This is a genomic window from Paenibacillus doosanensis, assembly GCF_025060755.1.
Lineage (GTDB): Bacteria > Bacillota > Bacilli > Paenibacillales > NBRC-103111 > Paenibacillus_S > Paenibacillus_S doosanensis.
This window is the reverse complement of the sequence record NZ_JANYUY010000052.1, coordinates 1-49,613: the sequence shown is the minus strand read 5'-3', so window position 1 is coordinate 49,613 and position 49,613 is coordinate 1. Positions and strand designations below refer to the sequence as shown.

Genomic DNA, 49,613 nt, shown 5'->3' with positions numbered 1-49,613 from the left:
ACTGCTCACCGTTGATAGCTTTTGCCTTCTAGTTCAGCTTGTTCACCCCTCTTGTATGAAAAGGGGTAAGGGAAAACCAAGGGGAGTTACAAACTGCCTATTGACAAGTCTCGTTCATATCAGCGATTGGAGGATCAAATGGACGCCGCAGCGGACTTTTTCACCACCCTTCTAAACGAGGGAGAAAAGCGGACAAAGCGGCGAAGAATGGCAACGCTTCCAAAATACAGGTGAAAAGGAGGGAGCAGCGTGCGTTGGAACCGCAAATTTAATCTTCTCGCCCTGTTCAGAAAAAGCATTCAAGCCAAGGTGTTCGCGGCTTTCGGTTTATTAATGCTGGTGGCGCTGCTTCTTGTCGGACTTGTCATCTATATTCATTTGACGGACAACATCAAGAAAAATGCAACCGTTTATGTGACCGACAGCATTCGCAGGGCGGATGAAAATGTCAATGCCGTGCTCAAGGACGCCAATCATCTGCTGGCCCTTGTCGTGACAAATCAGGAAAATGTAATTGATGTTTTGCGCAGCGACAATTACGAAATTTCGCTGGAATGGTTTAAGGAACAGAAGCAGATTAACAGCTTTCTTTCTTATTTAACGGCCTATAAATCGCAGATCAGCCGGATTGCCGTTGTCGGGACGAACGGGAAAATTTTTTCGGTAGGGGTGCCGTACCTGGATCGAACGACGCTGAACGAAGAGCTCGTACAGCAAATCATTCAAGCTCCCGAACAAAAAACGTTTATTAAGCAGTATCATAACGGACGGGAGGAGACGCTCACGATAGCGCGGACGATCCGGTACAACCGCGAGCCCATCGGGGTCGTTATGATCGACCTGGACTATCAGATCATCCAAAGCAATTATGATATTCGTCCGTCCGACGACAGCTTCGTATATATCCTCGGCGATAACGGAGATATCGTATATTCGTCCGCGGCAGCCAAAAGCATGGAACCTGCAGACAGTCCCACGGATATGGCGGCCCAATTGAACAAGTTCGTAGGGACCAGCCAAGTGCGGGAGGAGGCCATAGGCGGGGAAAAGCAGCTGGTGGTCAGCTCTACCTCGGATTTTACCGGCTGGACGACGGTGGGCATCATTCCGGAGCATACCCTGCTAAAAGATTCGCTGGCATTAAGAAATCAAATCATCAATCTTGTGCTTCTCGTGTACATGGCCGTTCTGGCCGTTTCCGCTGCGGTTTCCTCGCATATTACGAAAAACTTGCGCCGTCTGAGAAATACGATGGAGCGTGTGCAGGAAGACAGCTTCATAGCGGCTACCCATATTACCGCCGAAGATGAAGTGGGCCAGCTATCTCTTGTGTTTCAAAACATGCTGAGGCGGCTGCGGGAATCGATGAATGAGATCAAGCAGCGGGAACGGTTAAAGCGAGAAGCCGAGTTAACGGCGCTGCAAGCGCAAATCCGTCCTCATTTTTTATACAATTCACTCAATACGATCAAATACATGGCAAGTCTTAACCATGCGAGCAACATCGAAGAAGTGTCGTCCTCGCTCATCGAGCTGTTGAGGGGCGTTCTGGGCAACACGAAGGAGTTCATTCCTCTAAGGGAAGAGCTGCATTACGTTCAGAGCTACATTAATATTCAAAAATATAAATACATCGACCGTTTCAGCGTTCATTATCAAATCAGTCCTGAGCTGCTCGATACTCCCGTGCTTAAGCTGATACTGCAGCCCTTGGTGGAAAACGCCGTAACGCACGGCGTGGGCGTTATTAAGGAGAAAGGGATCATTACCGTAAAGGCGTACGTAGAGAACGGCTTGCTGAAGCTGGAGGTCGCCGATAACGGCGGCGGGATGACGGCAGAGCAGATTAGGCTTCTCTTGGAGGAGGATGCCGATGCGGCACGGACGAAGCCGTTCCGGTCCGGAGGGATGGGGATTTGCAACGTAAACGAGAGAATACGGATGGTTTACGGGCCGGAATACGGGCTGCAAATTTTTAGCAGACCCGGGGCTTTTACGAGAGTCGAAATTACAATTCCTGTTAACAGGGGGGATGTGAGCCATGTTTAAAGTGCTGTTGGTGGACGATGAACTGATTGCCCGGCAGTATATGCGCCATCTGATTGATTGGGAAGGGCAGGGAATGATCATTTGCGGCGAAGCCGGCAACGGGCTGGAAGCGATCGAGTTAATGGAGCGGGAACAGCCGCATATCGTCATTGCCGATATCAATATGGCGGGGATGGACGGCGTGGAGCTGTCCCGCTATATGAGCGCCAACCAGGCGGGGCGAATCAGATTGATCATTCTGAGCAGCTACGACAACTATGAATATGTGCGGGAGACGATGAAGAACGGGGCCGTCGATTATTTGCTCAAGCATCGTCTGGATGCCGCGGGATTGCTCGATATTTTGAGCAAGGTCAAACAGGAGATTACCGATTCGGAGGAGAAGCCGCAGCATTTAAACTATATCGAAAAAAATTGGTCCGCCTTGAATCAGGATGTGGCGCGCAACTATTTTAAAGAACTGCTGCTTGGCCTGGAAGAACAGTTCCCGAAGATTGAAGATTACTTCCGTCATCTTTCGCCGATCGGAGCGCGCAATCTGGTCGTCACCGTCATCCAAACCTCCGAGCAGCACGGCCCTGCACAGGGCCAGACGGTATCGGAACGCAATAAGAGAATGCGGTCGATTCTGGATATGGTTCAGCAAGGAATCGCCCAGACGGACAACGGCATCGCCGTAGAGCTGGAATACGGGAAGTTCGCGGTGATGACCGCCTTTCCGCAGGGGCGCAGCGAAAATGACATTCACCAGCGGCTCCATGCTTGTCTGCAAAGAATCGCCAGTTCGCTTGAGATGTACCTGAATCTTCAGGTGTCCTTCGCGTCGGGTCGATATGCCACAAGTTCTCGCAAATTCCGCTTAGTTATTCATCCGCTTTGCGGGATTTGGCCCGCGAATGGCCTGCCGCCGATTCTTATATTGAACAAGCCGAGGTGTTCACGCTGACGCTTCATCAAGAAAAAAGCTTGCTTCAAGCCGTCGAACAATTCGACCGGTTCAAGACGGACATGCTGCTCGACGATCTGTTCGAAGCGCTGGGAAGCCTGCCGTACGATTCGCCGTCCGTGTCCAACGCCGTCAATGAGCTGATCCAGCTTGCGGATAAAATATGGCGTAAAGCCGGCAGCAAAGATCAGGATTATGTTGACGACGATCTCCCCTTGAGATACGATCCGGCTTCGCCGGAGATGATCGATAGCGCCAAACAGCGGGTGAAGCAGTTGTTTCGGCAATTAATCGGAAAATTATCTCCCGAGCCGGAGCGCGCTTCCTATTCTCCGTATGTTGTGTCGGCGATGCAGTATGTTAACGCCCGTTACGCCGACAACATTTCTTTGGATCTGGCAGCGGAGCGCGCGGGAATAACCGCCTCTTACTTGGGCCGGCTGTTCAAGCAGGAAACCGGCGTCTACTTCACCGATTATTTGAATCAGATCCGGATCGATAACGCCAAGCGGCTGATCCGCAGCGGACGGTATAAAGTGAATCAGATATACGAGCGCGTCGGATTCTCCGGCTACAATTATTTCTTCAAGGTGTTTAAGGATTCGGTCGGCATGACTCCGCATCAATACGCCAAAAGCAAGGAAGAGCCGGACGGGCCGTCCTCCTGACGCAAGCGGGCCAGTTACGATTTTTGTAGTTTTTTTACGTATTATTGCAGTCTTTTGTAATCGCTTTCTTTGATAAGATTAAAGCGTTCACAAATAATGTACCGCTAAGGGGGGCGCCTCATTGCAGAGGTTAAAAAGAAGTGTATCGTTAATGTCGATTGCCGCTTTAATGACGACGGCGACTGTCGCCTGCACGTCCGGCGAAGAGAAACCGGCAGGCAATTCACCCGCCGCCAAGACCGATTCGAACGTCGCCTCGTCCGGCTTTCCCATCGTGGAACAGCCGCTGACGCTCAAGTTTTTCTCCAGGAAATCGCCGCCGAACGGTCCTTACGCCAACATGCTCGTATTTCAGGAATACGAGAAAAAGACGAACATGAAGATCGAGTGGGAGGACGTTCCTCAAGACGGGTTCGCCGAAAAGAAAAATTTGCTGTTTGCCTCCAATGAGCTCCCCGACGCTTTGTATAAGGCGGGACTGACGCCGCTCGAAGCGGTGAAATACGGCAGCAGCGGCATGCTCACGCCGCTCGAGGGCTTGATCGAGAAGTACGCGCCGAATCTTCAGGCGCTGTTCAAGCAATACCCGGACATCAAACCGGCGATCACGGCCCCCGACGGTCATATTTACGCGCTGCCGGGCATCGTAACGCTGACTGCGGGAAGAACGAACAAGCCGTGGCTCAATAAAGCGTGGCTGCAGAAGCTCAATTTGCAGGAGCCGAAGACGACGGACGATTTGGTTCAAGTGCTCAAGGCGTTCCGCGATAACGATCCCAACGGGAACGGGAAGCAGGACGATCTGCCTATGAGCGAGCGGAACTGGGATGCGCTGATCGGCTCGATGTCGGGCTCGTGGGGACTCGAAAGCCAGATGGGGTATCAGCTGGAAGTGAAGGACGATAAGGTTCACATATGGGTAACGGACCCCCGGTTTAAAGAATACCTGCAATTTCTGCATATGCTGTACCAGGAGAAGCTGCTGGATCAGGAAGTGTTCACACAAACGGAAACCCAGTTTGTCGGGAAGATGGCATCGGGCAATATAGGGTTCTTCCATAATCAGGCGAGCGACCCGTTTACCAAGAAAAAAGACGATTTTATGGGGATTGCGCCGCTCGCGGGGCCTCACGGAGATCAGAAGGTGAACGCGAACCCCGTAGCAAGAGACTTCGGCACCTTCGCCATTACTTCGGTCAATAAACATCCTGAAGCGACCATGCGCTGGATCGATTATTTTTACGGCGACGAAGGCTCCATTTTCTTCCGCTACGGCATCGAGGGGCAAACCTATAATTTGAAAAAAGACGGCCTGCCGGAGTATACCGACGAAATCTGGAACGATAAGCGCGGCACGGGAACGACGATCGGCCAATTCTCGCCATGGCCCGGCGGAGGCGCGCCTCATTTGATCAGCGAGAAAAACGCTACGGCTATCAATCCTGCGGAAGTTCAAGAAGCGCAGACGAAGCTGGACCCGTATATGCCTAAGCAAGTGTTCGGCGCTCCGCTCTTTGACGAGAAAACCGCCAAGGAAGTCGATACGCTCCGCCAGGATATCGATACTTACGTAGCCGAAACGACGAGCAAAATGATTACCGGCGCGGTCGGATTCGACAAATGGGATGAATATGTGAAAACGCTGGAAAAAATGGATTTGGCCCGTCTCGAGTCCATTTATCAAAAAGCGTACGACACGAATTACAAAAAGAAGTAAGCGACAAGTCCGCAGCGCAGCGGGTACAGGAAGGTTCTGTGCCCGCCGTAACCGGGAAGCCTTATTACAGGGGTGACAAACATGCAAACCGAACGGAAACCGCCGTCTCCCGGTATGGCCCAAGCCGTACCGGCAGCTCAGATCGGCGGAAGCTCGCTGGCCCGGCGCCGGCTGCTCAGGCGAATCCTCGTCAGATACGATTTATACCTCATGCTGCTGATCCCGCTCGCGTGGTATTTGATTTTTCAATACGGACCGATGTACGGGGTACAGATCGCTTTTAAAGATTTTCAGCCCGCCAAAGGGATTATGGGGAGCAAATGGGTCGGCTTGGAGCATTTCGAGCGCTTTTTCTCCTCCTATTATTTCGGAAGATTGCTGTGGAACACGATTTCAATCAGCTTGTATTCGCTGCTGTTTTCTTTTCCCGTTCCGATTCTGCTGGCGCTGCTCATCAATGAAATCCGCAGCCAAGGATTTAAGAAGTGGGTGCAGAACGTAACGTACATTCCGCATTTTATTTCGGTCGTCGTTATCGTCGGCATGCTGCAGCTGTTTTTGGGTTCCCAAACGGGCTTTATCAATGTGCTGCTTCATGCGACGGGCGCGGAAAAAATCTCTTTTTTGGATAGCGGAGAATGGTTTAAATCGGTGTTTATCAGCTCCAATATATGGCAGAATATGGGCTGGCAGTCGATCATTTATATCGCCGCTTTAAGCGGCATCAATCCGCAGCTGTATGAAGCCGCCAAGATGGACGGAGCCAGCCGGTTACGCCGAATATGGCATGTTTCGCTGCCGGGTATTTTGCCCATTATTATCATTTTGCTCATTCTCGATGTCGGCCACTTCATGAATATCGGCTTTGAGAAAATTTTGTTGATGCAGAACAATTTGAACAAGGATGCCAGCGACGTCATCCAAACGTTTATTTATACCAACGGGATTCAAAAAGGCGATTTCAGTTATACGGCGGCGATCGGGTTGTTTAATTCCGTCATCAATTTCGCCTTGCTTATTCTGATCAACCGTTTTGCCCGCAAGAAGGCGGAAACGAGCTTATGGTAGGAGGGAGAGCATGAATAATAAAGCCGTACGCCGCATTGCCGACGGCCGTTGGTTTGATGCTGGCATTTATACCGTATCGGCCGCCATTCTCGTGACGGTGCTGTATCCGCTGCTGTTTGTACTAAGCGCTTCCTTCAGCGATCCGACCAAAGTCATGAGCGGCGAGATGTGGCTGCTGCCGAAGGGCTTTACCTTGGGCGCTTACAAAGAGATTTTCGATTATGCCGCCGTCTGGTCCGGCTATCGCAATACGCTGCTCTATACGACGGTAGGCACGTGCGTTAACCTTATCTTGACGACGCTTGCCGCCTATCCGTTATCCCGCAAAGATTTGCCGGGCCGCAATCTGTTCATGTTTCTGATTACGTTTACGATGTTTTTCAACGGCGGCTTGATTCCGACTTATTTGATCGTGAAAGGGTTGGCGCTCGTCAATACGTTCTGGGCGCTGATCATCCCGAATGCGATCGCCACGTATAACCTGATCGTGATGCGGACCTATTTTCAAAACAGCATCCCTTGGGAAATTCAGGAGGCTTCGCTCATCGACGGCTGCTCCAACTTCCGCTTGCTCACGCATATTATATTGCCGTTGTCCAAGCCGATTATCGCCGTAATGGTATTGTATTACGCCGTCGGTCATTGGAACTCGTATTTCAATGCGTTGATTTATTTGCGCAACTCCAATTTATATCCGCTGCAGCTGGTGCTTAGAGAAATATTGATCGTCAGTCAGAGCAATATTCTCGACCAATCCGGCTCGACGTTCGGGATGGACGAGAAGCTGCTTCTGGCCGAAAGCATTAAATATGCGCTCATTATCGTAGCGAGCCTTCCCGTTCTGATCATGTATCCGTTCGTGCAGCGTCATTTCGTCAAAGGCGTGATGATCGGCTCGCTGAAAGGATAATACCGGCGAGGCATTAGGAGGAATAGAACAGAATGAGCACAGGGACAAACAAACCGAATATCATCGTCATCATGACGGATCAGCAGCGGGCCGACGTATCCGCCAGATACGGATTTCCGCTTGATACGACGCCCTTCCTGGACGGCTTGGCGCGCAGGGGAACGTGGTTTGACAAGGCTTATACGGCCGCGCCCGTCTGCGTGGCCGCCAGGTGCAGCATGCTGACGGGACGGTACCCCGGCGCGCACAAGGTCAGGGACAACGGGGGCAGCCGGCATGTCAGCTATACGCAAGATTTGTTCGATGTGATGAAGGGGCAAGGCTATCGTACGGCGCTGATCGGCAAAAATCACACGTATCTCCGCGCGGACAGCCCCTCCGTCGACCATTATGTATCCTTGAATCATTTCGGCGATTCGGGGCCTTTCCGGACGGAACAGGAGAAGGCGTTCGTCGATTGGTTAAGGCGCCGCTCCCAGTGCAGCCTGGAAGCGGCGCCTTATCCGCCCGAATGCCAAAATCCGGCCCGGGGAGTTACCGCTGCCTTGGAGTGGCTGCAGCCGGCCGAGCCGAATTCGTCGGAGGGGCAGCCGTTCTTCCTCTGGCTCAGCTTCCCCGAGCCTCATAATCCTTATCAAGCGCCGGAGCCTTATTACTCGATGTTTCCTCCGGAAGATTTGCCGCCCTTAAGGGCATCGGCGGAAGACGGAGACCGCAAAGGCTACAAGTGGCGTTGGTGCCGGAGGCAGGGGGAATATTTCAACCCGGATTACGAGCGGGAAATTCCCCGCGTTCGCTCCAACTATTTCGGCATGCTGCGGCTGATTGACGACCAGATCCGGCGGCTGATCGGCTCGCTGGAGGCTGCGGGAACGCTGGAGAACACCGTGATCGTGTTCTTGTCCGATCACGGCGATTTTACGGGCGAATACGGCCTGATCAAGAAAGGCCCGGGGCTGCCGGATATTTTATTGCGCATTCCGCTGCTGTTTACCGGCCCCGGGATTGTGGCGGACGCCCGGCCGCATCCGGCCCATGTGTCCATCGTCGATCTGCTGCCTACCTTATGCGAAGCGGCCGGCGCCCCCATTCCTGCGGGCGTGCAGGGAAGAAGCCTGTGGCCTCTTCTAACGGGACGCGCCGATCCGCATCCTGAATTTTCTAGCGTATATGCGGAGCACGGCTACGGCGGGCAGGAGCTGACGGAGGACGACGGGCTGGACATCCGCAATTTCGGCAGCGTATCCGAAGGCGATGGGGAACGGACGGTTCGGTTCGACGAATTGAACTCGGTTACGCAAAGCGGCTTTATGCGGACGGTCCGCAAAGGAGAATGGAAGCTGAACATGAGTATGCAAGGGCAGGGCGAGCTGTATCGTCTTGCCGATGATCCGTTGGAGCTGCACAATTTGTTCGGACAGCCGCAAGCCCGGGAGGCGGAGCTGGAGCTGCTCAGGGAATTGGCCGTATGGATGATGCGCAGCGAAGACCCGCTGCCTTATCCGGCCGCCTATGCGTATAAACCTATTTACGGCAAACGCGATGAAATATAGGAGGAATCGATCTGTGGACAGCAAGACGAAAATCAGAATCGACGCCGCCAAGCGGCAGCATACAACCGTTAATCCGTATTTGTTCGGCCATTTCGTGGAAGATATCCGCGACCATATGGACGCGATGCTTGCTTTCGCATTGAAGGATATGGACTTTGAAGAGGAAGCGGTGAACGGAGTATCCGCAGGATGGCATCCGATCAACAACGGAAAAAATACGGAGTTCGCCCTGGAGCCTGCGGCGCCGAAGCATTCCGGGCACAGCCAAAAAATCCGCATCTACAGCAATGACCGGTGCGAAGCCGGCATCGGCCAATCGGTCTCCGTTCGCGGAGGCATGGAATATAAAGTGCGGATCGTGGCGCGGGCGGCGATCGAGATTAGACGGCTGGTTTGCGAAATAACCGACCCGCACGGCGGGGACAGCCTGTGCTCGGTTCAAGTCGAATTAACGAGCCACAACTGGCGGGAATATTCGTTCTCTCTCACGCCTTCGCGTACGCTGGAGGGCGCGCAGTTCCGGCTGTTGATCTCTTCGGAGGACGCGGAGTGGAGGGATTCCACGGCGACCGGAATCCTCTGGCTCGATCATGTCTCGATGCTGCCTGCGGACAGCGCGGGCATCGTCAAGAAGGAAGTCGTCGATATGACGCGCGGACTGAACGCCGGCATGATGCGCATTGCGGGCAACTATATTAGCGCTTATCATTTTGAGCATGCCATCGGGCCGGAGCTGGAGCGGCCGAATATGATCAATGAAGCGTGGGGCGGCTGGACGAACAAATATTTCGGGACGGACGAATTTATCCGGTTTTGCCGCGATGTGAACAATGAGCCGCTGATTTGCGTCAATGCCGGCTCCGGCACGCCGGAAGAAGCGGTGCAATGGATGGAATACTGCAACGGGAGCGCGGAGACGCCGTACGGCGCGCTGCGGGCGCAGTACGGGAATCCGGAGCCGTACGGGGTCAAATATTGGGAAGTGGGCAATGAAATTTACGGTCCTTGGCAGGTCGGGCATTGCACTGCGGAGGAATTCGCCTATCGGTATATCCGCTTTGCCAAAGCGATGAAGGAGGCCGATCCGGACGCCGTTCTCCTGGCCTGCGGTCATGTCGATCCGGAATGGAACCGGATTGTGCTGGACATTGCGGGCGAATATATGGATTATTTGACGCTGCATATTTATCACGGCTTCGGCACGGTCGGCATCCGGCCCGATACGCCGAAGGAGGAGAGGTACAAGGCGATCGTCTCCTATCCCGAGATTACGCGCCGGATCATCGATACGACAAGAGAGCTTATCGACCGTCATGACAAGCACCGCCATGTGAAGCTGGCCGTCACGGAATATACGACGATGTATTATCCGAACACGATTCGCCAAGGGCTCCCGATGGAGCATACGCTGGAAGCTGCGGTAGCTAACGCCGCCAACTTGAACGAATTTATCCGCCAATCGGATTTAATTGAAATCGGCAGCTATTCGGATTTGGTCAACGGCTGGCTCGGCGGCTGCATCCGCGTGGGCGATCACTACGCCGATCAATACCGCGGCAAGCTCCCGGGCTGGAGCGGAAGGAGCCAGACGGTGTACGGTACGCCGACGTATCATCTGATGAAGCTCTACGCGAACCGGAGCATCGACCATGTCGTACACAGCGAAACCGAATGCGAAACTTACAGCGCCGACGGCGCCGATAACCGCCATGGCGAGAGCCTCCGCGATTTGCCGGTGCTGGACGTCGTAGCCTGCGTGAGCGAGGCCGGCGATACGCTGACTTTGTTTGCGGTAAACCGGGGGCTTAAAGCCGCCGAAACGGAAATCAGCATCGATTCCTTCCCGGCGGATTCGAATGTAACGGTATGGGAAATAAGCGGGGATGACTATGAAGCGATTAACTCGGTATTCGAGCCCGAACGCATCGTCGCCCGGGAACAATCCGTGTCCGCGCAGCAAGGACGGCTGATCTTCAAGCTGGGGGCTCATTCCGTCTATGCGTTCGAATTCAGACGATGATGCGGGCTGACGGCTTGCCGGCGGCTCGACGGAACCGTCTAGAGGTCCGGTGAAAAAAGAGCGATTTCAACAGCGATTGGAGGATCGAACGGGCACCGAAGCGGACTTGTTCACCACGCTCCTAGACGGTGACGGTCACGCGAATATCCTGCGGATAGTTGCCGAATCGTTTGCCGAATAGACTGACACCTCCGCAGTTCGCGGCTGAAGCGGGACAAGCGATCCGAAACCGGAGCTCTTGTCCCGCTTTTACATTCAGCTGTCCGATCTGCACGTCGGAAAACCGCACTCCGTCGACATGCGTGCCTTCCTTGGTAACGGATACGGTCTTGTGAAGCCCGTATTGGGTGTCGTTCCACCACGGGGGCGTATACAGGCCGCGTTTGCTGCCGAAATCGCCCGGACAAGTCCATGTAGCGACAGCCGTATCGTTAATCGAAAATGTAATGTCCGACGGCCAGTTCTCGTTATAATGCGGAGCCTCGGAGCAGATTTCGAGCGAAATCGCGATGCTTGAAGCTTCGGCTTGACCGACCAGATAGTTGGGGATCCGGTATTCGACAAACCCGCTGCCAAACCAGAGATGCTCCGCCTGCGTATGCTCCGGGTCGTCGAAATAGCGGGGATCGTCCATCATGCCGATGCGCTTGTCGAAGGACGCCAACCCGCAGGTGGGATGAACCTCATACCGGATATATTGGCCGACCGGCAGCTCAACCGTGAACCCGCCATGATCGGCGGGTTTGTCCGCTGCAGCGGTTCGCAGCACCAGCACCAGCTGATCGACGTGCAAGGAGCAGAGCTTCTGCGTCCCGCGCTTGCCGACCGTATTCTCGGTGGATACGATGCCCGCCTCCTCCAGTTTTTGAATATGCTTGGTAATAATCGCCGACGACAAGCCCAGCGCCTCTGCCAGCTCTCCAATGTTGTAAGGTTTCCCGTTCAGCAATTCAATGATCCGAACCCGGGTTTCGGAAGAAAAGCATTCCAGCACCTTCATGTTATTCGTCGTTACATCCAGTTTCATAACCAACACCCCTAACTTGCTTTGATTATATAACCTATTGGTTAAATAATCAACTTAATGATTGACATAATGAGCGAGTCTGTTTATCATTTAATTAGAAAGTCATCAAGTTAACTATATGATTAATGAAAAGAGGCTGACTTCTGACATGACACAATCGATAGCACGTCCGGAATATCCCCGCCCGCAGCTCGTAAGAGAACAGTGGCTTAATTTGAACGGCACCTGGGAATTTGAATTCGACGATGACCGTATCGGGGATGCAGAGCAATGGGGATCGGGAACGAGAGCTTTTACCCAAGCGATTCAGGTTCCGTTCGCGTACCAAAGCGCACTTAGCGGGATCGGGGAAACGGGCTTTCACGATCTGGTATGGTACCGGCGCAGCTTAGCCATCCCGGCCGACTGGTCCGGCCAAACGATACTGCTTCACTTCGGAGCGGTAGATTATGAGGCGACCGTATGGGTGAACGGGAGGCAAGTCGCCTTCCATCAAGGCGGACATACGCCGTTCCAAGCGGACATTACCTCCGCTCTGAAGCCGGGAGACAATGTTTTGGTCGTTCGCGCCGAGGATTTCAGCCGCGATGTGACGCTTCCGCGCGGAAAGCAGTTCTGGAAAGAAGACTCGGCTTCGATCTTTTATACCCGGACGACGGGCATTTGGCAGACGGTATGGATCGAACCGGTGAACAAGCTGCATATTCACAAGCTGAAGTTTAAGCCCGATATCGATAAGAACGAGATTCAAATCCGCACGCTGCTGAACGAAGCGCCCGCTGCGGGAGCCAAGGTTGAGGCGCGCATCGACATCCGCTTTAAAGACGAATATTTCTGCAGTACGACATTCAGCATTCATCATAAGGAAGAGTCGAGAACGATCGGGCTGCATGATTTCAACGATCACGGACTGGGCCGCTGGTGGTCGCCGCACAAGCCTAACCTGTACGATGTGACGGTGACGCTGCTCGTTGACGGCCGGCAGGCCGACAGCCTGGACAGCTATTTCGGCATGCGCAAAATAGCGGTTGAGGCGGGCAAGGTGATGCTGAACAACCGGGTTTATTTTATGCGTCTTGTCCTTGATCAAGGCTATTTCCCCGACGGCATTCTGACCGCTCCGAGCGACGAGGCGTTGAAGCAGGATATCGTCTTGGCGAAGCAGATGGGCTTCAACGGCGCCCGTAAGCACCAAAAAATCGAAGATCCCCGTTTCCTCTACTGGGCCGACAAGCTGGGCTATCTGGTATGGGGAGAGATGGCCAACGCCTATCAATATTCCGAGGAATACGTAAGCAAAGTGACGGCGGAATGGCTGGAAGCGGTAGATCGTGACTATAATCATCCTTCGCTTGTCGTGTGGGTTCCGATTAACGAAAGCTGGGGCGTGCCGAACATTCTGATCGACAAGCGGCAGCAGCAGCATGCGCTCGCCATGTACCACTTGACCAAATCGCTGGACGACACCCGGCCGGTCATCTCCAATGACGGATGGGAGCAGATGCGTTCCGATCTCGTTACGATTCACGACTACGAGTGGAGACGGGACGACCTGGAGGAGCGGTATTCGACCCTGGAGAAAACATTGGGAACGAAGCCGCATCGCCGTGAGGTGCTCGTCGGTGGCACAGCTTATGAAGGACAGCCGATTCTGGTCACGGAATTCGGCGGCATTGCCTTTAAGAAAAGCGACTGGGAAGGCTGGGGATATTCCGGGGCGGAGAACGAGGAAGATTTCTTGAAGAAGCTTGCCGACGTCGTGGAACCACTGCTGCAATCTCCTTACGTTCAGGGCATTTGCTACACGCAGCTGACCGATGTCGAGCAGGAAATTAACGGCTTGCTGACATACGACCGCGTGCCTAAGGCGCCGCTTGAAGAGATCAAAAAGATTTTCGGCGGCGAAGTCAAATACTAATCCGTGCCGGACGGCGCCCGCCGTTTGCCGGGACGATCATTCCGAACGCAGCTGTACTCTGAGGAGTACGGCTGCGTTTTTTCTTGCGCTCAAAACCACCTCTAAGCGCGGTCGCTCAACTTAAGAGCAGGCGTCATATTGTCGGCTCGGAGCGGAATTGATATAGTGGATCTATCGAAGGGGGGAGTTTCATGTGGAATACGTTGTTTATCAAGAAAAGCAGCGTGCAGCACAAGCTGCTGCTTGCTTTCTGCTGCCTGGTGCTGTTTCCGCTCGGCTTGTTCGGGTACGTATCGCTGGCGATTACGAAGCAGAGCATTGAGCAGCAGGTCGTTGCCGGAAAGCTAAAATCGCTCGGTCTGATTTCTCAGAAGCTGGACATTATGGCCTCGGATTTGACGGCGATTTCGAATATTTATTTTTCCAACGAGGATTTGCGTTCCTTGCTGCTCAGTCCGCCGGACAATCAAGCGTATCAGGAACGGGCCAAAAAACAGTTTTTGACCAAAATGATCGTGTCCTACCGCTATGCGTATATGTGGCTGGATTACTACACCTCGATCATTGGCCTCAACGGCATCGAGCTGCATACGTTTTACGACGGCGGCAAAATCGGCATCGAATCGCTGAAGCAGGAGCCGTGGTATACGCAGGTGACCGAACTGAACGGCGGGGTTGCCTGGTACGCCGATCCTTCGCCGAAGCTGATTCCGACCGTGAACGAAGATCATTACGTGTCGGCGATACGGCTCATTAAGGATTTTGAGAATAACGCGACGATCGGCCTGCTGATGATTAATATCGGAGAGCAGTTTTTGTACAAGCAGTACAGCGATGCGCTGCAGCCCGGCGAATATATGCTGCTGTTCGACGCGCAGGGGAAAATCGTCTCGGCGACGGACAAGGCCAAGGTCGGCCAAAGCTTGAGCGCAGCCCCGTATTATGAGCGCTTTGCCGGCGGCGGCGAATACTTCAACAGCCGTATCGACGGGAAAGACATGCTCGTTACGTATCACCGGATGGAGAGCACAGGCTGGACGATCGTCTGCTACACGCCGGTCGATACGCTGCTGCAGAACGTCGAGAAAACGAAATGGCTGCATCTGATTTTGTTTGCGTCCGTTCTGATTTTATCCATCATCGTGTCGTACGTGATCGCCAGAAAATTATCGGTTCCGATAAGAAAATTATACGCCAGCATGAAAAAGGTGGAGCGGGGGGATTTGAGCGTCCGTTCGGACGTTCAGGGAAGCGACGAGATCGGCGAGCTGGCCAAAAGATTCAATCAGATGGTGGGCCGGATCGAAGAGCTCCGGGATCATGTGATTGAAGAGCAGGAAATGAAACGCCGCGTCGAGCTGCAAAATTTGCAATCGCAAATTAACACGCATTTCTTATACAATACGCTTGCGTCGATTCGTTCCATGCTGTTAAGCCGGACGCCGGAGGCGATCGATTCCGTCATCGTATCGCTCGTCAAGCTGCTTAAGAAAACGCTGTCCGCAGAAAGTGAGTATATTACTATCGCGGAAGAAATCGATAATCTGCAAAACTACGTCAACATTCAATCCGCGAGGCAGGATGAGAAGCTGCAGGTGGAATTTCATATTGAGGAAGAAATTCTGCATAAAAAGACGTTGAAGCTGCTGCTGCAGCCGCTTGTTGAAAACGCTATCTTCCACGGCATTGAGCCGCAGGAGGGCACGGGCGTCATCGAAGTCAGGGGCTGGACCGAGCACGATCAAATCTGCTTTAGCGTCACGGACAACGGCGTGGGCATCGGCGCGACGTACGGAGACGGTGAAGAGTCCGGTTTGACGGAGCAGGTTCTCTCCTCGGCAAACGGGCTGGGTTTAAGAAATGTGCAGCATCGGATACAGCTTCATTTCGGAAGCAAATACAAAATTGACATTCGTCGCGCCGATCAGGGGGGAACGTCCGTCGTTCTCCGCTGGCCCGTATTTACGAGAATCGAGGAGTTGAAACGAACATGAAGGTAGCTATTGTCGACGATGAACCGCAAATCCGCCGCTGGATCGAACAGCTGGTACACAAGACGGAGCTCGGAATTGAAGTGGCGGGCGCCTACGGCAACGGGAAGGAAGCGCTGGACGCCTGCCGAAGCCAGCCGGTCGACGTCATCATTACGGATATCAAGATGCCGGTGATGGACGGCATAGAACTGATCCGCCGGCTGAAGGAGGAATTTCCTTCCGTCCGCTCCATGATCATGAGCTCGTACAGCGAATTTCAGTATGCGTCGGAGGCGCTCAAAGCCGGAGCCGGCAACTATATTCTGAAGGCGGAAGTGACCGTCGGCGAGCTCCGGGAAGCGCTGAACAAGCTGCAGTCCGAGCTGGCGCTGGAGAAGCACCGCAATGACGAGGTGTATTCCCTGAAAAGCGCGCTGAACCATCATCATCATACGCTGCGGTCCATCTATTTGACCGACCTGGTCCGCGGCAAGCCGTCCGCCATCCATGAATTTGAAGCCAAGATGAGCGCCTTCCAGCTTCGGCTTCCCCGTCGCGATCTGATCGTCATGACAATCAGGCCGGACGATGCGCCGGATGCCGGTCTACATGCGAAGATAAAGGATCATAAGCTGCTCGAATCGGCCATGGTGAATATTATTGACGAAACGCTCGTTACGGAGGCGGGGAGCGGCTGCTGCTTCGTCTATGAAGCGAATCTGCTTGTCGTCCTGATCGGCTCGAATCAAACCGGCAGCAGGTCCGTACGCGAAGCTTCGCTGCAGTACGCTCACCGGATCATCTCCAATCTGTCGGAATATCTCCAGGTTTCCGTCTCTGTGGGCATCAGCCCGCCGTACGGCGATCTAAGCCAATTGGGGCATCAGTTCCAAGAAGCCTGCGAGGCGCTAAAGCGCAAAACATTTTACGAGAAGCGGGCCATTGCCTGGCATAAGGAAGAGCAGGCGGCGGATACCGGGTTCGCAGACAAGGAGCTTCCCGCCTTCTGGAAAACATTTACGCAGCGGATCGGCGAAAGACAGTATAAGCAAGCGGCCGAAGCCGTGGAGGCGCTGATGGGCGGCATTCAACAGCGCAAGCCGTTTACGGAAGCCGAAGCCAAGGCGCTTTGTCTGCAAATCGCCTTCACGCTGCATCAGGCATTGCGGGACTTAAAAGAAGGAGCGGCCGTTTACGAGCCCGAGCTGATCCATCAGGAGATCGCCGAGCTGTCGACGTTCGAGCGGCTCAAGCAGTGGCTGCTTCTGAGGACGGCTCATTTTATCGATGAAGCGCAAGTAAGGCAAGGCTCTTACAATAAGACGATACGCGAGGTGTGCGCGTTCATCAAAGAGTCTTATGCCGAAGGCATCTCCCTGCAGCAGGCGGCGGACAAGGTGCATTTGAACAAAACCTACTTAAGCGAGCTGTTTAAAAAGAAAATGGGCGTCAGCTTCAACGATTACTTGACGCATCTTCGCATCGAGAAGGTCAAGGAGCTGATCCGCTCCGGCGACTCGACCATAGGGATGATGGCGGAGCAGGTCGGTTATCCCGACGGCAGTTATTTAACGAAAGTGTTTAAGAAAGCGACGGGGATGACCCCGCTGGAATATAAACAAGCTCATGCTATGAGATAAAACCGGGAAAGCATACGGCAGGCATTCTTTTCTCGCCACACCGAATGTTTAAAGAAAAGCCAAAGATAGGACTAAATGACCCGAAGATATAACCGGTGGGAGTCTGACGGCTTCATCTATAATAAAGCTATCCGATATCGAAGTCGGGACGAATATAGAAAAGGCGGGGATGGGCAGATGAAGGCATGGAAAACGATGATGACCGGCGCGACCGCGGTAAGCTTGGCGGCTGCGCTGGCAGCTTGCGGATCGGGCGGCGGAAGCTCGCCGGAACAGAGCGCGAATCCGGCGGACGGCAATAAGCAGGTGGAAATTACTTTTGCCAACTGGATATCCGTGGAAGAAGGCACGAAGGAGGCTTACAATCAGCTGATCGCCGATTTTGAGCAAAAGCATCCCAACATTAAAGTGAAGTCGATCGGCATCCCGTTCGCCCAGTTCAAGGATCAGGTGCTGGTCAGCTCCGCGGGCGGCAATCCTCCGGATGTCGCCATGTCCAACCAAAATTTCACGCCCGCGTTCGACGGGGCGAAAATGGCGGAGCCGCTGGAAGCCTTGCTTGGAGCGGACATGATCAACGACATCGTCGACGGTAGCAAGGCGGGAGTAACGTTCAACGGCAAAGTCATGGCGATGCCTTGGGCGCCTCATCCGAGCGCGCTGTTCTGGAACAAAACCGTGTTCAAGCAGGCCGGCCTGGACCCGGAAAAACCGCCGAAAACATGGGATGAAATGATCGAAATGGCCAAAAAAATAGCCGCTCTGGGCAAGGACGAAAAAGGAAATCCGATCTACGGGATCGGCGAGAACGGCGCCTCCGAATCGTATACGGGCAACATGCTGATGAGAATCGCATATTCCTACGGCGGCAAATTCGTCGACGACAAAGGCGCGATCGTCTACGACCAAGGCACGGCCTTGAAGGACTCGCTGGCTTATATCAAAGATATGATCGGCAATAAAATCTCGCCGAAGGGCGCGATGATGAAGGATCTTCGGCCGATGTTCGCCAACAATGCGCTCGGTATGCTGGTAGACGGCGACTTCGGCAGAACCAACTTCCGTTCGATGAGCGGCAAGGGCGAAGCGTTCGACAAGGAATGGGGAGTGACGACCGTTCCTGCGGGCAAATCGGGCAAAAGCGAAACCGTATTTACCGAGCATCAGCTCGTGGTAGCGGCCGGAAGCAAGCACAAGCAGGAAGCCGCCGAATTTGTCAAATATCTCGTATCCAAAGACGCAATGGCGATTTATCACAAGCTCAATGGAGTCATGTCCTCCCGAAAATCGATTGCATCGCTTCCGGAGATGAATGAGGACGACTATGCCAAGGTGTTCAACGAGCAGATGAAAACCGCATCGCCTCTGCCGGCGGCCAATCCCAAATTCGATAACGCGATGAAAACGTCCACCGATATGATTGTGCTTGTTACCGAGGGCGGCAAAAGTCCCGAAGAGGCGATTTCGACCGTGATGCCCAAAATCAAGGAGCTGTATAAATGAGGACCGGCTTACAGCCGTTCCTTCCGCCTAAGACGATACGGCTGGGGAATGGAGCGAGGAAACAATGAACTTACGTTTGACCAGACATCAAAGAGATATATGGTTTGCAGTCATTCTGCTGCTGCCGGCCGTTCTGCTGCTAGGGTTAACCATTGTCAGCCCGCTAGTCAAATCGGTCGCCATGAGCTTTACCGATTATTCGCTGCTTTCCCCGGTAAGCCAGTGGAACCACTTGGACAACTATAAGCAGCTTCTGTCATCGCCCGATTTCTATCATTCCTTAAAAATTACGCTGATCTACGTCGCCTGCGCCGTAGCGCTGGATTTGCTGCTCGGCTTGACGCTGGCGCTCCTTCTGAATCGCAACATCCGTTTCCGCGGTTTTTTCAGAAGTATCGTGATGATTCCTTGGGCGATTCCGACGATTGTCACCGCATTGATTTTCCTATGGATTTATCAAAGCGATTACGGCGTATTGAACTATGCGCTCGTCTCTGCGGGAGTGATCGAAAGCAACGTCAACTGGCTGCAAAGCGTAGACTATGCGTTAACGGCCATTATCGTGGTCGCCGTATTCCGGCAAACTCCGCTGGTCGCCGTCATGATTTTGGCGGGGCTGCAAAATATATCCGCCAGCTTGTACGAAGCGGCCAAAATCGACGGAGCGAGCGGCTGGCGGCTGTTCACGCACATTACGCTGCCGCTGCTGAAGCCCGTCATCTCCAGCGTAACGTTGATTATGATTGTTAACAATTTCCAAATGTTCACTTTATTTTTTACACTGACGAACGGCGGACCTGCCGGGGCCACTTCATCGCTGGCGATCCTTACCTATGACACCGCGTTTTCCAAATATGAGATGGGCAAAGGCTCCGCCATCGGCGTGATTTGGCTGGTCATGCTGTTTACATTCTCCCTTATCTTTACGCGCATCATGAATCGGGACGACAAGTAGGAGGAATCGGAATGAATAAACGCGCGCCGGCATTGGCACAAGCGGCCTTCGGGGGCGGCAGGAAGGAGCTGCGCAGCAGAGAAGGAGCAAGCTATGTTCTGCTCGGCCTGATCTTGATCTTCCTGCTGTTTCCCGTTTACTGGATACTGGTTACGTCACTTAGCACCAACAGCGAATTGCTGCAGCTTCCGCCGAAATGGTTTCCGTTTCACATCTCTTTGGACAGCTACGCGGAAGTGCTTCGTTCATCGGTATTTTTAACCTTTTACCGCAATACGGTTATCGTCGCTTCCGGGGCTACGGTGCTGTGCATCATCGTATCGATTTTCGCCGGGTATGCTCTATCCCGGTTTCGGTTCAGAGGCAGCAATTTGCTTACGCTCATCTTTTTATCCGCGCAAATGTTTCCGACTGTCACTCTGGTCATCGGGTTATATTCGCAATACCAGGCGCTGCATTTGCTCAATACGCTGTATGTGCTTATTCTCGCCTCGACGATGACGTCTCTGCCCTTCAGCATCATGCTGATGAGAACGTTTTTTAACGGCATTTCCAAGGAGCTGGAGGAAGCGGCCGAAATCGACGGAGCGTCGCGGTTCAAGACGTTGTTTACGATTATCGTTCCGCTCTCCAAGCCGGGGATTATGGCGATTGCGATTTATACTTTTTTGATAGCATGGGACGATTTCCTGTTCGGCTTGACCCTGGTCAGCGACATCGATAAAAGAACGCTCAGTCCCGGCTTGTCCTTAACGTATCTCGGAGAATATTCGGCGAACTGGTCCGGCGCCACGGCGGCGGCTGCGACGGCCACGATCCCGCTGCTGATCGTCTTTATGTTTCTGCAGCGGTATATGGTAGAGGGGCTGACTGCGGGCGGCGTAAAGGAATAAATGAAGAAATCACGATAAAGGCGGGAGTATGTCCTGCATATGGAGGAATATGATGAGTCAACGGGAAAAGAACCAACCTAACGTAATCGTGTTTTTTACCGATCAGCAGCGCTGGGATACGTCCGGGCTGCACGGAAACCCGCTGGGGCTGATGCCCAACTTCGACAGAATGGCTTTGCAGGGCACGCATTTGACCCATTCCTTTACGTGCCAGCCCGTATGCGGCCCGGCCCGCTCCTGCCTGCAGACCGGCATGTATGCAACCAAGACCGGCTGCTTCGTCAACGGCATTCCGCTGCCCGACAGCGCGAAGACGATGGCGCATTATTTCCGCGAAGCGGGTTACCGCACAGGCTATATCGGCAAATGGCATTTGGCCCATGAAGAGCCCGTATCCGAACCGAAGCGGGGCGGGTACGAGGAGTGGCTGGCGGCGGACGTGCTGGAGTTCAGCTCCGACGCGTATAACACCGTTCTGTACGACAACGACAATCGGCCGGTTAAGCTGCCGGGCTACCGGGTGGATGCGATGGCCGATGCGGCGATTCGCTATATCGACCGCAGCCAGAACGACCCGTTTTATTTATTCTTATCGTTCCTGGAGCCGCATCACCAAAATCATCTGGACGATTATCCCGCGCCGGACGGCTACCGCGAAGCCTATACGGGACGGTGGATGCCGCCTGATTTGGCTGCGCTCGGAGGAACGGCCCATCAGCATCTTGGCGGGTATTACGGCATGGTCAAGCGGCTGGACGAAGCGCTTGGACGCATCCTCGACGCGCTGAAATCGCTGCAGCTGGACCGCAATACGATCGTATTGTTCACCTCGGATCACGGCTGCCATTTCAAAACGAGAAACGGCGAATACAAACGGAGCCTGCACGACGCTTCCATTCGCGTTCCCTCGGCAATATGGGGGCCGGGCTTCTTCGGAGGGCGGCAGTTGCCGCAGCTCGTATCGTTGATCGATTTGCCGCCGACCTTGCTGGATGCGGCGGGCATCGACGTTCCCGAACAAATGCAGGGACGGTCGCTGATGCCTTTGCTGCGCGGTTCTTCAGATGCGTGGCAGGAGGAAGTTTTCGTGCAAATTAGCGAGACCGAGGTCGGGCGGGCCGTAAGAACGAAGCGCTGGAAGTACGGCGTGACCGCGCCGGGCAAAGACCCGGAGAAGGATTCCGGTTCCGACCGTTATGTCGAGACGTATTTATACGATCTGCAATGCGATCCGTACGAGCTGACGAACCTGATCGGTCTGGAATCCCACCGCGAGGCTGCGGACCGGATGATGGCGAGATTGCAAAGAAGGATGCAGGAGGCGGGCGAAGCCGTGCCACGGATCGAACGGGCGCCTGCGATTCCGGCCGGGCAGCGCCGCGTTTCGGCTGCGGAAGCGGGAGCTTGATCCGCTTGCGGCATGTGCCCTCCGCCATGTCCGAACGGCCGGGCTGCCTGAACTGCGCGTCAGATGCGTAGGCAAAGTTAGTAAAAAGCCTGCTCAAGCTTATCGACAGGCTTTTATTTTTGAATGAACGCCGACAGGCGTTTTTTCTTATGAATAATCAACAATTCGCCGCAGATTGTTCATAAATGAACAAAGCGCACCCATTTAACCATTGCAAGCATTGTATTCCTTTTTATAATCATAGACATGCGTTTATCATTTGATAAATACTTCATTGGAGGAGGGCTCAATCGTGGAACGTCTATGGACGAAGTCTTTTATTCTCATCAGCGCAGGTACGCTGTTCCAGTTTAACGCTTTTTATATGCTGTATCCGACGCTGCCGCTGTTCATCCAGCAAATCGGAGGCAACGAAACGCATGTCGGGTTGTCGATGGGCGCGTTTATGCTGACCTCCGTGATCATTCGCCCTATCGTCGGCGGGCTGCTCGACCGCTACGGCAGAAGACGGTTTATCGTCTGGGGGCTGCTGCTCTTCATCCTGGCGATGTATATGTACGACTGGATCGGCGGCATCGTCGTTCTAATCGGGCTCAGAGTCTTTCACGGGATGACCTGGGCCGTGTCCAGCACCGCCATCAGCACGGCCGTAACGGATATTATCCCGCCCTCCCGCCGGGGAGAGGGGATGGGGTGGTTCAGCACGTCGATGACGCTGGCGATGGCATTCGGTCCGATGATCGGGCTTCTGCTGGTTCAGCACTTGTCTTACCACGCGCTTTTTCGCTTCGCTGTCGTTCTGTCCGCCTTGGCGCTGCTTCTTATACTTGGCGCGCGAATTCCTTTCCGTCCGCAGGTGGATATAAGAAAAATCGAGTTGTTCGAAAAGTCGGTGCTGCCCGTCTCCATATCGGTCTTTTTCATGTTTTTCGCCTATGGCGGCATAACTACGTTTGTCCCGCTGTTCGCTGACTCGATCAAGGTTAATTCCGGCCTGTTTTTTCTAGTTTTTGCCGCAACGCTTGCTCTAAGCCGTCCGCTTTCGGGGAAGCTGTCCGACCGGTATGGAGAGAGAGCGGTCATCGTGCCGGCTCTAATAGTAACGATTGCCGCTTTGATTTGTTTGAGCTTCTCGACCGGCTCGTTCGGTTTGCTCGCATCGGCGGTTTTGTACGGAATCGGTTTCGGTTCTGCGCATCCGGCTCTCCAATCGGCCACGTTACGTCTGGCTCGTCCGGATCGGAAAGGCGTTGCCAATGCATCTTTGGCGACAGCCACCGACCTCGGTATCGGATTAGGCGCGATGATTCTAGGCTGGATTTCCCGTTACACCGGCTATTCCGTCTTATTCCAGGTTAGCGCGATGACAGTCGTCTTATCCCTGTTCGTATTCGCTTTGGTTGTGCGGCGTTCGCTGACGGCAAATCCCGGGCATACCGATAACCCCAGAAACGCAGCGGGATAGCTTCCCGTCTTGTCGTGAATCCACCCGATGAAGGCCGGCTCAGGCCTGCCATAATAAAGCCCCCGCACTGAACCATCGCCGTCCATTCGCCGGCTTCCTCAACAGGGAGGAGCAGCACCCGGAAAAACACTCCCCCCTGATCCGTACCGTGACGACACTCCCAGATAACATATCCGTAAGTCCGCCGGCTTGAGAAGTGGGTGCAATCCGGGCGGTGACCGAATAATTCAAGCAGTCCTGCAGTCCTGCACATTAAGCGGGGAGAGGGGCTATTCGGCAGCTGCTGCGTCCGCCTTCGTACGGTGAACCGTACCGAACGGATGATGGGGAGGGGCGTAAATCGTGTAAAGTTTAAGCGGTTTATCGCCCGTATTGGTTACATTATGCCATGTACCGGCAGGAACCATAATCGCATCGTTCTCGCGTACTTGTTGAACGAACGGTAAATGATCTTTGGCATCGCCCATTTGAACGATCCCTTGGCCTTCTTCAATGCGCAAAAATTGATCTACGGAAGGATGGACCTCAAGTCCGATGTCCTCACCGGCGCGAATACTCATCAAAGTGACCTGCAAATGATCTCCTGTCCATATGGCAGTACGATAGGTTTGGTTTTGCTTGGCGGCTTCGTCGATGTTAATGACATACGGTTTTTTACCGTAATCCTGTAATTCGCTGCCATTCTTATTGGAAGATTGCCGGTGAACCGGCGCGTACCACGGGTTTCGCGTGCTGGCCAAGTATACGGGCGTAAGCGTGTAGTTATAAACAAGCGGTGCAGCATAGTAAGGATATCGGTACATATAAAGACCGTACTGCATAGTCGTTCATTCCCTTCTCTAGGTTATAGACTATGCTATTCGTATTCTTCGGGGAAGGTACTTTGTATATTTTCAGTGTTTATTTAGCCGGGACTCAGCGTGGATTCATTTTGGCTCTCTATAATCAGGTAACAGATTCCAATTCCACCATCAAGGAGGCCCTTATATGGACCCTACAGTCATTCCGCTCCAATCCAAGTTTAAGTTCAGGCTAGGCACCGTCAGAAACAAATTCATCGTCTCGTTTCTGCTTATTCTGCTGCTGCCTAGTTTGGCAATCGGGGGATTTTCCTACATCACCGCCAAAGATCGGGTCGACGATCAGCTTCAGAGCATGGCGGAGACCGATATTGTTCTTGTCAGTAAACTGATCGACCAATACATACAAGCTAAAATTAATGATGTTAATAATTTATCCCATCAAGTATTATTGCCATCGGCTGAAGAGCAGCTTCAGTTATACGCGGAGCACCATCCTGAGGCGGAAGCCGTCGCGATGCTTCAAAGCAGCGGGGCGCATCTCTATGCATCGGGCAGTCTCAAGGCCGCGCCAGATAAGGACGATTCGAGGCCAAACGACTTTTACAAGCAGGCGCTGGAGAGCAACGGGAAAGTCATCATAACGGAACCGTATACGTCCGCCGAAACGGGAAATACGGTTGTAGCGCTGGTCAAAGCCGCCGATAACGGCCAATCGGCAGTCGCCGTCGCGCTGAATTTGACCGAGCTGAAGCAAATCGTCAGCGATGTGAAAATCGGTGAAACCGGATTTGTCGTCGTTTTCGGCGCCAAAGGAGAGAACATCGTTGCTCCGCCTTGGGGAGCCGGACCCGGCCTGGAAGGGGCGGACATGGACAGCGTCATGCCGTCTGCGGTCACAGCGGAAGCGGACGGAACGTCGGCAGCCGATATTGCCGGCCAAGGTCGGTTATTGTTTAACGGCGAGTCGGGCGACATAGAGCAAGTATCTCCGGACGGCGATACCCGGCATCTGATCTATATGACGAATTCATTGACCGACTGGAAAATCGCGGGCGACCGGTCGCCGAGCGAGGTGACGCGCACGGCGGCGCCTATATTGAACAATACGCTGGTTGTCATGGCAGCGTTCATCCTGATCGGCTCGTGCCTGATGTTCTTCATCGTCCGTTCGATTACGAGACCGCTAAGAGCTTTAACGGACATATCCCGGATCATAAGTCAGGGAGATTTGAGACGCAGGGCGGACGTGAGATCGCAAGACGAGTTCGGAGAGCTGGGCGCCGCCTTTAACCGGATGATCGATTCGCTTCGGATGGTCGTCTCGGAAGTGACGCTCTCGGCCAATCAATTGGCGGCCTCGTCGCAACAGCTGTCGGCCAGCGCGGATCAGACCGCTTCGTCGGCGGAGCATATTGCAGGAGCGATCGAACAAATGGCCGACGGCGCCAATGCGCAGGTAAGCCTGGTTGACGGCGGCTCGCAAACCGTCCGCGAGGCGTCGGAGAACATTGGGGAGATTGCGGACGGCGCGCACACGGCCGCCGTGACGACCGGGCAGGTCGCGGTAAAATCGGCGGAAGGCGGCCAAGCGATTCAAAGCGCCGTGCAGCAGATGGATTCCATCAACAGCTCCGTCGGCGGGTTGGCGGAGGTTATCGACCGCTTGGTTCATACTTCGTCGGAAATCGGCCAAATTATCGGAGTCATCTCGGATTTATCGCAGCAGACGAATCTGCTTGCGTTAAACGCCGCCATCGAGGCGGCAAGAGCGGGGGAACAGGGACGCGGATTTGCCGTCGTCGCTTCGGAGGTGAGGAAGCTCGCCGAGCAGTCCGCGAAGTCGGCGGAGCAAGTCGCCGCGCTGATCGGCGCGATTCGCGAAGAAGTCGGCAGCGCGGAAGCATCGATGCGGCGGACTACGAATGAAGTGAGCTCGGGATTGAACGTCGTGCGCAGAGCGGGTGGATTGTTTGCGGAGATCGAGCGGTCCGTCGGCGAGGTCAACGGCCAAGTTCGCGGCGTATCCGCAGCCGCCGAGCAGGTTGCAATAGGGACGAAGCATATCGTGAAGGCGATGGAAGACATCTCCCTTGTATCGCAACAAGCGGCGGCAGGGACACAGACGGTATCGGCCGCTACGCAGCAGCAGCTGGCTTCCATGGAAGAGATTACGTCGTCGTCAGCGCACTTGACCCGGATGGCGGCAGAGCTGCAAGCGCTGGCGGAACGATTCCGGATTTAGCTTCAGCTGAAGCTTATCCGGAAAAATGACAGCTCTGCCGCGTATGTTTGCCATCCTTCTCAAGTTGTTGCCGTCCCGAGCATTATTTCCACGCTTGGGGATGATCGTTCCGAACCTCGCTTAAGCTCGCAGCGGCCGCATTCATTTGGACCTGCTGCGGGCTTTTGCAGCCGGGGATGACGCAGGAAACGGCGGGATGCTTCAAGCACCAGGCCAGCGCCCAGGTCGCCATCTCGACGCCGGAAGGGACTTCGCTGCGCAGTATTTGCTGGACCATTTCCAATCTTTCCTGAGATTGCCGCTGATCGCGCCGCGAGCGGACGTCGTTGCCGGAGAAGACGGCTCCCGGCTTGTATTTGCCGCTCAAGAAACCGCTGGCCAGCGGCACGCGCGCAAGCACGCCGAGATCCTGACGCTCGCACGACGGGAACACCTGCCGTTCGGGAACCTGATCCAGCCGGTTATAGATGACCTGAATCGCCTCGGCGCCGACCCGGGTCGCCGCGTCCGTTTGATACACATTATCGTTGCTGCCGATGGAGATGCCGAGATGGCGCACTTTTCCCGCTTGCACCTGCTTGTCCAATGCCGTCCACAGATCGTCGTTGTTGAAATCCTCGTCCGAGCCGGAATGGAATTGATACAAATCGACGTAATCGGTTCGCAAAGCCTGCAAGGAAGCGTCCAGCTGCTTAAGGACCTCTTCGGCCGACCAGTAATTTTTCGAAGGGTTCTCCCGGTCCTGGTGATTATGGCCGAATTTGGTGGCGATAACCCAGTCCGCCCTGTTCTTTCTTCGCTCGATATAGCTGCCGATAAAGCTTTCCGAGAGATGGTGGCCGTAGCATTCCGCGGTGTCCAGCAGATTGATTCCGAGATCCCGCGCTTTGTCCAGAATCGCATCCACCTCGTCTTGCTCGTAATCTTGGCCCCATGCTCCGCTAAACTGCCAAGTGCCTACCCCTACAACGGAAACCTTCAATTCGGTTTTTCCAAGCCTGCGGTATTTCATATTGCTTCAGCTCCTTTCCATATGCTCTGAATTATAGGGGACGCCCGCAAGTTGGACAAGAGATGAATTTTTGTTTCGTTAGTAACTTCGAGGTAAGTAAAGGGCGAATCTGAAATAAATAAAAATAATCAAACAAAAATAAAGATTTTGTATGTTCTATTTGGAAAAATTCGTGTATGATCGTGGGTAACGGACCCTACGCCCATGATTAAATCACACTTGACGAGAGGAAGGATGCAGGGTGAAAAAGACGTTGTACCGGGTCGCGATTTCGGGATTAGGCAACAGGGGATGGTCCCACCTCGCAGGATTTGCAGCCCATGCGGACCGCTTTCAGGTCAGCGCCGTTTGCAGCTCGAGCGCGGATAAGCTGAGGATCGTAAAAAGCCGCTTCGAGGACTGTCTTACATATTCCGACACCGAGAAGATGCTGGCGGAGGTAAGGCCGGATGTGTTTTGCTTCGCCACCCCGCCGAGCGTTAGGCTGTCCTATGTGCGGCTGGCCGCCCGATATGGAGTGAAGGCCATTGCGATGGAGAAGCCGATCGCGGGCTCTTTGCAGGAAGCTAGGGAAATCTCGCGGATTTGCAGCGAGCACGGCATTCAAGTCGTCGTTTGTCACCAGCATAAATATTTGCCTTCGTTTGTAAGATTAAAGCAGTTTGTACAATCGGGAGATATCGGCGAGATCGTCCGTATTCACGGGAAAACGCGGGGATGGCTGTACAATTCGGGAACCCATTTCGTCGATTATTTGCTGTGGATCAACGGCGGCGTCAAAGCCGATTGGGTCGTCGGCCACGTGCACGGCAAAGGCAAGCTGGAGGACAGCCATCCGTCTCCGGAGTATGCTTTGGGCGAGCTGCATTTCGGCAACGGGGTTACCGGGATTATCGAATGCGGCTACTTAAGCCCGCCCTACTTATCCGAAGACAGATTTTGGACCGATAACCGGCTGACGGTGCATGGGACTCACGGCTACGCCTGGGCGGAAACGGACGGACGATGGGGGGCCTTCACCAGACATTCGCAGGGACAAGTGCTGGAAGGGCAGGAGGCGGCCTGGTCGCCGGAGGTCAAGGACGCCATTCAGGCGGATTACACGAAAGATTTGGCCGACTGGATGGATGACCGCAGCAAGCTCCACCCGTGCAATTTCGACATCAGCGAGCACGGATACGAAATATTGTACGCCATTTGCGCCAGCTCCCTCGACCACGCCCGTATCGATTTGCCGCTTCAGAGCCGGCTGCACGGGGACATCATCGGACGCATGGAGCAGGAGCTTCCCGACGTCTCCACAGAACATTAGAACAGTAGAACATTAAAACATCGAATTTGCAAACGGTTTCAAAAACGGTTGGAGAATCAAATGGGCGCCGCAGCGGTTTCACCACACTGTTAAAGCTATGGAGGTAGCAGATGAGAATCAAGCGTATTCCCAATACCGAATTGTCGCCTTCGGTACTTTGTCTGGGCACATCCCATTTCGGAGATACCGTGGATCGGGACACTTCGTTCGAGCTGATGGACCGTTTTCTGGAGCAGGGAGGCAGCTTCCTCGATACGGCCAAAGTATACGGGGACTGGGTGCCCGGCGAACGGAGTCTCAGCGAAAAAACGATCGGGCAGTGGCTGACATCGCGCAAAGCGCGAAGCCGGGTCGTGCTCGCAACGAAAGGGGCGCACCCGCATCTGAAAACAATGCAAGTGCCGCGGTTGAGCAGAGAAGACATCATTGCCGATGTCGAAGAGAGCCTTCGCCATCTGCAGACGGACTATATCGACCTGTACTGGCTGCACCGCGACGATCGCGAGCGCCCGGTAGAAGACATTATGGAAACGATGAACGATTTGGTCCGCCAGGGCAAAATCCGCTGCTTCGGCTGCTCGAATTGGCGGTCGGACCGGATTGAAGCCGCGCAGCAGGCGGCGATGCGTCACGGCTTGCAGGGCTTTGCGGCGAGCCAAATCAAATGGAGCCTCGCTTCGTATCCCGCAGGGAACGATCCTACGATGGTCGCGATGGACGAGAAGGAGCTGCTCTATCACGAGCGGTCGGACTTGCCCGCGGTGCCGTATAATTCGCAGGCGGCCGGATTTTTCAGCGGGCGTTACCGGAGCGCGGATTTGCTGCAGGCCGGTGCCGATGCCGTCAAGACGCATAAGCTGGCTTCCGCGGCGAACATCGGCAAGCTGAAGCTCGTCGAGGAGACGGCCTTGCGCCTCAGCCTCACCATGACGCAAGTCGCACTCGGCTATTTGTTGTCCCGCGAGTTTCCGGTGTTCCCTATTATAGGATGCAAAACGGCCGAGCAATTGGCAAGCTCATGCGCCGCAGGCGCTCTGGACGATACGGTATTGGCCGAATTGCGAAACATCCGGTTTCATCCTTAACATCATAAGGGGAGGAGAGGATTCCTAATGATCGATGCGAGCGAGTTCAAAACGCCGTCTGCGGAATACCGCATTTACCCGTTCTGGTTCTGGAACGGCGATATGGAGGAAGCGCAGATCGATGAGCAAATCCGCGAAATGGCCGATAAAGGGCTGGGCGGCTTTTTCCTTTGCGCCAGGCAGGGCGTGACGATTCCTTACCTATCCGACGCCTGGTTCGAGAAGGTGGCCTATGCCGTCGAGAGAGCGAAGCGGCACGGTCTGCTCGTCTGGCTGTACGACGAGTATCCTTACCCGAGCGGCATTGCCGGAGGGGAAGTGATTCTGGAGCATCCGGACGCCAAGCATCGCACGCTGGAGCACCGCTGCGTCACTGCGGAGAACGGAGAGGCCGTCGATTTCGAGCTTCCTTGGGGCAGAACGGTTTCGGCCACCGCCGTACCGATCGATCCCCGCACCGGGGAGAAGCGGTGGGACCTGCAAATCGATGTCAGCTCCCGTATCGGCAATGCCCAAGCCGACCCCGTGTTTCAGAAATCCGGACTGACAGCCTACAACACCAAACGTTTCTTCACCTACCGCACCGTCAAAAAGCTGCGCTGGACAGCCCCAGCCGGCCGCTGGGAAATTCACGTATTCATGGAAGCGGAGATTCAGGATTACAAATATTACGGCACGTTCGTCGATTTCGGCCATGAAGAAGCGATGCGCACGTTCATCAAGCTGACCCATGAGCGGTACAAGCAGACGGTCGGACAATATTTCGGCACGACGATCAAGGGCATGTTTACGGATGAAACCGGGTATTTGGGCCGTCTTCCATGGTCTTCCCGCATGCCGCAGCGGTTTGCGGCCAAAGCCGGTTACGAGGTGAAAGACCGTTTGAACGCGCTGGTCGATTCAGCCTACGAAGGAGCGGCCCGATTCCGGTACGATTTGTTTCAGGCGGCCAATGACGTATTGCGGGAAAGCTATCATAAGCAATGCCGCGATTGGTGCGACGAGAACGGGCTTCAATATATAGCCGAGGTGCCGGCGGTTCGCATGACGACCCAGTTGTACAGTCATGTGGTCGGCTCGGACAGCGCCCATGAGAAGCTCGGCCGTTCGCTCGACTGGGTGATCGACAAATATTACGCCAATTTTCGCTCCAATCCGAAAATGGCGAGTTCGCTCTCCAGACAGCTCGGCCATGAACGGGTGCTGTGCGAGTGCTTCCACAGCGTCGGCTGGTCGATGACGCTGCAGGACGCCAAATGGATGATCGATCGGATGGCGGCCATGGGCATCAACTTTTTCAACTTCCATTCCTTCTTCTATACGCTGGACGGGCTTGCCAAGCATGATGCTCCGCCCTCGCAGTTTATGCAAAATCCGTACTGGAGACATTTCGGCGAGCTCAGCGATTATGCCGGACGAATCAGCTATATGATGAGCCGAGGCTCCGCGGTGCGTGACATCGCGCTGCTGGACCCGACGACCAGCCTCTGGACCCATCTGGGCAACCCGATCCATGCGACGGTCAAAGGATTCGATTACGTCGGCTGCGAGGAACAAGAGAAGCTCCGGCTGGAGCGGCTCAAAGCCGACTGGAGCCAAATCGGCAAGGAGCTGCTGATGGCCCAGCGGGATTACGATCACCTGGATACGGAGCTGCTGGAACGCGCCGAGGTGCGAGAGGACAAGCTGGTTATCGGCTCTGCCGTCTACTCTATTTTGGTTATACCGCCTATAAGCAATCTGGAAGCGGCCGCCTGGTCCAAAATCAACGAATTTGCCCGCGCGGGAGGCAAGGTCGTCTTCACCGGGCTGCTGCCTTACGAAAAGATTGAAGAGGGCAGTCCTTCCGAGGCGGAGGTTGCGGCGCTGCTTGGCTTGAGCGAAACGTATCAAGAGAACTATTGGAATAACGCGGGCGATGAGCGGCCGCAAGCTCCGTGGATCAAAGGCGGGAACAGCTTTTATTTTATACCTCCTTCTCAAGCGGAAGGCGGCGAGCTGAGCGGGCGATTGCTCGCGCTGCTCAGCGAATTGAAGGAACCGGCGGTGCGGTTTGGCGACGACGGCCGGACATACCGCAATTTCTTGATGCAGGTTCGCGCTATCGGCGATCATCGTGTCGTGTTTGTCAGCAATCAGGAAGGGGAGACGCAGAGGATCAAGCTGCAGCTGGGTGCGGAGCTAACCGGGAACATGGATAGAGAGTCGTTCCAAATCCGCAGACTGAACTTGGAAACCGGAGAAGCGGAGCCCGTCGCTTGCGAGGCGGACGATAACGGCTGGACCGTCGCTTTAAGCTTCGCGCCTTATGAGTCGCATTTACTGGAGCTCGGCCGGCTTTCCGGCGGTCAAGAAGATTCGGCCGCATCCGCAGAGCGGTGCGATATAGAGCTGGATGCTTCCGGCGTCTGGGAGGTGAAGGCGGAGGGACATAATGCGATCCGGTTCGACCGCTTCCAATTAAGTCTATACAATGCTGAAAATAACAAGGCGGGCGAAGGAACGGTTGACGTCAAGACGTTTATCGACCAATGCGACGATCTGGCGGCGTCATCCGCTGCCCGGCTTCCGCTTCAGTTCGATCAATTGTTCGGCACGCCGAAGAAATTGTCGATCCAATATCCGGTTCGCTGCACGTATGAAACGGAGTTTATTGTCCAGGAGATGCCCAGCGAATGCGAGCTGATGATGGACCGAAGCGCGATATCCGGAGATTACGTCATCAAGATGAACGGAACGCCGCTTCTGCAATCCGATTTTCAGTCGGCGTTTATCTATGATCATCTCAATATCGTTTGCCCGATTAGGAGGCACTTAAAATCCGGCGTGAACCGGCTGACGGTGGATATGACCGTTCGGCACGATTGGGACGGCGTGATCGACGCATTGTATGTGCAAGGCGACTTCGCCGTTCAGTTTAACGGGCAAACGGTTCCCGTCATTGCGCGTCCCGTCGGCAGAGTACCGCTTGCGGCGGGACCTTGCCCGGAATATCCTTACTATGCAGGAACGTTGATATACAAAAAGTCGTTTGAGCTGAGCAAGTTGCCGGAGAAGGGCACTTTCCATCTCACATTCAGCCGCTGGGACCCGGCATTTCACGATTGCGCAGAAGTATATGTCAACGGACACCGGATCGGAGTAAGGCCTTGGTCGCCTTACCGGTGGAGCGGAGATGCCGCGGTATGGAAGCAAGGAAGCAATATCGTCGAGGTGAAGGTGAGCACTTCGCTGGCAGGACTGCTGGAAGGCAAATATTTCGATTACAGCGCCCATGTGCTGCGCGACGTCAGGAGCGCGGAATAACAAGTTGATCCAAGGCGGCCCGTTCCGGGCCGCCTTCAGCATGGAGGTGCGGCCGACAGCAAGCATTGGCGGTACTACCTGCGGGGAGGATTCGATTTGCCTACAAATGAAAGCGCTTTAAAAAAAGGGGCGCAATAAAGCTTGATTGCTCAAGCTTTATTGCGGATTCGTTCTTACAATTCAGGATGATACAGCGCTTCGGCCAGCAGCACGATCACTAACGCTTGTCCGTAGGCGGTCGGCGCGAAAACGATCTTTTTGTAATCCTCTTTGCTCTCGCAAATCGGAGTTCCCGCGGAAACGTTCAGCACCGTGCCGTCTTCGGAGATGTTCTTCAGCACCGCGGCAACCGCATTACGGCACGGCTCCAAATAGCTTGCGTCCAACAGGCCGAGGCGGATTCCCTTCAGAATGCCCGCCGTAATCGCAGCCGAACCGGATACTTCCGTGTAGCTGTCCCGATCGTCGAGCAGAGTATGCCACAGGCCGCTTTCATGCTGCAATTCGACCAGCTTGTCCACTTGGGCTTTGTAGGTGCCGAAAATCAGCTCGCGGGACTCCGCCGTCATAGAATCCTGCATGATTTCCAAAAATTCGGGAGCGGCCAGTGTAAACCAGCTGTTGCCGCGGCACCAATGCGCTGCGCTGAAATTGTTTTGATTATTGAAATCGTAGCCATGGAAGAACAAGGAATTTTCGGGGCTGAAGATATATTGGATATGAAGCGCGAATTGGTAAGCCGCCTCGTTCATCCATGCCGCATTATTATATTTTTTGCCCATTTTGGCGGTGAACAGCACCACCATGAACAACGTATCGATCCAAATTTCCTGGTCATGCAGGTTTAATTCGAATTTGGACGTATTGCCGGAGGTGACGTGCTGAATTCCGTTCTCTTTCGTCCGCGGGCATTCCCGCTCAACCCATTGCATCCATTCCAATGCCAGCTTCTCGATGCTCGGCAAATCCATCAGCGTAAGCAAAGGGGCCGTCGTGTTGACGTTTTTGAGCGGCAGCCCGCGCTCGATCTGTTCGTTGGACCAGTTCAAGAAGAATTCCCGGTAACCGCCGTCAAAGCCTTCTTGACTGGTCAGTTTATTTAAGCCGTACAAGCCGATGCCCTGCGGCCAGTCCCACTCGTCCATGCCGAAGTCGCGAGGGAAGTACCCCAAGGCTTTGCCCTCGTCGGACAACTCCTTTAATTGGCTCTCGTTATCGGGTCTTTTTAAATTCAGCAGCTGATTGATGACTTTTTTTAATTCGCGTTGGATCGTTTCCTGCATGACGGCAGCTCCTTTTTGTTTATGTTTGTTTTATTGCGATTACCGGAACAAGCAAAGCGCTTAACCGGGTGTAAAACAATATAAAGACAGAACTCACTTGTCATTGTATCTTCTTTCGATCTTTCGGGCAACGAAAAATATCATTTCCTGCAAATAAATCTATAGGAGTATAGAGAGCGATTGTCGGCTGCATGTTAACCGGGCGTGTATCCTTGCCAAAGCATGCGTTCTTCCTCGCTTATTCCGGGACCTCCCGGCGCAAATGGCCGATAAATTCGTCCAAAACGGCGGATTGGCTGCGGTCCTCGTTGAAAGCGACGTAGACGTAGCGGTTGTAGCTGTTTTGCGGAATTTGCCGGACCAGCAGCTCCCCGCGTTCGACCTCCTTGCGAACGGCAAGGCGGGATACGAACGAGACGCCTTCGCCGAGCATGACGGTTTGTTTGATCGCTTCCAGCGAATCGAATTCCATCTGTCCCCGCAGCTCGATCCGGTTGCTCTGCGCCCACTTCGCCGTCAGCTGGCGGGTGCTGGACTCCGGACTGTGCAGCAGAAACGGAACCTGCTCGAGCTGGTCGGGATACAGCTGCGGTTGACGGGCCAGTCCGTGCTGCGGCGACATAATCAGCACGAGCTCGTCCTCGCAAAGCGTCTCGGACAGCAGCGGGGGGAGCTGGAACGGCTCGCAGGAAATGATCCCGAGATCGATCTCGTGATTAAGGATCAGCTCTTTGATCACCGGCGCGGTCCGGATCATAAGGGACAGGCTGATTCTCGGGTAGGCTCTGGCGAATTCGCTTAAAATGCGCGGCAGCATATACGTTCCCGGCACGTAGCTCGCGCCGATTTTCAGACTGCCTCTGCCGAGCTGATCGAATTCTTTGACGACTCTTGCGGCTTCTTGCGCCAGTGAATTGATTTTAACCGAGTAATGAAACAGCGACTTGCCGGCTTCGGTCAAATGCACTTTCCCCGAGCGGTGCTCGAATAACGATACACCCAGCTCCTGTTCCAAGCTTTTCATATGGAAAGTGATCGTCGGCTGCTTTAAACCGAGCGCTTCGGCAACCGCCGTAATCTTTTTATGCCTCTCCAGCAGTTCTACGATTTGCAGCTTCAACAGATTTATATTCATAGGTTTGGCTGTCCTCCCGTTCCTTCCATTCGGTAAACCGTACGCAACCAGTATAGAAAAAATCTATGGATTTGAATAGAATCCATTGATATTTTTAACAAAATCTTTACGTGGCGATAATATTTCTCTGCATTTGAGCTTGTACACTGTGAATAGATTGACTGACAGATAGGAAGGGAAATCCATGGATGTCGTAATTCAAGGCTTACAAAAATCGTTCGATGACGTGCAGGCGCTGCATGCTACGGATCTGCGCATCCGTCAAGGCCGCTTCACGACGCTGCTTGGGCCCTCGGGCTGCGGCAAGACGACGCTGCTGAGGATGATCGCCGGGCTGGAAACTCCGGATCAAGGGGAAATTGCCGTCGGAGACGAGTGCATGTATTCGAGCGCCCGCCGCATCGAACAGCCGGCTCACCGGCGCGGGTTCGGCATGGTCTTTCAAGATTTTGCGCTATGGCCCCATATGACCGTGTTCGAGAACGTAGCCTTCGGGCTGCGGGCGTCGGGAAAGACCAAAGATTTGAAGCGCCAGGTGCAGGAAGCGGTTGATCAGGTCCGGCTCGGCGGGATGGAGGACCGATACCCCCATCAGCTGTCGGGAGGACAGCAGCAGCGGGTAGCCTTCGCCCGGGCCGTCGTAACGAAGCCCCGGCTCGTCTTGTTCGACGAGCCGCTCAGCGCGCTCGATGCGATGCTCCGCGACGAAATGCGGCTCGAGCTGATCAGTCTGGTGCGGGATATCGGACTCACCGCGCTGTATGTCACGCATGATCAGACCGAGGCGATGTCTATGTCCGATGAAATCGTCGTCATGAAGCAGGGGAGAATTTTGCAGATCGGCCGGCCGGAGGACATCTACGGCGCGCCGGAGCATCCTTTCGTCGCCCAGTTTATCGGCAAATCCAATTGGCTGGCGAAAGACCGGAGTCTGGTGCGGCCGGAGCATATCCGCTGGCGGCCGGAGGACGAAGCGGAAGACAAAGAACAAAGGTATACGGGCACGATTCGCAGTGTCAGCTATTTGGGGGATCGTTATGAAGTGCAGCTCGACATGGGGGAACTGGGGCTCTGGACGGCTTATCATCAGCGAAGGCTGCCGCATGGAGAACAAGCGAACCTGTATGTGTCGGAAAAGCATATTCATCATATTTCATAATTTATAGGAGGCTTAATCAATGAAAACGAGAATGACGACAGGTTTGAAAAACGGGGCGCTGCTGCTGCTAACGGCTATGGTCGGCTTCGGTATCGCAGGCTGCGGCACGACGCCGCAAGCGGCGTCCACGAACGGAGCGGCGCCGAAGGCGGGAGGGGCGGCCGCGGAGCCGGCCAAAACGGAGGCTAAGCAGGAAGAGAAGAAGCTGAGCGGCAAGCTGGTCGTCTACAGCGCAGGGCCGAAGGAGCTGGCGGAAAGCATCCAGAAGGGCTATGAAGCTAAAACCGGCGTCAAAATTGAGATGTTCCAGGGAACCACAGGAAAAATTCTGTCCCGTATGGAAGCGGAGAAAGCGAATCCGGTCGTCGACGTCGTCGTCCTCGCTTCGCTGCCGTCGGCCCAAGGGCTTAAGAAGAGCGGAATGACGCTGGAATATAAAGAGGCGAAAAATGCGGATAAGCTGATTCCCGAATGGTCCGATAAAGACGGCAATTTCTTCGGCTACAGCGCCTCTGCGCTCGGCATCGGCTATAACACCAAGCTGGTGAAAAATCCTCCGAAGGAATGGGCCGATCTGACGAAGGAAGAGTGGAAGGGTAAAATCAATATTCCCGATCCCGCCTTGTCCGGCTCGGCGCTCGATTTCGTCACGGGCTACCTCAGCACCAGAGGCGATTCCGGCTGGGAGCTGCTCGACCAGTACAAGAAGAACGGCGCGGTAATGGCAGGCGCCAACCAGGAGGCGCTCGATCCGGTCATTACCGGCTCCAAGAGCATCGTAGCCGCAGGCGTCGACTATATGACCTATCAGGCAAAAGCCAAAGGCGAGCCGATCGATATGATCTATCCTGCGAGCGGCACGGTGATCAGCCCGCGTCCGGCCGCCATCGTCAAGACAAGCAAAAATGTGGACAACGCCAAGGCGTTTATCGACTACTTGCTGTCGGATGAAGCGCAGAAAATGGTCGCCGAAACGTACCTCTTGCCGGGCCGCAAAGACGTAGCGGCCAAAGATCGTCCGGGCGTCGAGCAAATTCCGCAAATGAAAGTCGATTGGGCTTGGATGGATACCAACGGCGACGCGGTTACAAAGAAATTTACCCAGCTGTTTAAGTAGAGGCGAATGATGCAGAGAGCAAAGACAGTTTCGCATAAACATCTTGGGATGACGCTAGCCTTGCTGCTTCTGGCGATGCTTGTGGTCGTCCCGCTTTTTTTCATCCTGATGACGAGCGTCCGCACCGGAGAGAAGTTGGACCTGCTCGAGCCGCTGCGCACCATCGCGGAGAATGAACTTGGCGAAGTATTCTGGAATTCGATTTGGCTCGGGCTGTGGGTCGTCGCCGGAGCGACGGTGCTGGCGCTGCCGCTGGCCTGGATTTTATCCCGGACGGAGCTGAAACGGCACGGCTGGCTCGACATCGTGCTGTTAATTCCGTTTATGACGCCGCCTTACATCGGTTCCATGGGCTGGATTTTGTTCATGCAGACGAACGGTTATCTGGAGCAGCTGCTGCCCGCGGCGGCTGCGGTGACGCCGGTTTTCTTCAGCCAGGTCGGGATGATCGCGATTATGAGCTTCCATCTGTTCCCGTTCCTGTACTTGATCTTGCGCAACGCGCTCCTGCAGATCGGAGGCGGCAAGGAAGAAGCGGCGGCGGTGCACGGCGGCGGGTTTTTGTACAGCTTCCGGCGCATCGTTCTGCCGCTGCTGCTATCCAGCTATGCGATGGGTGCTCTGCTCATCTTCGTCAAAACGATCGCCGAGTTCGGCACGCCTGCGACCTTCGGCCGCAAAATCGGCTACTATGTGCTTACGTCGGAAATTCATAAATACATTTCGAGCTGGCCGATCGATTTCGGCAAAGCGACGGCGCTGGCTTCCGTGCTGCTGAGCACTTGCCTGCTAGTCTGGTATGTACAGAGCGTCGTCAGCCGGCGGTTCACCTATTCGCTCGTCGGCGGCAAGGGCACGCGCGGTAAGCTGTACCGGCTGAACGGCTGGACGCGCGCGCTTGTCTGGCTGTACGTAGTGGGCCTGCTGCTGCTGTCCATCGGCGTGCCGTATTTTTCGATCATCGCCGCCTCGATGATGAAGCTGCGCGGCGCGGGCCTCGAATGGTCCAACATGACGCTTGCCAACTACTCGGAGCTTTTGGCCTGGGGATCGAAAAGCATGGAAGCGCTCATGAACAGCCTCGGCTTGTCGCTGGCGGCGGCGACGATATCGGTCCTGCTCGGCACTTATTTCGCGCTGATGATCGGGCGCGCCCGGTCATGGCCGCAGCGCATCGCCGACCTGTTCAGCGTGCTGCCGAATACGGTGCCGGGCATCGTCATCGTCGTCGGCTTAATATTGCTTTGGAACGCGCCGTGGAACCCGGTTCCGCTGTACAATACGTACGGGATGGTCGTGCTGACGTATGTCGTCTTCTTCCTGCCGTATACCGTGCAGTATGTCAAAGCGAATTTCGCCCAATTGGACGAATCGCTGTTTCAGGCGGGACGCGTATTCGGGGGAAGCGCGGCGTATATTTTCCGGCGCATTCTGCTGCCGCTGATCGTTCCAGGGATGCTGGCCGGATGGATGATGACTTTCACTATCTCGGTTCGCGAATTGGTCGCGTCGCTGATGATATTGCCGCCGTCTATGGAAACGTCGGCGACCTATATATTTTCACAGTTCGAGCAGGGCAAGGTGTCTCTCGGGATGGCGATGGCCGTCGTCTCCGTCGGGCTGACCACGCTGCTGCTGCTCGGCATTAACCTATTGAGCGCCAGACAAAAGTGGAGTGTGAAATAATGCAAGTTACCGTATGGGGCGGAGCCGGAGAACATGGCCGCTCCTGCTATTTGATCGAACATCGTCAAACCCGCGTGCTGCTGGACTGCGGGGTGAAGAAGGAAGGGCCCGGAGCATATCCTTCCTTAGTCGGGGAGACCGCGGCCGGGCTCGACGCGGTCTTCTTGTCCCACGCCCACGAGGATCATTCCGTAGCGATCCCGCTGCTTTATAAGCTCGGCTATCGCGGGGCCGTATGGACGACGCGCGCAACGGTCCGGCAGCTGCCGGCTTATTTCCGCGCCTGGAAGCAGTACGTCGCTGCACAAGGAGCGCCGCTGCCCTACGAGGAAGAACATATCGACGCGATTCAATACGCGTATTTGGAAGAAACCGCCGGCCCCGGGGAGTGGCTCGCGCTTTCGCCGAAGCTGAGCGTCTGCTGGGGCCGCAGCGGCCATCTGCCCGGCTCGGTTTGGCTGCTGCTGAACATCGAAGGCCGGCTCGCCTTCTTCTCCGGCGATTACACGTCGGAGTCGGCGCTGCTGGCGGCCGACATACCGGCGCTGCCCGCCGCGGAGCTTCGCAGCGGGGAAGAGGCGCAGCCGGCCCTCGGCGGCGCGGGGCGGAGCTCGGCCCGGGCGAACGGGCCGACCGTCGACCTGGCGATCGTCGACGCGGCGTACGGCGGCGATCCCGACTCCCAGGGCGAGAAGCTGGCGCTGCTGAAGGCCGCGGTCGGCGAAGCGCTGCATCGCGGCGAGACGGTGCTGCTGCCCGTTCCGGTCTTCGGAAGAGGGCAGGAGCTCTTGCTGTGGGCGCAGGAGACGTTCCCGGACGTCCGCATCGTCGCGGAGAAGGAGATTGTCGACGGACTGGCCGACATGCTGCAGTGGCGTGCCTGGCTGCGCGAGAATGCCGCGGGCCGCATCGCCCGGGGGCTTCAACACGGCTGCATGACGGTTGTGGACGATCCGGCCGGCCGGGAACGGGCGATCGGCGCTGCGCCGGCCGCAGCCATCGTCTTCACAAGCGACGGGATGATGCAATCCGCCAAATGCCGGTGGTATTACGAGGTGCTCAAGCGCCGTGGCGGCTACCGCGTCATTTTGACCGGACATCTCGCCCAAGGAAGCTTGGGCCGCCGTCTGATCACCGGACAAGATGGCGGAGTCGGCGATCCGGCAGCGCGTTTTGTCCGGTACAAGGTGCATCAGGGCAAGCCCGACGTTCGGGCGATGCTGGATGCGCTGCCGAGCAAGGAAACCGTGCTGGTGCATGCGGGCAAAGAGACTACGGACGCATTAAGCGCCGAGCTCGCGCGGGAAGGGTATGCAGGTCTTCATTCGCTAGTTATTGGCGACGCTCTGCAAGCGAATTCCAAGGAATAAACATAGCCCGTTCAAGCTGGGATTTTGCTTGAGCGGGCCATTGGCATGCCATCCAAACATCCGATTTCAGCAGCGTTTGGGAGGATCAAACGGAAGCTGCAGCGAACTTGTTCACCTTACTTTTAAAACTTAAAATTGAAGCTGTATAAAAAGGATATGGGCGGAGCTTCTCGAATTTGTATATAAGCAAATATTTCCTGATCTCTCAGGGAAGGAGCCCGAACATGATTCATTCATGGAAAAACTTGAAGGTACAGCAAGACCCGCGTACGGTATTGTTAGGGTAAAACATACAAAGCAGGCTGACGGCGCCATTCATTCGGATATCGAAGCGCCGGAGGGCGTATAGGTCTTTAAGGATTGAGCATGTATGCTCAGGCGCGTTTCATCACAGCATATAAGAGTCGCGAGAAGTCGAGGTTTTAGCGAGAAGCAAGGGGGCCAACTTGAAATATTCCCTTTCTTCATCATAAATTCATAATTTCTTCATCATACCTTCATGATGAAAACGACGGTTTGCGTTATTATTTTACATGAACCTATATCAAACCCAAATTTAAGGAGGAAACATCATTATGTCTCTTATCGGAAAAGAAGTTCTACCATTTAAAGCATCGGCTTATCATAACGGCAAGTTTATCGACGTTTCGGAAGCGGATTTCAAAGGGAAATGGAGCGTCGTTTGCTTCTATCCTGCCGACTTCACATTCGTATGCCCGACTGAGCTTGAAGATTTGCAAAATCAATATGAAACGCTGAAAAGCCTTGGCGTTGAAGTATATTCCGTTTCCACGGACACTCATTTTACACATAAAGCTTGGCATGACAGCTCCGAGACGATCGGAAAAATTACTTATATTATGATCGGCGATCCATCGCATACGATCTCCCGCAATTTTGACGTGCTGATCGAAGCCGACGGCGTTGCGGACCGCGGTACGTTCATTATCGATCCGGACGGGGTCATTCAAGCTCTTGAGATCAATGCAGGCGGCATCGGCCGTGATGCAAGCATTCTGGTAAACAAAGTGAAGGCTGCTCAATATGTACGCAACAATCCGGGCGAAGTATGCCCTGCGAAATGGCAAGAAGGCGGTAAAACGCTGAAGCCAAGCCTCGATCTTGTAGGAAAAATCTAAGGAGCGGAAGCTTATGGCACTCGACGCAGATATCAAGGAACAACTAGGTCAATACCTGCAGCTCATGGAAGGCGACGTGCAGATTCAAGTGAGCGCAGGGTCCGATGCCGTATCCGGTGAGATGTTGGAGCTGCTGGACGAAATCTCCGGCATGTCCTCCAGAATCACGGTCGAGAAAACCGAACTGTACCGTACGCCAAGCTTCAGCGTGAACCGTGCGGGGGAAAATACAGGGGTTGTTTTTGCCGGCGTTCCTTTGGGACATGAGTTTACTTCCCTGGTGCTCGCGCTGCTGCAGGCAAGCGGCAGACCGCCCAAGGTAGAACAGCCTCTCATTGATCAGATCAAGGGCATCCGCGGCGAATACCGCTTCGAAACTTATGTCAGCTTGAGCTGCCATAATTGTCCCGACGTCGTGCAGGCATTGAACCTGATGAGTATCCTGAATCCGGGCATCAGTCATACGATGATCGACGGCGCCGCGTTCAAAAACGAGGTCGAAACCAGAGACGTCATGGCCGTGCCGTCGGTTTATCTGAACGGCGAGGCGTTCGGCAGCGGGCGCATGACGCTCGAAGAGATACTTGCCAAGCTGGGGACGGCTCCGGACGCGTCCGAATTTGCGGATAAAGAGCCGTACGACGTGCTTGTCGTCGGGGGAGGTCCCGCCGGCGCCAGCGCGGCGATCTATGCGGCTCGCAAAGGCATCCGCACCGGGATTGTCGCCGAACGCTTCGGCGGCCAGGTTATGGATACGATGGGCATCGAAAACTTCATCAGCGTCAAATATACCGAAGGCCCCAAGCTTGTAGCGAGTCTTGAGGAGCATGTGAAGGAATACGGCATTGACGTCATGAAGCTTCAGCGCGTCAAGCGTCTGGAAAAGAAGGATCTCATCGAAGTCGAACTTGAAAACGGCGCGGTGCTGAAAAGCAAAACCGTCATTGTCTCGACCGGCGCACGCTGGCGCAATGTCGGCGTTCCCGGCGAAGCGGAATTCAAGAACAAAGGCGTTGCCTACTGCCCTCATTGCGACGGCCCGCTGTTCACAGGGAAGCATGTCGCCGTCATCGGCGGCGGCAACTCCGGCATCGAGGCGGCGATTGATCTGGCAGGCATCGTAAAGCATGTGACGGTGCTCGAATTCATGCCCGAATTGAAAGCCGATGCCGTGCTGCAGAAGCGGCTTTACAGCCTGCCGAACGTAACGGTACACAAAAACGTGCAGACTAAGGAAATTACCGGTACGGACAAAGTAGACGGAATTGCTTATGTCGATCGGGAATCGGGACAAGAGCATCATGTGGAATTGCAGGGCGTGTTCGTTCAGATCGGTCTTGTTCCCAATACCGATTGGCTGGCCGACACCGTTGAACGCACGCGCTTCGGCGAAATCGTCGTAGACCGCCACGGCGCGACGAACGTCCCTGGCGTATTCGCCGCAGGCGATTGCACCAACAGCCCGTATAAGCAGATCATCATCTCGATGGGATCGGGCGCCAATGCAGCGTTAGGCGCATTCGATTACCTCATTCGAAATTAATAACGGATAGGCTCCCTTTTGCCGCAGGCAGATTTAACATCTGCCTCGGTAGGAGGGAGTCTTTTTTTGCCGCAGCGGCTTTTTTCCACCCGGCATTGATGTGATCCCGGACCTAGTTGAAGACCGACAGTCCTATGTTTATAGGCTGCTGAGCGTATTTTCGACAGCGGCGAGTTCCATTATGATGGGAATAGAAACAAATATCGGCAATCAGATACCGAAGCCCTCGCTTACTTTATCCCGCCGTTCCTGTTCGGCTGCCTGCTGGCCGCCGCGGGGATCGTTACAATGGGAAGCAACCGAAAGGCGTGACGGCATCACAGGTTCGATAATTTGGTATTGGCGGTGAAGACGAACAACAATGGAACAACAAACGATAATAATGACAATTGCGGATGAAATATCCGATAGCTTGAACGAATGGTTCGATCAAATCGAAAAGCTGGATGCCGGCAAAACCGTGCGGCGCACATCCTTGCAGATCGGCATCCATGATTATGCCCGGTTCGAGTATGACGAGGGGGACATCCGCGTGTTCTCGTTCGACGATGATTGGGGCTCGCCGGAAGTCGAGCGCAAGGGAGCGAGAGCGACGGAACCGCTCACCACGGAACAGATTACGGAAGAGCTGCTGCCGCTGCTGAGAGAAAAGCTGTCGAGCCGCATTCGAGCTTACGACGACAGTCCCTTGCTCCATTACCGATTCAAGATTGCGGGCAAATGGACGACGGCCGAAGGCCCGCTAAACGTCATCGTCGTCGATTATATCAATGAACGCAAGAAAACGGAGCTGCTGGAGCGAATGGATCAATATATCCGAAATCAGCTCAACGCCAAGGAGTATCCGACAGATCCGCTGGAAAGCTTTTTCCTCTCCAATCATCTGCTTGATCCCGGTCTGTACCCGGCTATGGATGTCGACCAATGGCTGCGCATCTACGACAGGGTTATGGAGCTGAACAAGAAAAACAAGGAGAAGCTGGACGAGCATAGGGCTACGTTCATTCGCGCATTGCGCGGCTGGACCGAAAACGAATTTCTTCCGATCTATTTTCATTGCTCCAAACCGGAATGGGGACTCCCTTCCTACACGAAAAAAGAGGGCATCGATCTGTCCGTCATCGACCCGCAGCAGATGCGGCTCGCTTTGCAGACGGCGATCCTGATCATTAAGCACGAACCGAATTACAGCCGAAGCACAGGCATCGGGCTGCTGGAGCTGCTGCAGGAGCTCGGCAGTGCCGAGGCGCAGCGGTGCATCGGAGAAGGCAGCGGCACGTTCGACCCGGCGGACGTCGCTTACAAGGACGAACGTCTCGAATGCAGCGCTAACGATATTTTTGCGACGGTAACGATTCATATCCGGGAGGAGAGCGCGGACAGCTATGCAAAAGCTCTTGATTTTATTTGCAATCTGCTGAGCAAGGGTTTCTCCAGAAGTTACCAAATCAAGCTGAAATCGAAGGCCAAACAGCAGCTGCCCGTCCCCGGCTTGGCCAAATCGCAGACGCATCGGTTCTTTGCCAACGCGCTGCAATATCGCGAGCTGTTCCCGAAGCTGGAAGCTTATGCGCAGCTAGCTATGGGAGAGTTCGAATGGTACGGCGATACGGAGGGGGAGAAGAACTGCATGCCGGGCACTTATGCCGTATTCGGCCTCGGGCTGGCGGACAAGCGCTATTTCCCGCTGGTGGAAGCTTATATGAGCCTGGTCGATCAGGAGCATCAATCGGTACAGCAGCCGTTTGCGCTCGCGCTGATTCAGCATTACGGCGTCGACGCATCGACGCTTCCGACCGTCGCAGCTTCTCTTATGCGCTGCAATGAGGGGAAGTTCGCCAAGGAGCGGGCCCGATTCGAAACGGCAGCCAATTTACAAGCTCTATTAGCGTTGATGGAGCCGTTCGATACCTACGAGGCCGAGCATTTGATCGATATGATCTGGGGAGGCAGGAAAAACCTGGAGACGCGGGCGCGGAAGAAAAAGGACGAAGAGGAGCGGCGGCTGTTCGCCACTCTGTTGGCGCGAATGGACAAGCGCAGGTAAGACGGACGGAGCATGGGATGGAGCTGGAGCTTGAAGCAAAGTGTTGAGAAGTTAACCGACGGGGAGGCAAGCTGGAGAAGCTTTAGCGTTCGCCTTTGTTCCCGGATTTCCCCCGTTTCATGGGCTTATCTATTCAAGAAATCCGGGGACAAGAGCGACTTTCGCATGCGGAGTGGGCGTGTTTCACCACCCTTTTAGAAATACGAGAGAGATTCATGCAGGGAGGAGCTTGGAACGATGAAACAACTGCTTCACGAAATTACAGAGCTGCTGCAGAGCGATCTGCCCGAGCTGGCCGCATCGTTAAACCCGCCGGCATCGGAAGAGGAGCTTCGAAGCGCGGAAGCGGAATTGGGGTTCGGTCTGCCGCCGGAGCTGCGGGAGCTTTATCTGATCCATAACGGGGAGCAGGACGGCGGCCCGGGCTTGTTTATGGGTCTGCCGTTTCTATCGCTGGACGGGATGATGGCGGAATGGAGAATTTGGACCGGGCTCGAAAATGAGAATTGGGAAGCGGAGCACTATTCCGTTCCCGCCGGCTGGATCAAGGAGCAGTACATCAACCGGTATTGGCTGCCGATCGCCAAAGATTGGGGGGGCAACCACATCGGTATCGATCTGGACCCTGCGGATCAAGGAAGAGCAGGACAGGTGATCAATTTTGGCCGCGATGAAGAGGTCAAATACGTCATTGCTCGCCATCTCTCACATTTGCTGCAGTTTATCCGCGATACGGCTCAAGAAGGTTCGTACACTGTCCATCGCGAGGAGGACGAGTACGTCTCTTGGACCTTCGGCAAGGAAGGTGCGGTTCATTTTCTCGATGCGATTCGCAGGATCGAGCTGCCCGTGCTGGAGCCGATCCGATTCGGGGAGCCGGGCGGGCAGGATGCACAGCAATGGTTCGAGGGGCTGGATGACGGCTGGAAGGAGAAAGTGATCGAGAGCGGCGGCGCTCCGGACGATTTTCTTCGCGCCAAGCGGCTTTATTTGATCGATCAAGGACTGACGGATACGGCTCCGCTCGGAGCATGCAGCGATGTGCGCGAGCTCGTTCTGAGCGCGAACGAAATTCGTTCCGTCGAAGCCTTAAGCGGCTGCAAGCAGCTGAAGGTGCTGTATTTGGCGAAAAATCCGGTTTCGGACCTTCGCCCGCTGCAGCATCTGGAGCAGCTGCAGGAACTGGTGCTTTCCGATACGGCCGTAACCGATCTGTCTCCGCTCAGCGCGCTTCCCAAACTGAGGGCGGTCGATCTTGAGCATACGCAGGTTCGTGACTTCTCGCCGCTGAAGCCGGTCCAAAGCTTGCGCTCTCTGCAAGTTTCCGCTCCCGATGCGGAGCGGCTTCGCAGTATATCCGAGCTTCGTCAGCTCAGCGAGCTGACGATTTCCGAATTGGGCACCGTCACTTCGGACGACTTGGCCGTATTGGGCAAGCTCGCGGGCCTGCGCAAGCTGGTGCTGGAAGGGGCCGATCTAGCGCATTTGCAGTTTGCGGAATCATGCCGGAAGCTGCAAACTCTCGTATTGAAGGATTCGGCAGTCGAAGATATTTCCGCATTGGCGCGGCTTGACCATCTCCGTTCCCTGGAGCTGTCGGGCTCCCCTGACATCGGGAAGCTGGAGGAGCTGGCCCGTTCGGCCTCGCTGAACAAAATAACGGCCTCTTACCGGCAATTTGCGTTATTAAAAGATCGCTTCGACAGGATCATCGATTTTTCTTCGATCACCGGCGATATGACGGACGAGGAAAGCGACATTTGGTACGAGTATGTGAAGCGCGCCCACGCTGAATAGCTTGTTGGTAAAAAAACGAAAGGAGGGGCGCTTTTGATACCTGAAGCCGGAGATATTTACTGCGTCTATGTCGAAAGGCTGCGGAGCTACGCAGCTTGTCAGATCACGCATATCAAGCTGCCCGAATCCGCAAAAGGAAAGCCGCTGGCGGCCGTGCTCGAGCTTGACTGGCTCGGCGACGCCCCGCCCTCCGAGAGCGAGTTGCGGCAGATGAAGCCGCTGATCTGCAACTATTTTTTCTGGAACGACCGGATCGATCATTCGTACGTCGATGCCGTCGTGCCGGCAGGGTACACAAAGGTCGGCAGCCTCCCGCCGCTTGCGGAGGAAGAAGTGGTCAGCTACGGCAGCTGGGATACGGGCGGCAGCATGGCACGCCAGCGCAATTGGGAAGCCATCGATCCCAAGCTGCGGCAGCGCTTCAAGGAAGCCGCTCAAGACCGCGCGAAGGTCGATGTGGGCGGCCGGTCATTGTCGCGTTCGACAAGCGCGGCTGACGAGGATTTGCTGCGGCAGCTGTCCGATCTATCCGAATTGGAGAAGCTGCCGTGCCTTACGCGCATTCACGCCGATACGCTGAGCGAACCGCTGCTTGCGTTCATTGCCGGCAACCCGTTCATAATCGAGCTGCAAGTCAGCCATGTCGAAGGGACGGACCTTGATTTAAGCGCCTGCCGCTTGAATCGCCTCGCTATCCGGCCCGAAGGGCTGCGGCAGCTGACACTGAACCGGGACATGCGGCAGCTCACGCTGACCGGTCCCGCTTCGCCGGAGCTGCGCATCGCCGCTGAAGAAGACGGACGCTGGCTTACAGTGCACAATACCGCGAAGCTGCCGGCGTTGATCGGTCTGGATCGGCTGGGCGGGCTGCATCTGACCGGCATCGCGTCGCTCGATTTGACCGCCGTCGTGCGGCGCTTCCCGGCGCTGCGCGAGCTGCGTCTGTGGGGCAAGCCGGGCACGCTGACCGGCATGGACAGCCTGGCTGCGCTGCCGGAGCTTCAGCGATTCAGCACGTACGATCTGTTCGGCTTTACCGGCGAGCAGTTCCCCGGGCCGGACAAGCTGCCGCGTTTGGAATGGCTGTGGATGACCAGCCTGCCGGCCGAAGCGGCCGGGCCGATCAAAGCGCGCTACAAGAAGCAGGCGGCGGCCGGTCTCGATTTGCACATCACGAAGGCCCGCAAAACCGAATGGCTGGCGGAAAATCTCGATAATCCGTTCCGGGATTGGGACGGTCGCGAGCATATCTCCGCAGCCAACGCCCGCAAAGCCGCTTCGCTGTACAAGAAGACACAATCGGCGCTGCGAAGTCTCGCTCTCCGCTCCGCTTCGGCCGGACCGAGCGATGCGGCGGTTCGGGAGGAGCTGGAAGCGCTGGTTGCCGCATATACTGAGACGTTCAACCGGATGGACCGGCGGGGGAGTTTCATCGAAACGGTGGAGCGGGAAGAAATTTATACCGTGCTGACCGATCTGCTGCAAAACTTTCAAGCGGCGGGCGGCCAAGCGGACGTCGAAGCGCTGGTGAAGCTGTTCGACAGCCTGCGCGATTATTGATAACCGTTAGCAGCGGAAAGGGGATGAAGCTGTGAATAAAGGCGTACTCGCTGTTCGTTCCGGCTCTCGTCCGATCCGCCCGTTTGTCGGAGCTTGACGACAGGAAGGCCTTAGTGTATCGCCGCTATTCGCGAAAGTAATGAACGAGGCTGCAGCTTTGCTGCGGCCTTTTTTCGTTGTTTAGCGTGCCCAGAGGCACGCATCTTCTAGCCGGTGAAAATCCGGTCGCGGGAGGGGCCAAGCCCCCGCGTAGCTAGGATGCCTGCGTACGGCGAAATCTGTGCGTAGAAGCGCGTCGACGAAA

The 49,613-nt window shown here is 55.0% G+C and carries 34 protein-coding genes; 29 read left to right on the top strand and 5 right to left on the bottom strand.

The genetic code is table 11. The features are described 5' to 3' along the window. Positions 1-249 precede the first annotated feature (249 nt). From N0M98_RS27400 to N0M98_RS27365, 8 genes are all read left to right on the top strand, one after another. A complete protein-coding gene (locus N0M98_RS27400) occupies positions 250-2,049 on the top strand; it encodes a sensor histidine kinase (RefSeq protein ID WP_249863425.1) in 1,800 nt (599 codons plus the stop codon). Continuing rightward, positions 2,042-2,995 carry a response regulator gene (locus tag N0M98_RS27395; RefSeq protein WP_259619739.1) on the top strand — a complete coding sequence of 318 codons (954 nt, stop codon included), beginning with the start codon at positions 2,042-2,044 and terminating at the stop codon, positions 2,993-2,995. Before N0M98_RS27400 ends, N0M98_RS27395 begins: the two co-directional genes overlap by 8 nt. Then, the gene (locus tag N0M98_RS27390) at positions 2,935-3,663 is read left to right on the top strand and encodes a helix-turn-helix domain-containing protein (RefSeq protein WP_259619738.1); all 729 of its coding nucleotides are present in this window, start codon (positions 2,935-2,937) and stop codon (positions 3,661-3,663) included. Before N0M98_RS27395 ends, N0M98_RS27390 begins: the two co-directional genes overlap by 61 nt. 121 nt (positions 3,664-3,784) lie before the next feature. Then, a complete protein-coding gene (locus N0M98_RS27385) occupies positions 3,785-5,380 on the top strand; it encodes an extracellular solute-binding protein (protein WP_259619737.1) in 1,596 nt (531 codons plus the stop codon). Between the two features lie 114 nt (positions 5,381-5,494). Continuing rightward, positions 5,495-6,448 (top strand): ABC transporter permease, encoded by a 954-nt coding sequence (locus N0M98_RS27380; RefSeq protein ID WP_259619741.1) that lies wholly within the window; start codon positions 5,495-5,497, stop codon positions 6,446-6,448. 10 nt (positions 6,449-6,458) lie between these two features. Continuing rightward, positions 6,459-7,358 (top strand): carbohydrate ABC transporter permease, encoded by a 900-nt coding sequence (locus N0M98_RS27375; RefSeq protein WP_259619736.1) that lies wholly within the window; start codon positions 6,459-6,461, stop codon positions 7,356-7,358. Positions 7,359-7,390: 32 nt separating this feature from the next. Next, positions 7,391-8,911 carry a sulfatase family protein gene (locus N0M98_RS27370; protein ID WP_259619735.1) on the top strand — a complete coding sequence of 507 codons (1,521 nt, stop codon included), beginning with the start codon at positions 7,391-7,393 and terminating at the stop codon, positions 8,909-8,911. A 13-nt stretch (positions 8,912-8,924) separates the two neighbouring features. Continuing rightward, positions 8,925-10,931 (top strand): alpha-L-arabinofuranosidase family protein, encoded by a 2,007-nt coding sequence (locus N0M98_RS27365; protein WP_259619734.1) that lies wholly within the window; start codon positions 8,925-8,927, stop codon positions 10,929-10,931. 121 nt (positions 10,932-11,052) lie between these two features. On the opposite strand, the gene N0M98_RS27360 is transcribed toward N0M98_RS27365, so the two are convergent. Further along, positions 11,053-11,958, bottom strand: a complete 906-nt coding sequence (locus N0M98_RS27360; protein WP_249863419.1) for an ArsR/SmtB family transcription factor — start codon at positions 11,956-11,958, stop codon at positions 11,053-11,055. A 148-nt stretch (positions 11,959-12,106) separates the two neighbouring features. On the opposite strand from N0M98_RS27360, the gene N0M98_RS27355 reads away from it, so the two are divergent. The 8 genes from N0M98_RS27355 (at position 12,107) to N0M98_RS27320 (ending at position 23,713) form a co-directional block, all read left to right on the top strand. Then, positions 12,107-13,876, top strand: coding sequence for a glycoside hydrolase family 2 protein (locus tag N0M98_RS27355; protein WP_259619733.1), 1,770 nt, complete (start codon positions 12,107-12,109; stop codon positions 13,874-13,876). A gap of 191 nt (positions 13,877-14,067) precedes the next feature. Beyond that, positions 14,068-15,870: a cache domain-containing sensor histidine kinase gene (locus tag N0M98_RS27350; RefSeq protein WP_259619732.1), complete on the top strand. Its 1,803-nt coding sequence runs from the start codon at positions 14,068-14,070 to the stop codon at positions 15,868-15,870. Continuing rightward, positions 15,867-17,489, top strand: a complete 1,623-nt coding sequence (locus tag N0M98_RS27345) for a response regulator (RefSeq protein ID WP_259619731.1) — start codon at positions 15,867-15,869, stop codon at positions 17,487-17,489. The genes N0M98_RS27350 and N0M98_RS27345 overlap by 4 nt, the downstream gene beginning before the upstream one ends. Positions 17,490-17,666: 177 nt before the next feature. After that, on the top strand, positions 17,667-18,992 hold the full coding sequence (locus N0M98_RS27340) for an ABC transporter substrate-binding protein (RefSeq protein ID WP_249863415.1): 1,326 nt from the start codon (positions 17,667-17,669) through the stop codon (positions 18,990-18,992). 64 nt (positions 18,993-19,056) lie between these two features. Further along, the gene (locus N0M98_RS27335) at positions 19,057-19,947 is read left to right on the top strand and encodes a carbohydrate ABC transporter permease (protein WP_249863414.1); all 891 of its coding nucleotides are present in this window, start codon (positions 19,057-19,059) and stop codon (positions 19,945-19,947) included. Positions 19,948-19,958: 11 nt separating this feature from the next. Then, complete coding sequence (locus tag N0M98_RS27330; protein ID WP_259619730.1) at positions 19,959-20,840, top strand: carbohydrate ABC transporter permease; 882 nt, start codon at positions 19,959-19,961, stop codon at positions 20,838-20,840. 49 nt (positions 20,841-20,889) lie between these two features. Next, positions 20,890-22,248 carry a sulfatase family protein gene (locus N0M98_RS27325; protein ID WP_259619729.1) on the top strand — a complete coding sequence of 453 codons (1,359 nt, stop codon included), beginning with the start codon at positions 20,890-20,892 and terminating at the stop codon, positions 22,246-22,248. Positions 22,249-22,540: 292 nt separating this feature from the next. Further along, a complete protein-coding gene (locus tag N0M98_RS27320) occupies positions 22,541-23,713 on the top strand; it encodes an MFS transporter (RefSeq protein ID WP_259619728.1) in 1,173 nt (390 codons plus the stop codon). Between the two features lie 269 nt (positions 23,714-23,982). Here the strand turns inward: N0M98_RS27320 and N0M98_RS27315 are convergent, their stop codons facing one another. Further along, a complete protein-coding gene (locus N0M98_RS27315; protein WP_249863409.1) occupies positions 23,983-24,534 on the bottom strand; it encodes a cupin domain-containing protein in 552 nt (183 codons plus the stop codon). A gap of 166 nt (positions 24,535-24,700) precedes the next feature. Here N0M98_RS27315 and N0M98_RS27310 point away from each other — a divergent pair, with 166 nt between their 5' ends. Beyond that, positions 24,701-26,758 (top strand): methyl-accepting chemotaxis protein, encoded by a 2,058-nt coding sequence (locus N0M98_RS27310; RefSeq protein WP_259619727.1) that lies wholly within the window; start codon positions 24,701-24,703, stop codon positions 26,756-26,758. An 82-nt stretch (positions 26,759-26,840) separates the two neighbouring features. On the opposite strand, the gene N0M98_RS27305 is transcribed toward N0M98_RS27310, so the two are convergent. Continuing rightward, on the bottom strand, positions 26,841-27,770 hold the full coding sequence (locus tag N0M98_RS27305; RefSeq protein ID WP_259619726.1) for an aldo/keto reductase: 930 nt from the start codon (positions 27,768-27,770) through the stop codon (positions 26,841-26,843). Positions 27,771-28,011: 241 nt separating this feature from the next. Between N0M98_RS27305 and N0M98_RS27300 the strand changes: the two genes are divergently transcribed. The 3 genes from N0M98_RS27300 (at position 28,012) to N0M98_RS27290 (ending at position 33,473) form a co-directional block, all read left to right on the top strand. Continuing rightward, entirely contained in the window at positions 28,012-29,082 is a 1,071-nt protein-coding gene (locus N0M98_RS27300) for a Gfo/Idh/MocA family protein (protein ID WP_259619725.1), read from the top strand. A gap of 110 nt (positions 29,083-29,192) precedes the next feature. Then, on the top strand, positions 29,193-30,167 hold the full coding sequence (locus tag N0M98_RS27295) for an aldo/keto reductase (protein WP_259619724.1): 975 nt from the start codon (positions 29,193-29,195) through the stop codon (positions 30,165-30,167). Positions 30,168-30,194: 27 nt separating this feature from the next. After that, on the top strand, positions 30,195-33,473 hold the full coding sequence (locus tag N0M98_RS27290; RefSeq protein WP_259619723.1) for a glycosyl hydrolase: 3,279 nt from the start codon (positions 30,195-30,197) through the stop codon (positions 33,471-33,473). Positions 33,474-33,646: 173 nt separating this feature from the next. Here the strand turns inward: N0M98_RS27290 and N0M98_RS27285 are convergent, their stop codons facing one another. Both N0M98_RS27285 and N0M98_RS27280 read right to left on the bottom strand, forming a co-directional pair. Next, positions 33,647-34,756 carry a glycoside hydrolase family 88/105 protein gene (locus N0M98_RS27285; RefSeq protein WP_259619722.1) on the bottom strand — a complete coding sequence of 370 codons (1,110 nt, stop codon included), beginning with the start codon at positions 34,754-34,756 and terminating at the stop codon, positions 33,647-33,649. 238 nt (positions 34,757-34,994) lie between these two features. Further along, on the bottom strand, positions 34,995-35,891 hold the full coding sequence (locus N0M98_RS27280) for a LysR substrate-binding domain-containing protein (RefSeq protein ID WP_249863402.1): 897 nt from the start codon (positions 35,889-35,891) through the stop codon (positions 34,995-34,997). 184 nt (positions 35,892-36,075) lie between these two features. Between N0M98_RS27280 and N0M98_RS27275 the strand changes: the two genes are divergently transcribed. The 9 genes from N0M98_RS27275 to N0M98_RS27235 all read left to right on the top strand — a co-directional run bounded on the left by N0M98_RS27275 (position 36,076) and on the right by N0M98_RS27235 (position 49,309). Next, on the top strand, positions 36,076-37,050 hold the full coding sequence (locus tag N0M98_RS27275; RefSeq protein WP_249863401.1) for an ABC transporter ATP-binding protein: 975 nt from the start codon (positions 36,076-36,078) through the stop codon (positions 37,048-37,050). A 19-nt stretch (positions 37,051-37,069) separates the two neighbouring features. Continuing rightward, the gene (locus N0M98_RS27270; RefSeq protein ID WP_259619721.1) at positions 37,070-38,167 is read left to right on the top strand and encodes an ABC transporter substrate-binding protein; all 1,098 of its coding nucleotides are present in this window, start codon (positions 37,070-37,072) and stop codon (positions 38,165-38,167) included. A gap of 9 nt (positions 38,168-38,176) precedes the next feature. Then, positions 38,177-39,853: an ABC transporter permease gene (locus tag N0M98_RS27265; RefSeq protein WP_259619740.1), complete on the top strand. Its 1,677-nt coding sequence runs from the start codon at positions 38,177-38,179 to the stop codon at positions 39,851-39,853. After that, positions 39,853-41,223, top strand: coding sequence for an MBL fold metallo-hydrolase (locus tag N0M98_RS27260; protein WP_259619720.1), 1,371 nt, complete (start codon positions 39,853-39,855; stop codon positions 41,221-41,223). The genes N0M98_RS27265 and N0M98_RS27260 overlap by 1 nt, the downstream gene beginning before the upstream one ends. Positions 41,224-41,798: 575 nt before the next feature. Then, positions 41,799-42,362, top strand: a complete 564-nt coding sequence (ahpC, locus tag N0M98_RS27255; RefSeq protein WP_249863398.1) for an alkyl hydroperoxide reductase subunit C — start codon at positions 41,799-41,801, stop codon at positions 42,360-42,362. Between the two features lie 13 nt (positions 42,363-42,375). Next, complete coding sequence (gene ahpF / locus N0M98_RS27250; RefSeq protein ID WP_249863397.1) at positions 42,376-43,905, top strand: alkyl hydroperoxide reductase subunit F; 1,530 nt, start codon at positions 42,376-42,378, stop codon at positions 43,903-43,905. Between the two features lie 361 nt (positions 43,906-44,266). Continuing rightward, positions 44,267-45,952, top strand: a complete 1,686-nt coding sequence (locus tag N0M98_RS27245; protein ID WP_259619719.1) for a DUF6138 family protein — start codon at positions 44,267-44,269, stop codon at positions 45,950-45,952. A 237-nt stretch (positions 45,953-46,189) separates the two neighbouring features. After that, complete coding sequence (locus N0M98_RS27240) at positions 46,190-47,749, top strand: leucine-rich repeat domain-containing protein (RefSeq protein ID WP_259619718.1); 1,560 nt, start codon at positions 46,190-46,192, stop codon at positions 47,747-47,749. Positions 47,750-47,782: 33 nt separating this feature from the next. Further along, entirely contained in the window at positions 47,783-49,309 is a 1,527-nt protein-coding gene (locus tag N0M98_RS27235) for a hypothetical protein (protein ID WP_259619717.1), read from the top strand. Positions 49,310-49,613 lie beyond the last annotated feature (304 nt).

Bases quoted from the DNA above. Each gene is read 5' to 3' on its own strand.
- N0M98_RS27395 (WP_259619739.1), top strand. From the start codon at position 2,042: ATGTTTAAAGTGCTGTTGGTGGACGATGAACTGATTGCCCGGCAGTAT.
- N0M98_RS27380 (WP_259619741.1), top strand. From the start codon at position 5,495: ATGGCCCAAGCCGTACCGGCAGCTCAGATCGGCGGAAGCTCGCTGGCC.
- N0M98_RS27375 (WP_259619736.1), top strand. From the start codon at position 6,459: ATGAATAATAAAGCCGTACGCCGCATTGCCGACGGCCGTTGGTTTGAT.
- N0M98_RS27370 (WP_259619735.1), top strand. From the start codon at position 7,391: ATGAGCACAGGGACAAACAAACCGAATATCATCGTCATCATGACGGAT.
- N0M98_RS27360 (WP_249863419.1), bottom strand. From the start codon at position 11,958: ATGAAACTGGATGTAACGACGAATAACATGAAGGTGCTGGAATGCTTT.
- N0M98_RS27355 (WP_259619733.1), top strand. From the start codon at position 12,107: ATGACACAATCGATAGCACGTCCGGAATATCCCCGCCCGCAGCTCGTA.
- N0M98_RS27350 (WP_259619732.1), top strand. From the start codon at position 14,068: ATGTGGAATACGTTGTTTATCAAGAAAAGCAGCGTGCAGCACAAGCTG.
- N0M98_RS27345 (WP_259619731.1), top strand. From the start codon at position 15,867: ATGAAGGTAGCTATTGTCGACGATGAACCGCAAATCCGCCGCTGGATC.
- N0M98_RS27340 (WP_249863415.1), top strand. From the start codon at position 17,667: ATGAAGGCATGGAAAACGATGATGACCGGCGCGACCGCGGTAAGCTTG.
- N0M98_RS27335 (WP_249863414.1), top strand. From the start codon at position 19,057: ATGAACTTACGTTTGACCAGACATCAAAGAGATATATGGTTTGCAGTC.
- N0M98_RS27330 (WP_259619730.1), top strand. From the start codon at position 19,959: ATGAATAAACGCGCGCCGGCATTGGCACAAGCGGCCTTCGGGGGCGGC.
- N0M98_RS27325 (WP_259619729.1), top strand. From the start codon at position 20,890: ATGATGAGTCAACGGGAAAAGAACCAACCTAACGTAATCGTGTTTTTT.
- N0M98_RS27315 (WP_249863409.1), bottom strand. From the start codon at position 24,534: ATGCAGTACGGTCTTTATATGTACCGATATCCTTACTATGCTGCACCG.
- N0M98_RS27310 (WP_259619727.1), top strand. From the start codon at position 24,701: ATGGACCCTACAGTCATTCCGCTCCAATCCAAGTTTAAGTTCAGGCTA.
- N0M98_RS27305 (WP_259619726.1), bottom strand. From the start codon at position 27,770: ATGAAATACCGCAGGCTTGGAAAAACCGAATTGAAGGTTTCCGTTGTA.
- N0M98_RS27295 (WP_259619724.1), top strand. From the start codon at position 29,193: ATGAGAATCAAGCGTATTCCCAATACCGAATTGTCGCCTTCGGTACTT.
- N0M98_RS27290 (WP_259619723.1), top strand. From the start codon at position 30,195: ATGATCGATGCGAGCGAGTTCAAAACGCCGTCTGCGGAATACCGCATT.
- N0M98_RS27285 (WP_259619722.1), bottom strand. From the start codon at position 34,756: ATGCAGGAAACGATCCAACGCGAATTAAAAAAAGTCATCAATCAGCTG.
- N0M98_RS27280 (WP_249863402.1), bottom strand. From the start codon at position 35,891: ATGAATATAAATCTGTTGAAGCTGCAAATCGTAGAACTGCTGGAGAGG.
- N0M98_RS27275 (WP_249863401.1), top strand. From the start codon at position 36,076: ATGGATGTCGTAATTCAAGGCTTACAAAAATCGTTCGATGACGTGCAG.
- N0M98_RS27270 (WP_259619721.1), top strand. From the start codon at position 37,070: ATGAAAACGAGAATGACGACAGGTTTGAAAAACGGGGCGCTGCTGCTG.
- N0M98_RS27265 (WP_259619740.1), top strand. From the start codon at position 38,177: ATGCAGAGAGCAAAGACAGTTTCGCATAAACATCTTGGGATGACGCTA.
- N0M98_RS27260 (WP_259619720.1), top strand. From the start codon at position 39,853: ATGCAAGTTACCGTATGGGGCGGAGCCGGAGAACATGGCCGCTCCTGC.
- ahpC (WP_249863398.1), top strand. From the start codon at position 41,799: ATGTCTCTTATCGGAAAAGAAGTTCTACCATTTAAAGCATCGGCTTAT.
- ahpF (WP_249863397.1), top strand. From the start codon at position 42,376: ATGGCACTCGACGCAGATATCAAGGAACAACTAGGTCAATACCTGCAG.
- N0M98_RS27245 (WP_259619719.1), top strand. From the start codon at position 44,267: ATGGAACAACAAACGATAATAATGACAATTGCGGATGAAATATCCGAT.
- N0M98_RS27240 (WP_259619718.1), top strand. From the start codon at position 46,190: ATGAAACAACTGCTTCACGAAATTACAGAGCTGCTGCAGAGCGATCTG.